General features: G+C 73.6%; 48 protein-coding genes, 1 tRNA gene, 1 pseudogene and 1 riboswitch (1 of these 51 running past the window's edge). Of the genes and pseudogenes, 25 read left to right on the plus strand and 25 right to left on the minus strand.

Going from position 1 to position 56,708, the window contains the following annotated elements; translation table 11 throughout:
* Positions 1–75 precede the first annotated feature (75 nt).
* Positions 76–597, plus strand: coding sequence for a type III secretion system chaperone family protein (locus DEF28_RS07075; RefSeq protein WP_114396945.1), 522 nt, complete (start codon positions 76–78; stop codon positions 595–597).
* Between the two features lie 91 nt (positions 598–688).
* The gene (locus DEF28_RS07080; RefSeq protein ID WP_114396906.1) at positions 689–1,435 is read left to right on the plus strand and encodes a phosphoglyceromutase; all 747 of its coding nucleotides are present in this window, start codon (positions 689–691) and stop codon (positions 1,433–1,435) included.
* A gap of 166 nt (positions 1,436–1,601) precedes the next feature.
* On the opposite strand, the gene DEF28_RS07085 is transcribed toward DEF28_RS07080, so the two are convergent.
* The 3 genes from DEF28_RS07085 to DEF28_RS07095 form a co-directional block, all read right to left on the minus strand.
* Positions 1,602–3,191, minus strand: a complete 1,590-nt coding sequence (locus tag DEF28_RS07085; RefSeq protein WP_114396907.1) for a glycosyltransferase family 4 protein — start codon at positions 3,189–3,191, stop codon at positions 1,602–1,604.
* Positions 3,192–3,197: 6 nt separating this feature from the next.
* A complete protein-coding gene (locus DEF28_RS07090) occupies positions 3,198–4,304 on the minus strand; it encodes a hypothetical protein (RefSeq protein ID WP_147280077.1) in 1,107 nt (368 codons plus the stop codon).
* A 439-nt stretch (positions 4,305–4,743) separates the two neighbouring features.
* The gene (locus DEF28_RS07095; protein WP_114396946.1) at positions 4,744–5,055 is read right to left on the minus strand and encodes a VOC family protein; all 312 of its coding nucleotides are present in this window, start codon (positions 5,053–5,055) and stop codon (positions 4,744–4,746) included.
* A 261-nt stretch (positions 5,056–5,316) separates the two neighbouring features.
* On the opposite strand from DEF28_RS07095, the gene DEF28_RS27470 reads away from it, so the two are divergent.
* The gene (locus DEF28_RS27470; RefSeq protein ID WP_158562772.1) at positions 5,317–5,496 is read left to right on the plus strand and encodes a hypothetical protein; all 180 of its coding nucleotides are present in this window, start codon (positions 5,317–5,319) and stop codon (positions 5,494–5,496) included.
* Here DEF28_RS27470 and DEF28_RS07105 read toward each other — a convergent pair.
* Both DEF28_RS07105 and DEF28_RS07110 read right to left on the minus strand, forming a co-directional pair.
* Complete coding sequence (locus DEF28_RS07105) at positions 5,490–6,278, minus strand: hypothetical protein (RefSeq protein ID WP_181874240.1); 789 nt, start codon at positions 6,276–6,278, stop codon at positions 5,490–5,492. The genes DEF28_RS27470 and DEF28_RS07105 overlap by 7 nt on opposite strands.
* A gap of 13 nt (positions 6,279–6,291) precedes the next feature.
* Positions 6,292–7,191 (minus strand): SCO6880 family protein, encoded by a 900-nt coding sequence (locus DEF28_RS07110; RefSeq protein ID WP_114396909.1) that lies wholly within the window; start codon positions 7,189–7,191, stop codon positions 6,292–6,294.
* Between the two features lie 45 nt (positions 7,192–7,236).
* On the opposite strand from DEF28_RS07110, the gene DEF28_RS07115 reads away from it, so the two are divergent.
* A complete protein-coding gene (locus DEF28_RS07115) occupies positions 7,237–7,452 on the plus strand; it encodes a hypothetical protein (protein WP_114396910.1) in 216 nt (71 codons plus the stop codon).
* Positions 7,453–7,587: 135 nt separating this feature from the next.
* Here the strand turns inward: DEF28_RS07115 and DEF28_RS07120 are convergent, their stop codons facing one another.
* Positions 7,588–8,277: a response regulator transcription factor gene (locus DEF28_RS07120; RefSeq protein WP_114396911.1), complete on the minus strand. Its 690-nt coding sequence runs from the start codon at positions 8,275–8,277 to the stop codon at positions 7,588–7,590.
* Entirely contained in the window at positions 8,274–9,452 is a 1,179-nt protein-coding gene (locus DEF28_RS07125; protein ID WP_114396912.1) for a sensor histidine kinase, read from the minus strand. Before DEF28_RS07125 ends, DEF28_RS07120 begins: the two co-directional genes overlap by 4 nt.
* 123 nt (positions 9,453–9,575) lie before the next feature.
* Here DEF28_RS07125 and phoU point away from each other — a divergent pair, with 123 nt between their 5' ends.
* From phoU to ispF, 3 genes are all read left to right on the plus strand, one after another.
* Positions 9,576–10,238, plus strand: coding sequence for a phosphate signaling complex protein PhoU (gene phoU / locus DEF28_RS07130; RefSeq protein WP_114396913.1), 663 nt, complete (start codon positions 9,576–9,578; stop codon positions 10,236–10,238).
* Positions 10,239–10,630: 392 nt separating this feature from the next.
* Positions 10,631–11,113, plus strand: coding sequence for a CarD family transcriptional regulator (locus tag DEF28_RS07135; RefSeq protein ID WP_114396914.1), 483 nt, complete (start codon positions 10,631–10,633; stop codon positions 11,111–11,113).
* 24 nt (positions 11,114–11,137) lie between these two features.
* A complete protein-coding gene (gene ispF, locus DEF28_RS07140) occupies positions 11,138–11,614 on the plus strand; it encodes a 2-C-methyl-D-erythritol 2,4-cyclodiphosphate synthase (RefSeq protein WP_181874243.1) in 477 nt (158 codons plus the stop codon).
* A gap of 73 nt (positions 11,615–11,687) precedes the next feature.
* On the opposite strand, the gene DEF28_RS07145 is transcribed toward ispF, so the two are convergent.
* Positions 11,688–12,857 carry a DUF2637 domain-containing protein gene (locus tag DEF28_RS07145; protein ID WP_158562773.1) on the minus strand — a complete coding sequence of 390 codons (1,170 nt, stop codon included), beginning with the start codon at positions 12,855–12,857 and terminating at the stop codon, positions 11,688–11,690.
* Between the two features lie 321 nt (positions 12,858–13,178).
* Between DEF28_RS07145 and cysS the strand changes: the two genes are divergently transcribed.
* The 3 genes from cysS to DEF28_RS07160 all read left to right on the plus strand — a co-directional run bounded on the left by cysS (position 13,179) and on the right by DEF28_RS07160 (position 15,789).
* Positions 13,179–14,585, plus strand: coding sequence for a cysteine--tRNA ligase (gene cysS / locus DEF28_RS07150; protein WP_114396917.1), 1,407 nt, complete (start codon positions 13,179–13,181; stop codon positions 14,583–14,585).
* Positions 14,586–14,708: 123 nt separating this feature from the next.
* Positions 14,709–15,680, plus strand: a complete 972-nt coding sequence (rlmB, locus tag DEF28_RS07155) for a 23S rRNA (guanosine(2251)-2'-O)-methyltransferase RlmB (protein ID WP_114396918.1) — start codon at positions 14,709–14,711, stop codon at positions 15,678–15,680.
* A gap of 33 nt (positions 15,681–15,713) precedes the next feature.
* Positions 15,714–15,789 (plus strand) — tRNA-Thr (locus DEF28_RS07160).
* 447 nt (positions 15,790–16,236) lie between these two features.
* Here the strand turns inward: DEF28_RS07160 and DEF28_RS07165 are convergent.
* Positions 16,237–16,854 (minus strand): annotated as a pseudogene (locus DEF28_RS07165) (LuxR C-terminal-related transcriptional regulator); the annotation flags it as partial.
* Between the two features lie 536 nt (positions 16,855–17,390).
* Between DEF28_RS07165 and DEF28_RS07170 the strand changes: the two are divergent.
* Complete coding sequence (locus tag DEF28_RS07170) at positions 17,391–18,413, plus strand: serine hydrolase domain-containing protein (protein ID WP_114396919.1); 1,023 nt, start codon at positions 17,391–17,393, stop codon at positions 18,411–18,413.
* A gap of 21 nt (positions 18,414–18,434) precedes the next feature.
* On the opposite strand, the gene DEF28_RS07175 is transcribed toward DEF28_RS07170, so the two are convergent.
* Positions 18,435–19,652 (minus strand): S8 family serine peptidase, encoded by a 1,218-nt coding sequence (locus DEF28_RS07175; protein WP_158562774.1) that lies wholly within the window; start codon positions 19,650–19,652, stop codon positions 18,435–18,437.
* Positions 19,653–20,011: 359 nt separating this feature from the next.
* Here DEF28_RS07175 and DEF28_RS07180 point away from each other — a divergent pair, with 359 nt between their 5' ends.
* Both DEF28_RS07180 and otsB read left to right on the plus strand, forming a co-directional pair.
* Positions 20,012–20,326 carry a DUF3263 domain-containing protein gene (locus DEF28_RS07180; protein ID WP_233515143.1) on the plus strand — a complete coding sequence of 105 codons (315 nt, stop codon included), beginning with the start codon at positions 20,012–20,014 and terminating at the stop codon, positions 20,324–20,326.
* An 85-nt stretch (positions 20,327–20,411) separates the two neighbouring features.
* The gene (otsB, locus tag DEF28_RS07185) at positions 20,412–21,236 is read left to right on the plus strand and encodes a trehalose-phosphatase (RefSeq protein WP_114396922.1); all 825 of its coding nucleotides are present in this window, start codon (positions 20,412–20,414) and stop codon (positions 21,234–21,236) included.
* Between the two features lie 59 nt (positions 21,237–21,295).
* Here the strand turns inward: otsB and DEF28_RS07190 are convergent, their stop codons facing one another.
* Entirely contained in the window at positions 21,296–22,735 is a 1,440-nt protein-coding gene (locus DEF28_RS07190; RefSeq protein WP_114396948.1) for an alpha,alpha-trehalose-phosphate synthase (UDP-forming), read from the minus strand.
* 391 nt (positions 22,736–23,126) lie between these two features.
* Positions 23,127–23,266, plus strand: a riboswitch (SAM riboswitch).
* A 12-nt stretch (positions 23,267–23,278) separates the two neighbouring features.
* On the opposite strand from DEF28_RS07190, the gene thrC reads away from it, so the two are divergent.
* The 3 genes from thrC to groL all read left to right on the plus strand — a co-directional run bounded on the left by thrC (position 23,279) and on the right by groL (position 26,805).
* On the plus strand, positions 23,279–24,544 hold the full coding sequence (gene thrC, locus DEF28_RS07195; RefSeq protein WP_114396923.1) for a threonine synthase: 1,266 nt from the start codon (positions 23,279–23,281) through the stop codon (positions 24,542–24,544).
* 54 nt (positions 24,545–24,598) lie between these two features.
* Complete coding sequence (locus tag DEF28_RS07200; RefSeq protein WP_114396924.1) at positions 24,599–24,877, plus strand: MoaD/ThiS family protein; 279 nt, start codon at positions 24,599–24,601, stop codon at positions 24,875–24,877.
* Positions 24,878–25,179: 302 nt separating this feature from the next.
* Positions 25,180–26,805: a chaperonin GroEL gene (gene groL, locus DEF28_RS07205; RefSeq protein WP_114396925.1), complete on the plus strand. Its 1,626-nt coding sequence runs from the start codon at positions 25,180–25,182 to the stop codon at positions 26,803–26,805.
* A gap of 109 nt (positions 26,806–26,914) precedes the next feature.
* Here groL and DEF28_RS07210 read toward each other — a convergent pair whose 3' ends face one another.
* Positions 26,915–27,361 carry an NUDIX hydrolase gene (locus DEF28_RS07210; protein WP_114396926.1) on the minus strand — a complete coding sequence of 149 codons (447 nt, stop codon included), beginning with the start codon at positions 27,359–27,361 and terminating at the stop codon, positions 26,915–26,917.
* A gap of 163 nt (positions 27,362–27,524) precedes the next feature.
* Entirely contained in the window at positions 27,525–28,523 is a 999-nt protein-coding gene (locus tag DEF28_RS07215; RefSeq protein WP_114396927.1) for a R2-like ligand-binding oxidase, read from the minus strand.
* A gap of 177 nt (positions 28,524–28,700) precedes the next feature.
* Here DEF28_RS07215 and DEF28_RS29115 point away from each other — a divergent pair, with 177 nt between their 5' ends.
* Positions 28,701–29,066, plus strand: coding sequence for a hypothetical protein (locus DEF28_RS29115; protein ID WP_374058080.1), 366 nt, complete (start codon positions 28,701–28,703; stop codon positions 29,064–29,066).
* 23 nt (positions 29,067–29,089) lie between these two features.
* Here the strand turns inward: DEF28_RS29115 and DEF28_RS07225 are convergent, their stop codons facing one another.
* From DEF28_RS07225 to DEF28_RS07250, 6 genes are all read right to left on the minus strand, one after another.
* Positions 29,090–30,736, minus strand: a complete 1,647-nt coding sequence (locus DEF28_RS07225; RefSeq protein ID WP_114396928.1) for a DNA repair helicase XPB — start codon at positions 30,734–30,736, stop codon at positions 29,090–29,092.
* A gap of 185 nt (positions 30,737–30,921) precedes the next feature.
* Positions 30,922–31,914, minus strand: a complete 993-nt coding sequence (locus DEF28_RS07230; RefSeq protein ID WP_147281054.1) for a hypothetical protein — start codon at positions 31,912–31,914, stop codon at positions 30,922–30,924.
* Between the two features lie 568 nt (positions 31,915–32,482).
* On the minus strand, positions 32,483–32,863 hold the full coding sequence (locus DEF28_RS28350) for a CD225/dispanin family protein (protein WP_114396930.1): 381 nt from the start codon (positions 32,861–32,863) through the stop codon (positions 32,483–32,485).
* Positions 32,864–32,995: 132 nt separating this feature from the next.
* A complete protein-coding gene (locus DEF28_RS07240) occupies positions 32,996–33,418 on the minus strand; it encodes a CD225/dispanin family protein (RefSeq protein WP_114396931.1) in 423 nt (140 codons plus the stop codon).
* Positions 33,419–34,111: 693 nt separating this feature from the next.
* Positions 34,112–36,607 carry a helicase-associated domain-containing protein gene (locus tag DEF28_RS07245; protein ID WP_114396932.1) on the minus strand — a complete coding sequence of 832 codons (2,496 nt, stop codon included), beginning with the start codon at positions 36,605–36,607 and terminating at the stop codon, positions 34,112–34,114.
* Between the two features lie 79 nt (positions 36,608–36,686).
* Positions 36,687–37,010, minus strand: a complete 324-nt coding sequence (locus tag DEF28_RS07250) for a hypothetical protein (protein ID WP_114396933.1) — start codon at positions 37,008–37,010, stop codon at positions 36,687–36,689.
* A gap of 849 nt (positions 37,011–37,859) precedes the next feature.
* Between DEF28_RS07250 and DEF28_RS07255 the strand changes: the two genes are divergently transcribed.
* Complete coding sequence (locus tag DEF28_RS07255; protein ID WP_114396934.1) at positions 37,860–38,243, plus strand: cold-shock protein; 384 nt, start codon at positions 37,860–37,862, stop codon at positions 38,241–38,243.
* A 206-nt stretch (positions 38,244–38,449) separates the two neighbouring features.
* Complete coding sequence (locus DEF28_RS07260) at positions 38,450–39,214, plus strand: DUF3027 domain-containing protein (RefSeq protein WP_114396935.1); 765 nt, start codon at positions 38,450–38,452, stop codon at positions 39,212–39,214.
* A 69-nt stretch (positions 39,215–39,283) separates the two neighbouring features.
* Here DEF28_RS07260 and DEF28_RS07265 read toward each other — a convergent pair whose 3' ends face one another.
* The 3 genes from DEF28_RS07265 to DEF28_RS07275 all read right to left on the minus strand — a co-directional run bounded on the left by DEF28_RS07265 (position 39,284) and on the right by DEF28_RS07275 (position 45,479).
* Complete coding sequence (locus DEF28_RS07265) at positions 39,284–42,391, minus strand: sacsin N-terminal ATP-binding-like domain-containing protein (RefSeq protein ID WP_114396936.1); 3,108 nt, start codon at positions 42,389–42,391, stop codon at positions 39,284–39,286.
* A gap of 1,273 nt (positions 42,392–43,664) precedes the next feature.
* A complete protein-coding gene (locus DEF28_RS07270; RefSeq protein ID WP_114396937.1) occupies positions 43,665–45,161 on the minus strand; it encodes a DUF7059 domain-containing protein in 1,497 nt (498 codons plus the stop codon).
* Between the two features lie 39 nt (positions 45,162–45,200).
* Entirely contained in the window at positions 45,201–45,479 is a 279-nt protein-coding gene (locus DEF28_RS07275) for a DUF2530 domain-containing protein (RefSeq protein WP_114396938.1), read from the minus strand.
* 156 nt (positions 45,480–45,635) lie between these two features.
* Between DEF28_RS07275 and DEF28_RS07280 the strand changes: the two genes are divergently transcribed.
* The 4 genes from DEF28_RS07280 to thpR all read left to right on the plus strand — a co-directional run bounded on the left by DEF28_RS07280 (position 45,636) and on the right by thpR (position 49,878).
* Positions 45,636–47,147, plus strand: a complete 1,512-nt coding sequence (locus DEF28_RS07280) for an NCS2 family permease (protein ID WP_114396939.1) — start codon at positions 45,636–45,638, stop codon at positions 47,145–47,147.
* Between the two features lie 209 nt (positions 47,148–47,356).
* Positions 47,357–47,812 (plus strand): MarR family winged helix-turn-helix transcriptional regulator, encoded by a 456-nt coding sequence (locus DEF28_RS07285; RefSeq protein WP_374058081.1) that lies wholly within the window; start codon positions 47,357–47,359, stop codon positions 47,810–47,812.
* A gap of 188 nt (positions 47,813–48,000) precedes the next feature.
* Positions 48,001–49,263: an MFS transporter gene (locus tag DEF28_RS07290; RefSeq protein ID WP_114396950.1), complete on the plus strand. Its 1,263-nt coding sequence runs from the start codon at positions 48,001–48,003 to the stop codon at positions 49,261–49,263.
* A 57-nt stretch (positions 49,264–49,320) separates the two neighbouring features.
* Positions 49,321–49,878, plus strand: coding sequence for an RNA 2',3'-cyclic phosphodiesterase (gene thpR / locus DEF28_RS07295; RefSeq protein ID WP_114396941.1), 558 nt, complete (start codon positions 49,321–49,323; stop codon positions 49,876–49,878).
* 178 nt (positions 49,879–50,056) lie between these two features.
* On the opposite strand, the gene DEF28_RS07300 is transcribed toward thpR, so the two are convergent.
* Positions 50,057–50,782, minus strand: a complete 726-nt coding sequence (locus tag DEF28_RS07300; protein ID WP_114396942.1) for a 3-keto-5-aminohexanoate cleavage protein — start codon at positions 50,780–50,782, stop codon at positions 50,057–50,059.
* A gap of 100 nt (positions 50,783–50,882) precedes the next feature.
* On the opposite strand from DEF28_RS07300, the gene DEF28_RS07305 reads away from it, so the two are divergent.
* Positions 50,883–51,947 carry a hypothetical protein gene (locus DEF28_RS07305; protein ID WP_181874242.1) on the plus strand — a complete coding sequence of 355 codons (1,065 nt, stop codon included), beginning with the start codon at positions 50,883–50,885 and terminating at the stop codon, positions 51,945–51,947.
* Between the two features lie 53 nt (positions 51,948–52,000).
* On the opposite strand, the gene DEF28_RS07310 is transcribed toward DEF28_RS07305, so the two are convergent.
* Together DEF28_RS07310 and serC are read right to left on the minus strand one after the other, a co-directional pair.
* Positions 52,001–52,993 carry a glycerophosphodiester phosphodiesterase family protein gene (locus DEF28_RS07310; protein WP_114396943.1) on the minus strand — a complete coding sequence of 331 codons (993 nt, stop codon included), beginning with the start codon at positions 52,991–52,993 and terminating at the stop codon, positions 52,001–52,003.
* Positions 52,994–53,122: 129 nt separating this feature from the next.
* Positions 53,123–54,244, minus strand: coding sequence for a phosphoserine transaminase (gene serC / locus DEF28_RS07315; protein ID WP_114396944.1), 1,122 nt, complete (start codon positions 54,242–54,244; stop codon positions 53,123–53,125).
* A gap of 491 nt (positions 54,245–54,735) precedes the next feature.
* Between serC and DEF28_RS07320 the strand changes: the two genes are divergently transcribed.
* A protein-coding gene (locus tag DEF28_RS07320; RefSeq protein WP_114400047.1) for a type 1 periplasmic-binding domain-containing protein crosses the window boundary here: on the plus strand, positions 54,736–56,708 show its 5' portion. 1,294 nt of this gene lie beyond the right edge of the window; only the first 1,973 of its 3,267 coding nucleotides appear in the window; it begins with the start codon at positions 54,736–54,738; its stop codon lies beyond the right edge, outside the window.

Raw genomic sequence — 56,708 nt, forward strand, 5'->3', positions numbered from 1 at the left:
CTGCTCCTCGGTGGAGGGCATCGTGGTGGTCTCCCAGGGTCGGCCCGGCCGGTCCGACCCTGGGAGACCACCACGATGCCCTCCACCGAGGAGCAGCGGGCGAGCGCGATCGCCGCGATCCGGACCGCCCTGCGCGAAGCCGACCTGGAGTACGAGCAGCCGCACCCCGAGGCGTTCGTCGTCACCCTTCCGGGCCGGCGCAAGCTCAGGACCCTGGTCCTGCTGAACGCCGGTCCGCACAGCCTCCTGGTGAAGACCTTCTTCTGCCGCCGGCCGGACGAGAACCACGGGGAGTTCTACCGCTGGCTGCTGCGCAAGAACACCGACATGTACGGCGTCGCCTTCGCCGCCGACGAGGTCGGCGACGTCTACCTGACCGGCCGTGTGGCGCTGGAGGGCGTCACCTCGGCGGAGGTCGACCGGCTGCTCGGGTGCGTCCTCAGCTACTCCGACGACAACTTCAACGGCGCCCTGGAGCTCGGCTTCGCCTCCGCCATCCGCCGCGAGTGGGAGTGGCGCACCGGACGCGGCGAGAGCGTCCGCAACCTGGAGGCGTTCCGCCACCTGATCGGCGGCCCGGTGGGCGGCGAGGGCTGAGCCTTGCCGCCGCTCGGCGGTCCCGATTGGCATAGACCACTCCCGGACTCCGCCGCCGGGTGCCGGCGCCCGAGTCGCTAGGCTGGGCCCCATGGGGACACTGGTTCTGCTGCGACACGGCGAAAGCGTCTGGAACGCCGAAGGACTGTTCACCGGCTGGGTGGACGTCGACCTCTCCGAGAAGGGCGAGCAGGAGGCGCGCCGCGGCGGCGAACTGCTGCTCGGCGCCGACTTGCGGCCCGACATCGTGCACACCTCGCTTCTGAAGCGCGCGATCCGGACCGCCAACATCGCGCTGGAGACCGCCGACCTGCACTGGCTGCCGGTCACGCGCTCCTGGCGCCTCAACGAGCGCCACTACGGCGCCCTCCAGGGCAAGGACAAGGCCCAGACCCGCGCCGAGTTCGGCGAGGAGCAGTTCATGGTCTGGCGCCGCTCCTACGACACCCCGCCGCCCCCGCTGCCCGACGACGACAAGTACTCCCAGGCCGGCGACCGCCGCTACGCCGACCTCCCCCCGGAGCTCCTCCCGCGCACTGAGTGCCTGGCCGACGTCGTCGACCGCCTGCTGCCCTACTGGTACGACTCCATCGTCCCCGACCTCGCCGCCGGCCGCACGGTCCTCGTCGCCGCCCACGGCAACTCCCTGCGCGCCCTGGTCAAGCACCTGGACGGCATCGACGACGAGACGATCGCGGGCCTCAACATCCCGACCGGCATCCCGCTGGTCTACGACCTCAACGACGACTTCACCCCGCGCAAGACCGGCGGCGAGTACCTCGACCCGGAGGCAGCGAAGGACGCCATCGAGGCCGTGAAGAACCAGGGGAAGAAGTAGCGTCCTGGCTGATCAGGACAAGGCCGCCGACGGGGACGGGGGCGGTTCTCCGCGGAGAACCGCCCCCGTCCGCCTGTTCCCACGCACGCGGCCGGGTAGCACCGGGTGGACCGGTACGGACCGGCACCGCGAATGCGGTCTGGCCCCACGGTGCTGGGCGCTACGGCTAGGTGTGGCTCCCCGACCCCGGGCGGTGGGTGTTGTCGGACTGCTGCCCGCGAAGATGGCGTTGTGTGTCCGTCCCCGTGTCCTCCTTCGGAGCCGGCACCGCCTTTTCGCCGGGTGACGTCGTGTTGCTGGCGGCGAGGAAGGCGGGAGGAGTCGCGGCAGGGGCGCTGTGCTGGGACTTCGATTCGCCCGTGGTGGACGTCTCGCGCTGTCCCAGGCTGGCTGCCCGGATGGCTGCGAGGTCGGAGGGCGCGGTGATGACCTGTTGCCGGGCGGAGTCGGACGTCGAGTCCGCCGTCGGCGGTGGGAGGGCCGCCATGACCTGACCGTTGGGTCCCTGGACGGTGTTGGCTGGAAGGTCGCCGGGGGACCGCCCGGCGGCGAGGGGGGTCTTCATGGCGACGTCGACGAGGGCTTCGGCGCCGTGTGCCCAGGAGTAGTTGGCGAGGTGTTGGTGGGCTTGGGAGGCGGTCCTTTGGTACGCGGAGAGGTCGTCGTGGAGTTCGGCGATGTGCCGGGACCAGAGTTCGACGCGCTCGTCTCGGGGCGCGCCGAGATCCGGGACGATGGCGTGCTCGCCGACCGCGGTGGGAACCCGTCGAGGATCGGAGAAGAACTCCGCCGCGCCGCTTTCCTGGTTCACCAGCACCGGCACTCCGTGGCCGAGGGCTTCGGTGGCGACCATGCCGAAACCCTCGTGCTTGGAGGGCATGATGACGGCGTCCGCGGCTCGGACGTCGTCGATGATCTCCTGCGGGTTCTTGGTGAAGGGAAGGACGTGGATGACGCCGCGTCCGGCGATCTCGTCGAACTTGGCCTGTTCCTGGGCAAGCTGGGCTTGGTCGGCGCCGCGGATCGTGAGGCGGACGTCGTAGCCGTCCTGCCGCAGCTGACGCATGGCCCACGCCGCGTCGTCAGCGCCTTTGATGGGATCGTTGGCCCGTCCAAGGAGCAGCAGGTTCAAGGGCTGGCCGTGAACCGCTGGGCGACGGGCGACGAGTGAATGGATGTCCGTTCCCGGCACGAATTCGTGGGACGCGGGCCGCTGTTGGCTGTTTCTCGCTAGCCGCCGCACTTCATTGGTGAGGAGCGGTCCCACCCCGACCGCGAGGTCGGCCTTCTCAAGGACCGCGAGCTCGATACCGGCGTGTTCGGGTCCCTTCAGGCTGCCCTTGACTTCAGCGAGTCGTTCCGGAGACGTGTGGAGGAAATGCACAACGCGCGCATTCGGGTACCACTTCTCGCGCAACATCACTGCGGCCGGTCCGGAGAACCGTGAATGCCCCAGGATGAGGTCGAATGAATTCCTCTTCGGATTGGGTAACCCCAAGGTGCGAGGATGCCCCCGTTCGATGGCTTCCAGAAGTGCTTTTCTCTCTCCGCCGTCTTCGCCTGCGTAGGGGTTCCGAAGACGGATGATGCGGGCGTCTCCGTGGCCTTCCTCTCTGGCTGTGACCGTCAAAAGTGTCACGTCGTGTTTCTGTGAGAGTGCTTCGGTGAGCCGCTGGTTGAAAACGGGAACGCCCCCCAGGCCAGGGCCACTGACATCGGATACGAGGAGGATCCGGTACCTGTCGTCCGTGCTCATCGGCGCTCAGAACCAGTACAGGCCGCGCAGCTCGTAACCGACCCCTGATTGCAGAGCGCGGGTGAGCCAGTATCCGTCGTAGTGGATCATCCCGGAAGATCGTCCGGGATAGAGACGTGCCGCCAGCTCGTCCAGCACCTCGGCATAGAGGAGGGAGCGTGTCTTCGACATCACCAGTAGTGGGTTTGCCCCGTCCCACTGCGGCTGAGGTTCAGGTGCGACCGGGGTACGAGGAAGGCCGTCGCTGCGGAGGTGTTCCCGCCACGTAGCGGCTTCGTCCTTCAATTCCGTGAGCTCGGGGGAGTCTCCCCAGACGAGATGGCGCCCGGGATCGGCACCTGGAGCCTTTTCCCAGGCGACTTCGCGGTTGTCATCGTCCGCCAGCCGTACAAGGGTCGCTGCGGTTGGAAGGATGTCCCTGGAGACGGAGAAGTCTCGTGCCGCCCTGAGCTCCGCGTGCGAGGGGATGAGCTCGGCAGCCCGCCGAGCTGCTCGCCGGAGGTGTTCGTAGTGCTCGGCGAGGTCGGGACGGTCACTCACCTTGACGGACTCCCGCGCGATCCAAGGGGCCGTCCCCGGATGCGGCGTCGGTTCTCCCCCTGTTTCCGGGGACCGAAGAGCGTCTGCCACCTCGTGCAGCACAAGGCTGAGATCTGCGGCGTCGTCCCCGATGACGCAGGCGGGACGGCCGGGAGCCACCCGCGCATCCAGTTCGTACTGGATCCAGCCCATGTCCTTGTAGAGCGATCCGGGGAGGATGACCGAGGCGAATGGCGCGAGGCGGGAGAAGCCGTCGACGTCGATGAACTCGGTCCCAGGGTCGGCCTTGAACCGGGCTTCCCAATCCGCCGCGGCCTCACTGAAAGTAAGCGGACGGTCTTCCGTCGGGTGCCTGCGAGATATGACGTGCCGGGCGGGATCCGAGAGCCCACCAGCCTGTGGCGGATATGTCGGATCGTCTGCCAGTACGGATTCCAGGTCCAACCAGGCCCGGCGTCGGTGATCAGGCCACTTTCCTTCCTTTCGCCAAGAGTCGCCTCGCTGTAGCCACATCATCCGACCTGCGGCTGAGTACAGCCGCTCGTACTTTGCTGCCAGCGTGGAATTGTTCACCTGGACTTCCATCCTGTCTGTCTGTGCGCTGAGGATCGGCTGTGCGGAAGTTGAGGGACGAACCGCGCCGCAGTAGTCCCCGTTGTGTCGTGGCCGCCTTTGCCCTCCACCAGATCGGTGCCATCGACGTTCGACCTGCGGTTCGGGGTGTGGTTGCCTTCCGCCGGACTACATCCCCACCTGTGCCTGCCGCGGACCAGGAGCACCCCCTCTTTCGAACCTCCGCCGCCGTGCCCATCCAGGCACATTTCCCACCGACCGGACATGGGACCGGACATCGGCGTTAGTGGCCTACAACTCCGAAGAACCGGGGAAAAGTAACAGGGGACGGAGTAACAGGGGACGGAATCGTCCCAGGGGTGGTGACGCCCGGCGGATCGCCCCGCGTCAGGAAAGAGCGCCAATCCGCCAATCCGCCGGCCGGCAGGTGCGCCTGTCGTCACGCCGCATAGACCTCGACCTTCCGCCCATCCGGATCAGTCAGCACATGCCGACCGGGCCCCAAGGGCGGTTGAACAGCCGGGCCGGCGACGGCGAACCCGAGCCGGAGCGTGCTGGTCGGCCGCCGCTCGCTGGCGGGATAGATCTCGAAGACAGTGCCGTCAGCGAGCACCGCGGCGTGGTGCAGCGGGCCGTGCCGGTGCTGTTCCACCGCGAACCCGAGACCGAGCGAGCGGTAGAACGTCACGCATTCCACCATCCGTTCGGTGTAGATGACCAGGAGCGCGACGCGGGCACTTGTGGCCGGCATGGTGGTCCTCCCTCCCCCGTACGAAAGAGGTTCCGCACCGGCGCATGACAGTGGACGCCCAGTGCGCCGTGGGGCCGCACCCGGGGAGCGGCGTGCGCGGAACAGCTCGATATTCGGCCTTCGGAGGCAGGATCGCCGACACCTTGGCCGGTACCGGACAGACCAGCCGCGGAGGGGCTGCGGCTCCGGCGGCGGGCAGGTGGTTCCGCGAGACCCGCTGAAGGGAGGACGGCAGCTTCCCTTGGAGAGGTACTGCTCGTCGTGCGGCGCGAGGACGTACTGCCCGTCGCCCAGGCGGTTCGTCATGTCGGTGCCGACGTTGAGGCCGAGCGCCGCGAGTGTCAGCTCGTGCGTCCCGGTCCGCATCCGGGCAGCGATCGCCTGGATGGCGATGGTCTTGCCCTGGCCGACGTTGGTGACACGGCCGTCGTCGGTCAGTAGTGCCTCACCGGTGCGCTGATGGTCGATCCGCTCCTGCGAGCCCGGGGGTGGGGGAAGGGGGGCCGTGTTCGGAAGGAAAGTCGGGGGACATGATGGATCACGTCGGGGATAACCGGGTCGTCGGCGATGGCCTGGGCGGCGACGCGGATCGCGGCGGACAGCGCGGTGGACTCGGCGGCGGTCGGGCGCTGTCCGAGCCCGTGCGCGGTCGCCAGCAGGGCGTGCAGGAACCCGCTTCGGCGGCCGTTGATCTCCGCGCGCAGCCGCTCCTGCTCGGCGGGCGGCAGCGTGGGCAGCCGTCGGCCGAGCGGCCCGGAGTCCAGGGGGTTGATCCGGTCCAGGCCGCGGCCGATCCGTACGACCTGCCCGCCCATTTTCGACACGAGAGACGAGTACTCGCCCTTCACGTCGCCCGGGCACAGCATCTGGTAGCCCAGTCCGATGTGCCAGATCGCGAGCCGCTTGGTGATCGCGGACTTGCCGACGCCGGGCTGCCCCTGGATCCAGATGCCCGGGTTGGAGGTGATCCGGCCGACCCATCCGGCCGGATCCACGCACTGCAACTCCCCGGTCAGCAGGTCGTGGCCGAGCGGCACCCCCTCGACCGGCAGCCCGCCGGGTTCGATCCACGGGTACAGGCCGGCGACCTGGTTGGTGGTGCCGATGTGCACGTGCCCGGTTTCCACGTGGCCGGTGCGTCCAGCCGCCGGCTGGGGCCAGCCGCGGCGCGGCGCGACCACCCGGGGGCTCAACCGCGGCCCGCTCTCGCTGTTGTTCGCCATGCTTCCTGTCGTCTCAGATGTCGGCGGGGTAGATGCCGGCGATCCCCAGGCCCGTTTGGAAAGCGGCGGCCTGTCCGCCGCGGCAGAGCCGCAGCTTGAGCCGGGACTGGGCGGCGGCCTGCTCGACCTCGCGGCGCGCTTCGGCGAGCTGGCCGACCTCGTCCACGGTCGCGGTCACGAAGAACGAGAACTCCACCAGTCCCGCCCCTTGGGCCTCTTCCGCGGCGGCGCGGTGGGCGCGATCGGCGTCTGCTCGGTCGCGCGCCGACGGGTCGCGGCCGGTGCGCGACCGGTACATCTCCCGTGCGGCAGCGGAGTTCGCCTCACGCTCCAGCAGCTTGCCTGCCTGGTCGCGGGACAGGGTCCGGTACAGGATCGTCACCCGGCGCCGGTAGCGGCCCGGCGAGCACAGCGCCAGCAGCACGTCATGGGAGACGTGCTGGCGGGGCGCCTCCACCAGGCACCAGGTCATCGAGTACATGTTCTCGTGCTGGTAGTAGTCCAGGTGCTCCTCGGCGGCCACCGGCCCGGCATCGGCCCAGGTCAATGCGTCCCATGTCTCGGGGGCATCACTCGCCGCCTCAAGGGTGTGCGGATCGTAGGCCGATCGCACGATGCGCACCAGGTCGGTGGCCGAGGCACGGCGCAGGACCTCGACCCCGGCCGCCGAGAGCGCGAGCCCGCCCAAGGTCCGCAGTGTCTCGGCCACGCCGTCGTCCAGCCGTCGGACCGTGGTCACTCCGCGCGCGGGGTCGACGGTGAGCGTGAGCCGGGCGGAGACGCGCGTGAAGGCGTTCGGCGCGGCCTCGATGACCTGGTCCATGATCTCGTTCACGAGGGCCGGGGCGTCGGGGTCGCGGCGCGTCGCGACTCCGCGTTCGCCGAGCGGATCTCCCGGCTCGTGGGTTCGCACTACGTGACCGAGGCGTCGGTCTCCGACGGTCGAGGGGGCCGGAGTGTGAGCCAGTCCCGGCGTCGTGAGCTGATACTGGACGTCTCCGACGTCCGTGAGATCAGGAAGGGGACCGCCCTGCTCTTCGCCACGTCGACGCGACCGGCGCTGCTCCGGCTGAAACCCTGGTACCGGACGCGGGACGCCGAGGCGATCGCCGCGGAGCAGCGTGCCGAGGAGGCGGGCATCGCCGAGCGCGCCGGCCGGAGGCTCGCGATGTGAGTCCGGCGGCGCGCCCGGCCGGGTGGCGCCGGGGGCATGGCCGCGGCGAGCCGCGCGGGCCTGCCGACGGCATCGCAGGCCCCCGACCCGTCGGCTTCGCCGGTCGGCTCGCCCGGGCGGCCTCCGGACGGCGGGCTACCCCGCCGTCGGCTCGAACTTGTAGCCCAGCCCGCGCACCGTGACGATGAAGCGCGGGCTGCCCGGGTCCTCCTCGATCTTGGCGCGCAGGCGCTTGACGTGGACGTCCAGGGTCTTGGTGTCGCCCACGTAGTCGGCGCCCCACACGCGGTCGATGAGCTGCATGCGGGTGAGGACCCGGCCGGCGTTGCGGAGGAGGACCTCGAGGAGCTCGAACTCCTTGAGGGGGAGCTGCACGTTGTCGCCGCGCACGGTGACGACATGGCGCTCGACGTCCATGCGGACCGGGCCGGCTTCCAGGGTGGTGGGGAGGAGGGCCTCGTCCTCGCCGCGGCGGCGGAGGACGGCGCGGATGCGGGCCACCAGCTCTCTGGAGGAGAAGGGCTTGGTGACGTAGTCGTCGGCGCCCAGCTCCAGGCCGACCACCTTGTCGATCTCGCTGTCCTTGGCGGTCAGCATGATGACCGGGACGTTGGACTTCTGCCGCAGGGTCCGGCAGACCTCCGTGCCGGACAGGCCGGGGAGCATGAGGTCCAGCAGGACCAGGTCGGCGCCGGTGCGGTCGAACGTCTCCAGGGCCACCGTCCCGGTGGGCGCGACCGCGACCTCGAAGCCTTCCTTGCGTAGCAGGTAGGACAGGGCGTCGCTGTAGGACTCCTCGTCCTCGACGACGAGTACACGCGTCACTGTGGGGCCTCCCGATGGGTGATGTCAGCGGAGCGCTTCCGCTCCGGCCGCTCCGGTCGGGGCAGACGCAGCGTGAACGTCGAGCCCGAACCTTCCTTGCTCCACACCGTCACTTCGCCACGGTGGTGGGTCATGATGTGCTTGACGATGGCCAGCCCGAGCCCGGTGCCGCCGGTCGCCCGGCTGCGCGCGCCGTCGACGCGGTAGAACCGTTCGAAGATGCGTTCCAGGTCCTGCTGGGGTATTCCGATACCCTGATCCGCCACACTGATGTCCACGGTCCGGTCCGTGGTCTCGATCGTGACCGAGACACGGGTGCGCTCCGGGCTGTAGGACACGGCGTTGGCCACCAGGTTGCGCATCGCCGTCACCAGCATGCCCTCGTCGCCCATGACGACCGTGTCGGGCGCACCGCCGGAGACGAGCTCGATCTCCTTGGAGTCGGCGGCCATGCGTACGGCGTCCAGCGCCTCGTCGACGACGCTGCCGAGGTCGACCTCGTCGGGTTCCGCCAGCGGTTCGGCGCCCTGGATGCGGGACAGCGTGATGAGGTCCTGGATGACGCTGGTCAGCCGGGCCGCCTCCTGCTGCATGCGGCCGGTGAAGCGGCGTACCGCCTCCGGGTCGTCGCTCGCGTCGGCCACCGTCTCGGCGAGCAGCGACAGCGCGCCCACCGGGGTCTTCAGCTCGTGGCTGATGTTGGCGACGAAGTCGCGCCGCACCGCCTCGACCCGGCGCCGCTCCGTCTGGTCCTCGGCCAGCACGAGGACGAGGCCGGTGCCGCCGAGCGGGGCGACCCGCACCGCGAAGGACGTGGAGTCGGGGCCGAACTTGCGGACGGCCACCTCGATCTCGGTCTCGCGGATGACGCCGTCGCGGCGCACCTGGCGGGCGAGGGCCAGCAGGTCGGGGATGACCAGCTCCTCGCCCCGGACGATCCCGAACGCGCGCGCGGCCGAGCTCGCCCGCAGCACGCGGTCGGCGGAGTCGAGCACCACGGCCGAGGACGGCAGCGCGGCCAGGACCTCGGCGATACCGGAGGGCAGCTCGGACTGCGGGGCGGGTGTGGGGGTACGGCCACGGCCCGCCTCGCTGATCCTGAACGCCAGACCGGCCGCGACACCCGTCACGAGTCCGACGAGCCCGGCGAGGGCGGCGAGCAACTCCCCTTGCACAGTCCGATCGTAAGCGGGCGGAGACGCCCGTTACCCGGTTGACCATGTGTTACAACCGGGGTTCGCGGAGAATTCACCATTGCGTACGAAATGCTTCAGTTACCACCTGGGACGATGACAACCATGCGCGACACCTACCACGAGGACCTGGACGCCCTGAGCGGACGCCTCATCGAGATGACGAGACTGGCCCGCCACGCGATCGCGCGCGCCACGACCGCGCTGCTGGATGCCGACCTGGGCGCCGCGCAGGAGGTGATCTCCGGTGACGAGGAGCTGAACCGCCTCGACGAGGAGATCGAGCAGAGCACCTTTGACCTGATGGCCCGGCAGCAGCCGGTCGCCAAGGACCTCCGGACCATCATCACCGCGCTGCACATGGCGGGCGACCTCGAACGAATGGGCGACCACGCGGTGCACATCGCGAAGATCGCCCGGCGGCGGCACCCCGACTCCGCGATCCCGGCCGAGCTGCGGTCCATCGTGCTGGAGATGGGCCACCAGGCCGAGCTCCTCGTCATCAAGGCCGGCGAGGTCGTCGCCCAGCGCGACGCCGAGACCGCGCTGGAGCTCGACCGCGACGACGACCGGATGGACCAGCTCCGCCGCAAGCTGCTCAGCCGCATCCTGGACCCGGGCTGGAAGCACGGGGTGGAGGCGACGATGGACGTCACCCTGGCCGGCCGGTTCTACGAGCGCTTCGGCGACCACGCGGTGCACGTGGCGGACCACCTGGTCTACATGGTCACCGGCAGCAAGCCGAAGGACTACGAGCCGGAGGTGTAACCGCCCGGGCGGCCGGATGCCGGACGCGTGGTCCCGCGGGCCGCGGCCACGTGGACACGCGTCCGATGATTGTGGCAAAGATCACGGTAAAGACTTTCGGTGGAGTCGGAGGGCGCGGGAAACCGCGGCGTGGCGGGGCTGAGACGCATGTCTCGGCCCCGTTCGCGTTCTCCTATGTGCCGTGTCGTCACTCTCTGTGGTGGCGGGCGAGTACAGTGGAGAAGGCCCCGAAACCGGCGACGGGAACGGTTTGCGCGAGGGGTGGCAAGCACCTCGACTGTGCTTTGTCAAGACCCGAAATGCGGTGTTGACCTGCGCGTTCGTAAACCAAATAGGTACGTTAAGTCACAGATTCGTGGTACCCTTGTGTTAGCGGAAGGGGTACTTGTCACATGACTTTCAAGGTCGGCGACACCGTTGTCTACCCCCATCATGGGGCTGCTCGTATTGAGGCTATCGAGACTCGCACCATTAAAGGTGTGGATAAGACCTACCTGGTTCTGAAGGTCGACAAGGGCGATCTCACGGTACGCGTGCCCGCGGACAACGCCCAGGACGTCGGCGTCCGCGACGTGGTCGGCCAGGAGGGTCTGGACCGGGTCTTCGAGGTGCTGCGCGCACCGCACACCGAAGAGCCCACGAACTGGTCGCGGCGCTACAAGGCGAACCTGGAGAAGCTCGCCTCCGGTGACGTCAACAAGGTGGCGGAGGTCGTGCGCGACCTCTGGCGGCGCGACAAGGAACGCGGACTTTCCGCCGGTGAAAAGCGAATGCTCGCGAAAGCCCGGCAGATTCTGGTGAGCGAACTCGCTCTCGCCGAAAAGACCAATGAGGACAAGGCCGAGGCACTTCTCGACGAAGTTCTCACCAACTGAGAACAAATTCATTCGATGCGTGATATGCCACGGGTGGGCGTCGGAACGGACGTCCACCCATTCGCTTCGGGGCGCCCCCTTTTCCTCGCCGGGCTCGAATGGCCGGGCGAGGACGGTGTGAGCGGCCACTCCGACGGTGACGTCGCGGCGCACGCCGCGTGCGACGCCCTGCTGTCGGCCTGCGGGCTGGGTGACCTGGGCGCCCAGTTCGGCACGTCGGACCCCGCCTGGCACGGAGCGTCCGGGCCGGCGCTGCTCACCGAGACCGCGGCCCGGGTGCGGGCGGCCGGCTTCGAGATCGGCAATGTCGCGGTGCAGATCATCAGCAACCGGCCGAAGTTCGCCCCCCGGCGTGCCGAGGCCGAGAAGGTGCTCTCCGAGGCCGTCGGGGCGCCGGTGACGGTGTCGGCCACCACCACTGACGGCCTGGGGCTCACGGGGCGGGGCGAGGGCATCGCGGCCGTCGCCACGGCGCTGTGCGTGCCGGTGGCCCCCGTCTAGGACCATCCCCGCGCAGGTACACCTCGACGACGATCGCCGCCGCCCGGACGGGCGGCGGCGATCGTCGTGCTGGTCAGTCCCGCGGCGGCAGCGGCTCGCTGCGGACCCGCCAGGACGGCGGCTCCGGCGGGACCGCGCCGGCCGTGCGGGTGTGCCGGGGCTTGCTCACCATGGGGCGCTTGCGGGGCAGCGCGAAGGAGCGCTGCGGCTCGGTGGGGACGTCCGCGGCGGACGGCGCGGCCGCCGGATCCGGTGACGGAGCGCTTCCGGGCGCCTCGGCGGCGGAGGTTTCCGGCTCGACCAGGGCCGCCCGCTTGATCGGGTTGTCCGGTCCGCTGGGAACCCGCCGCGGCAGGCCGCCGCCCTCCGCCGTGGCTCCGGCCTCCCCACCGGGATCGTCCGAGGGCGCGGCCGCCGGACCGGCTGCCGGCGACGACGGGGGTTCCGCGCTATCGGTCGCGGGACCGGCGGCCGGGGCCGGCCGGCCGGGTGCGGCAGCCGCCGGCCGGAACAGCGCGGGTTCCCCGCTCGCGCCGCTGTCCTCGGCCGCCGGTTCGGCTGCGGGCTCGAGTGCCGGCCGGACGGGGTCCGGAGAGAGCGGACGGGCGTCGCCGGGTGCCGGGGCTGGGTCTGGCTCGGGGGCGCGGGCGGCGTCCGGCCGGGTGGGCTCGGCGGCACCGGCCTCCTCCGCCCGCTCGGCGGGGCGGGGGTCCTCGCCGGGTCCGGACGGACCGGTCCGCCGGCTCCGGCCACGCGCGGCGGCGTGGGAGCGGCCGGAGCGTTCCCCGCGCAGGTGGACGATCACCCACAGCCAGATGCGGAACGCCACGAGCAGGGCCGCCCACGGGGCCACCGCCACCGCGACTACGGCCACCGCCTCGACGAGCCGGTACCCCAGAGCGTGCAGCGTGCTCGCCCCGGCCGAGAGCGCGATCAGGGCGACGATCAGCAGGTCCACCCAGATCCGCCGCCGCCGCGGCGCGTCGCGCAGCAGGTAGGTGGTCCAGAACGCCATGAGCAGCAGCAGCGTGAAGACGCCCGGGAACAGGTGGGCGGCGTTCTCGTCGACGTTGCCCTGCAGCGCGATCTGGTAGATGCCGTTGTAGGAGAGCAGGACCGCGCACGCCGCGATCACCAGGACACCGAGGCCGGTGAGCGAGATGGCGACGATCCGGGAGCCGGTCTCCGGCTTCCGGGGCGCGGGGCGCGGACCGGGACTCTTCGGGGAGGTGTGAGGGGCCATCGTGCGCAGCAGGGTAGCCCAGCGGACCATGCGAGCACGAGGACAGATCGGAAACCGGGGTATCCCGCCGCAACGCGGACGGGCGAACCGGCACATGACCGCGCAGGTCGGCCGCGGTCCCGGGTGGCCGGCCGAGACGCCGGACACCTTCCGGGAGCGCCGGGGCGCGGCCCCCGCGGAGGGCGGCCCGCCGGGGGCGGCCGGCGGCGCGGCGCTTCGCTCCGGGGGCCGCCGCAGGTCGCCCCGGCGGAGGGGGAGCGATGTTCCCCTGGTATCCGGCTTTCACTCCGTGGCGGGTGCCATAGCGGCTACCCTGGCACTGTGAGCCTGCGCTTCTACGACACCCGAGCCCGCACGGTCCGCGAATTCACGCCCCTGCACGAGGGTCGCGTCTCGCTGTACCTGTGTGGCGCCACGGTGCAGGCGCCGCCGCACATCGGCCACATCCGCTCCGGGGTGAACTTCGACATCCTGCGGCGCTGGCTCACCCACAAGGGGTACCGGGTCACCCTCTGCCGCAACGTCACGGACATCGACGACAAGATCATCAATGTCGCGCGGTCCGAGGGCGTCGCGTGGTGGGAGGTGAGCGAGCGCAACCAGCGGGCCTTCACCTGGGCCTACGACACACTCGGCTGCCTGCCGCCCACCGTCGAGCCGCGGGCGACCGGCCACGTGCCCGAGATGGTCGAGCTCATGGCCCGCCTGATCGACCGCGGCCACGCCTATGCCGCCGCGGACGGCTCCGGCGACGTCTACTTCGACGTCCGGTCCTTCCCCGACTACGGGGCGCTGTCCAACCAGCGCGTCGACCAGATGCGCGGCGCCGCCGACAGCGCGGACGAGCGCGCCAAGCGCGACCCGCGGGACTTCGCCCTGTGGAAGGGCGCCCGGCCCGGCGAGCCCAGCTGGCCCACGCCGTGGGGAGCGGGGCGCCCGGGGTGGCACCTGGAGTGCTCGGCGATGGCCACCAAGTACCTGGGCCCCGCGTTCGACATCCACGGCGGCGGCCTGGACCTGGTCTTCCCCCACCACGAGAACGAGGTCGCGCAGTCCAACGCGGCGGGCGACGGGTTCGCCCGCTACTGGCTGCACAACGGCCTGCTCACCATGGGTGGCGAGAAGATGAGTAAGTCGCTCGGCAACTCGCTGCTCATCCCCGAGATCGTGCGCAAGGTCAGGCCGGTCGAGCTGCGGTACTACCTCGGGCAGGCGCACTACCGCTCGGTCATCGACTACTCCGACGAGGCGCTGCTGGAGGCGGCGGCCGCCTACCAGCGCATCGAGGGCTTCCTGGTGCGCGCCGGCGAGGTGGTGGGCGAGGTGGCCCCGGCGGCCGAGGTGCCCGCGGAGTTCGCCGCCGCGCTCGACGACGACCTGGGCGTGTCCCCGGCGCTCGCCGTCGTGCACGGCCACGTCCGCGAGGGCAACTCCGCGTTGACCGAGGGGCGCAAGGAGCGGGTCGCCGACCTCGCCGGCCAGCTGCGGGCGATGCTCGGTGTCCTCGGCCTCGATCCGCTGTCCGGGCAGTGGGGCGGCACGGAGGACACCGCCGGCCTGCGCGACGTCGTCGACGCGCTGGTCTCGGTGGCGCTGGAGCAGCGGCAGGCCGCCCGGGCGCGCAAGGACTACGCCGCGGCCGACCTCATCCGCGACCGGCTCGGCGCGGCCGGGATCGTGGTCGAGGACACCCCGCACGGCCCGCGGTGGGAACTCCGGCGAGGCTAGGCGGCTGTCCGTCAGACACGCCCGGGCCGGCGACATCCATAGACTGGACATGTGGGCCGCGACCGTCACCGGTCGCGGCTCAGCGGCGTGCACGCGCGCGAAGAGACGGAAGGACGACGGCCGATGCCGGCGAACAAGAGCAAGAAGGGCCCGACCAAGGGCAGTGGCGGCAAGGGGCGCCGCGCGCTCGAGGGCAAGAAGGGAACCCTGCCCGCCGAGCAGCGGCACTGGTACGCCGACAAGCAGCGGGCTCGCGACGTCGAGCGGACGGAGCGTCGGGGTGCCGCACCATCCGGCGGCGCCGCTCGGGGCGGCGGCCGCCGCGACGGCGGCCAGGAGTTGCTGATCGGGCGCAACCCGGTGGTCGAGGCGCTGCGTGCGGGGGTGCCCGCGACCCGGCTGTTCCTGGTGAACAGCCTCGACAAGGACGACCGCATCACGGAGGCGGCGAAGCTCGCCGGCGCCGCGGGGATCGAGATCCACGAGGTGACCAGGCCGGAGCTGGACCGCCGGTGCGACAGCAACGGACAGCCCGACGCGGTCCACCAGGGGATCGCGCTGCAGGTGCCGCCGTACCGCTACCGGGACGCCGAGGACCTGCTCGACGCGGCCGCGGAGACCGGGCGGCCCGCGCTGATCGTGGCCCTCGACGGCGTGACCGACCCGCACAACCTGGGTGCGGTCGCCCGCTCCGCGGCGGCCTTCGGCGCGCACGGCCTGCTGATCCCCGAGCGGCGCTCCGCCGGCGTGACCATGTCGGCGTGGAAGACCTCGGCGGGGACGCTGGCCCGGCTGCCCGTGGCCCAGGCCACCAACCTGACCCGGACCCTCGAGGCCTACAAGAAGGCCGGCGTGTTCGTCGTCGGCCTGGACGCCGGTGGCGACACCCCGTTGGACGGGCTGCCGTTCGCGACCGACCCGCTGGTGATCGTGGTCGGCTCGGAGGGGCGGGGGCTGTCGCGGCTGGTGCGCGCCACCTGCGACGCGGTGGCGAGCATCCCGATCAGCGGCGCGGAGTCGCTGAACGCCTCCGTGGCCGCCGGGGTGGCCCTCTACGAGGTGGCCCGCCGCCGCTCGTCCGGTCAGGGACGGTGAACCGGTAGCATTCCCCTGGGTGTCTCGACACCGGCCGGCGTAGCTCAATTGGCAGAGCAGCCGCCTTGTAAGCGGCAGGTTAGGGGTTCAAGTCCCCTCGTCGGCTCCACCCCCGTTGAGGTGCGGGTCCAGGAGAGCGCCAGGAATCCCGTGCTGGCCGCACCGCTGCCACAGCAGCCGCTTGTCGCGCGCCGCCCACCCGGGCTGGCACCCCCGGGGCGTGCGGGCCGCGTCTGGTCCCGCACGTCGGTCCTTCACCAGCCACCTCCGGCCTGCCTGGCGCGCCGGCGGGACCGCCAGGAGGTACCGGGCGGCGGCACCGAGGTCCGGGCAGGAGCGGGGGCACCTCCGCACCGCCTTGACGCTGGCTGCGCGGCTGCGGCCCGCTGGTCATGCCTCCGGCGAGCGGGTGTGCACGGGATGCGTGACGGCGGGAGCGCCGCCGCGGTCGGGGCTGGTGGCCCGCGCCCGCCGCGGCAGATACCCCGCCGACCGTGCCCTGGGCCGGAGCGCCACCGTGACCGCGCGCCCGGGACCCGGAGCAGGGGCAGCCGCGTCACTCCATCTGGATGACGTTCTGGCGGATGGCGTAGATCGCCGCCTCCATCCGGGAATGGAGCTGGAGCTTCTCCAGGATGTTGCGGACGTGATTCTTCACGGTGTTGTCCGAGATCACCAGCTGCTTGGCGATCTCGCGGTTGCTCAGCCCGCGTGCCACCAGGCGGAGCACCTCCATCTCGCGGTCGGTGAGGCGGGGCGCCGCCGCCTGCTCCGCCCGGCCGCCGCCCTGCCGCGCGAGGGTGGTGAACTCCGTGATGAGCTTGGTGGCCATCGACGGATTGATGAAGGACTGGCCGCCGGAGACGGCGCGCACCGCGTCGGGCAGCTCGTCCACGCTGATGGTCTTCAGCAGGTATCCGGTGGCTCCGGCCTTGAGGGCGTCGAAGAGGTCGTCCTCCTCGTCGCTGATGGTGAGCATCACGATCTTGGCGCTGGGGACGGCGTTCTTGATGCCGGTGCAGGCGTCGATGCCGCTGGTGCGGGGCATGCGCACGTCCATGAGGACGACGTCGGGCAGCAGGTCGCCGGCCTGCCGGACGGCCTGCTCGCCGTCGCCGGCCTCGCCCACGACGTCGATGTCGGCCTCCTCCGCGAGGACGGAGACCGATGCCCGATTCTTTTTCCCGGTTGCGAAGAGCGTCCCCGGAGGACGGCTCCCTGGGGCGGTCCGAGGCTCACCCGCCGAGGGGGGGTCAGCGGCCGCGGTGGCGGCCGGTGGCGGCGTCGACGGGTCCGGTCCGGGAGCTCGGAGGTCAGCGTCCGCCCGGCGGACGGCCGAGGCCGGCCCGGCCCGCTCCGGGTGCGGCGGTCCGACCGTGCGCGCGCCGCTCCGGAGCAGCCGAAAATTCGCTGTCCCGAATACGCGGTGTGCACGGTGGTCGGGATTGCGGGCGATGCGTCGGAAATGTGTGTCCGGTGTCACAAGCCTGGTGGTTGTGGTGATTCCGCCGTGGGATTCCGCTCTCGGGGTATTAGGGACGGCACTGTCCGTTGCGGAATCGTTCTTCGGAGGTCCTGGCAAACCACAGGTTCGGTATTTCGGTCCCCGGTTTCGGTCCCGGAGGGTTTCCGCAGGCCCGGTCGCCGGGTGACGATTGTGCTTCGGACGGGTATCGGCCGAACGGGGGTAGCGGCAGCGAGGAGGGGCACATGCGGGACGGTGACTGGGTCGCGCAGACCGGAACGGAGATCCGCGGCGTCCTCAAGGTGATGGTGGACGCCGAGTGGCTGCCCGGCGGTGTGGCGGTCGTGGGCACCGGCAGCATGTGGGAGTTCGTCGCCGTCGGCCGGATCTCGGCCGAGTGCGGTGACGCCCCGGCGGCGCCGGACGTGCGCTACGACGCCGCGAGCCTGACCAAGGTGATGGCCACCTGGCCGCTGGTCGGCCGGGCGGTGGCCGAGGGGATCGTCGACCTCGACGAACCGGTGTCCCGGTACGTGCCGGGCGGCCCCTACGCCGGCGGGTCGGTGACCGTCCGCCAGATCCTCACCCACACCTCCCGGCTGAACCCGGTGACCTGGCTGGAACGCTACGTGGGCACGGAGCAGGACCTCGCCGAGGCGATCCTGTCCGAACCGCTCGACGAGGAGGGGTACCGCTACATCGACCGCGGCTTCATCCTCCTCGGGCTGCTGCTGGAGCGGCTGCTCGGCGACCCGCTGGACCGGCTCGCCACGGAGATGTGGCGCGGCACCGGAATGGCGGCCACCACCTACGGGCCGCTGCCCCGGGGCGCCGGCGTCGCGCCCACCGAGCGGCGCATCCCCGGCACGGGGCCGGTGTGGGGCGTGGTGCACGACGAGGCGGCTGCGCTCATGGGCGGGGTCGCGGGGCACGCGGGCGTGTTCACCACCGCCACCGACCTCGGGTGCTACGCGCGCGAACTGCTCCGGGTCTACTCCGGTGAGCAGGGGCCGAGCCTGTTCGCCCGGTTCGTCCGGCAGAGCTGGCAGCCCTACGTGGCGGTCGAGGAGGGGCTCTCGCGGGGGCTGGGCTGGCTCGTGAACGACGACGGCCTCGTGTACCACAACGGCTACACGGGCACCAGCCTGTTCCTGCACCCCGAGACCGGACGCTACGTCGGACTGCTCACCAACGCCGTCCACCACGGCCGCCGCCGCACCGGCCTGTTCGACCTGCGCGCCGCCGTGCGCGCCGCGTTCACCGACTGAGCCGCCGTCCCCGCGGGTGCCTCACTTACGGGAGCGCGCGGCGCGGTGCGCGCCGCGGCGGCTCGGCGCCTCGGGCTCCGGAGCCGGCGCCTCCTCGCGCGGCGGAAGGCCGTAGGGGTTGGCCATGCTGCGGCGCACCGCCAGCACGCCGGCGACCAGCAGGCCCAGCACCAGCACGCCGCCGCCCGCCCACAGCGTCCAGGCCGGCACCGGCAGACCGCCGTCGGCCTCCTCGGCGAGGGCGGGGTCGAACGGCGGCACGTCCTGGGCGGCGTCCTCGGCCGCGGCGAGGGCGCCGGGCACGTTCAGCAGGCCCGCGCCGTGGCCCGGCTGCCCCTGCGTGCCGGCGGCCGGCCGGGCCCCCGACACGATCGCCTCGGTCACCTGCTCCGGGCGGAGCTGCGGGAACTCGGCGCGGACCAGGGCGGCCGCGCCGGCGGCGAACGCGGCCGCCGCGGCGGTGCCGTCGGCCTCGGTGTAGCCGCCGCCGGCCGCGACGGTCGGGACCGCCGCACCGGGCGCGGTCAGGGCGATGCTCTCCTGGCGGCTGGAGGAGGCCGTGAGCTGGCCGCCCTCACTGACGGCGCCGACGGCCAGCACGCCGTCGTAGCCGCCCGGGTACTCCGGGCCGGGACCGCCGCCGTCGCCGCCCGGGGCCACGACGACCACTCCGTGCTCGACGGCGAAGGTGACGGCCTGCTGCTCGGCGTCGCTGGCACCGGCGCCCTCGCCGGCCGGCAGGGCGATGACCTGGGCGCCCTGGTTGACCGCGTAGCGGACCCCCTGGGCGAGCGCGTCGGCGCGGGCGGCCGGGTCGCCCGCCTGCGGATCGCCGGCCTCGGGGGCGACCCGGACCGACAGGATGTTCGCGGCGGGCGCGACCCCCATGACGCCGCCCGAGTGCTCGCGGCCGTGTCCGTTGGCGGCGATGATCCCGGCCAGCATGGTGCCGCGGTGGCCGTAGTGCTCGTCGCCCGGTGCGAGGTCCTGGCCGGTGTAGTCGGTGCCGACCGTCACCTTGTCGGCGAGGTCGGGGTGGGTGTCGTCGACACCGGTGTCCAGCACCGCCACGGTGACTCCGGCGCCCTCGGTGCGCTCCCACGCCTCGGCGGCGCCGACCGCGTCGAGGCTCCACTGGGCCACCCGCAGGTCCTGCTGGGCGGTGTCCGCCAGTGCGGGGGCCGGGGCGAGGAGGCCGAGCCCGACGACCGCCGCACAGCTTCCCAACGCGACGGACATGCCGGGCGTCCTCGTGTGCATGGCGATGCTTCCCTCCCGCGTTCCGCCGGCCGCCCGGCGCGGTGCCGCCGGGCCCATGGGCGGTCGTCATTCTGCCATGCGCGCGGGCCCGGCTCCCGGGGAAGCCGCCAGCACCGCCCGGCTGCGCGGACGGGGCTCCGGCCGTGGCAACGTGGAAGGCGCGCGGTGCCTTCGGCGCGCGCCGCTCCCTGGCCGGGCCCGACCGGGGGAGGGGCAGGCGTCGGTGACCGCGGTGGTCGATCACCCGAGCGCGCCTCCTCATGCGAGGTCGCGAGTCGCTACCATAAGTCGCGCCAATCCGGACGAGGAGGCGCCCAATGTCAGATGTCGGGCCATTCATGAGAGAACCGTCCGATTCCCCGGCGGACGGGACGTCCGCCGCCGAGACCGGGCGGTCCGCTCCCGAGCTCGCCGAACGCGAGCAGCGCATTCTCGCCTTCGAACGCCAGTGGTGGAAGCTCGAAGGCTCCAAGGAGCAGGCCATCCGCGCGGAGTTTGGCTTCTCCGCCACACGCTACTACCAGCTGCTCAACGGCCTCATTGAGAACCCCGCCGCGCTGGCGCACGACCCGATGACCGTCAAGCGGCTGCGCCGGCTGCGTGCCAACCGCCGCCGCCAGCGCACCGCCCGTATGCTGGGCATCCAGCTCTAGGGAGTCCGTCCCCGGCGGCCACCCGGCGCCGACCCCCAGCCGGCCGGATCCTCGGCGAGCGATCCGGCGACGAGAGGCAGGCCGTATGACTCTGCCGCGACCGCGCACTCCGGAGGGAGCGGCCGCCCTGGACCGGCTGCTCGCCGACCCCTCCGGTGCGGTGCTCGCGTTCGACTTCGACGGCACCCTGGCGCCCATCGTCCCCGATCCGCGGGACGCCCGGGCGTACCCCGGTGCAGCCGCTGTGCTGGCCCGCCTGTCGCCGCTGGTGGGCGGGATCGCCATCGTCACCGGCCGGCCGGCGGCGGTCGCGGTCGAGTACGGCGGGTTCGACGGGGGCGCGGTGCCCGGTCTCACGGTGCTCGGCCAGTACGGCAGGGAGCGCTGGGCCGACGGCCGGCTGACCGTCCCCGAACCGCCCCCCGGAGTCGCGGCGGCCCGGGCGGAGCTCCCGCGCCTGCTGGAGCGGCTGGCGGCCCCGCAGGGGACCTGGATCGAGGACAAGGAGCACGCGCTCGCCGTCCACACCCGCCGCACGGCCGACCCCGACGGGGCGCTCGACCTGCTGCGCGAACCGCTCGCCGGCCTCGCCGGCCGCGCGGGACTGGCCCTGGAGCCGGGCCGCATGGTCATCGAGCTGCGTCCGCCGGGCATGGACAAGGGCGTCGCGCTGACCGGCCTCGTGGCGGAACGCGGCGCGACCTCCCTGCTGTACGCGGGGGACGACCTCGGGGACCTCGCCGCGTTCGACGCGGTACGCGAGCTCCGGGACACCGGTGTGGCCGGGCTCACCGTGTGCAGCGGGTCCGACGAGGTCGCGGAGCTGGCCGACCGGGCGGACCTGGTCGTCGACGGCCCGGCGGGCGTGGTGGGCCTGCTCACCGAACTCGCCGCCGCGCTGGGCGGCTGATCCGGTCCGCGCGGGCCGGCGGCCGACCGCGGCCACCGCCCCGCGCGGACCGGCATCCGTCAGCCGAGCGCGCGGAGCTGTTCGGCGAACCACCGCTGCGGCGGCAGCGCGACGGCCCGCTCGGCCAGCCGCTCGCAGCGGGCGCGGCGCTCCTCGGCGGGCAGCAGGAGTGCCTCGTGCAGCGCCTCGGCGGTCTCGGTGACGTCGTAGGGGTTGACCATCAGCGCGTCGTCGCGCAGGTCGTCCGCGGCCCCGGCCTCGGTGGACAGCACGAGGGCGCATCCCTCCTGGGACAGCGTCGGCCCCTCCTTGGCCACCAGGTTCATGCCGTCGCGGATCGGGTTGACCAGCAGCACGTCGGCGAGCTGGTAGGAGGCCAGCGACCGCGGGTAGTCGTCATTGACCTCCAGGATCAGCGGGGTCCAGTCCGCCGTGCCGAACTCCTCGTTGATCTCCTTGGCGGTCCGCTGCACCGACTCGGTGTACTCGCGGTACTCCGGGACGTCGCCGCGGCTCGGGTAGGCGAAGGCCAGGTGGGTCACCCGGCCGCGCCACTCGGGGTGGCGCACCAGCAGCTCCCGGTAGGCCGCCAGCCCGCGCACGATGTTCTTGGAGAGTTCGGTGCGGTCGACGCGCAGGATCAGCTTCCGGTCGCCGACTAGTTCCCGCAGCGCCGCACGGCGCGCCGCGACGTCGTCCGCGGCGGCCCGGGCGCGCAGGCCCTCGCCGTCGGCACCGAGGGCGTGGACCCCGACGCGGACCAGCCGGCCGCCGAAGTCGACCGTGCGCGTCCCCCAGTTCACCTCGGCGCGCAGGAACGTCTCGCAGCAGCGCAGGAAGGCGTCGGCCCAGCGCTGGCTGAGGAACCCGACGTGGTCCGCGCCGAGCATGCCCTCCAGCAGTTCGCGCGCGATGCCGGCCGGCAGCATCCGGAAGTACTCCGGCGGCGCCCACGGCGTGTGGGAGAAGTGCGTGATGCGCAGGTCGGGACGCCGGCCGCGGATCATGCGGGGGAGGAGCGCGAGGTGGTAGTCCTGCACGGCGACCCGGGCGTTCTCGGCGGCCCCGGTGACCAGCGCCTCGGCGAACGCGGCGTTGTACTCGCGGTAGTCGTCCCACCGGCCGCGGAAGTCGGCGTCGAAGTGCGGCTTGTTCGGCGTGTCGTAGAGCATGTGGTGGACGAACCACAGCGTGGAGTTGGCCACCGACGTGTAGGCGTTGGCGAAGGTCCGGGGCGGGATGTCGAGCATGCGCACCAGCGCGCCGCCGAGGTCGAAGCCGGCCTTGTCGAGCCGGCCGCCGGGGGCGGAGGACGCCGCCTTGCGGTCGGCGTCGGACAGCGCCGCGCACACCCAGAGGGTGTCGGTCTCCGCGGCGACGGCGCTCAGGCCGGACACCAGCCCGCCGCCGCCGCGCCGGAAGCCGAGGGAGCCGTCGTCGTCGACGGAGAAGGACACCGGGCCCCTGTTGGAAGCGACGAGGATCTGAGCCTTGTCCACCTGATCGTCCACCTCTCCACCGGATAGCAGGAACCCCTACTTAACTACATGGCCCACCGGCCGATCACAGGCGGGTCACCGGGTGCGGACGCACTGTGTCACGCCGCCCGCATGCAGGGTTACTGACCTCCTGCGCGGCGCGCAAACTCCGGCAGCCGCCGGGCGGAGTTGCCGGGCGCAACCGCCCGGGCGCCCGGGCGCGGGGCGGGAGCGCGGGGGAGCGAGGACGGGCGCGCCGGCCGGCTCCGCCCCCGGCCGGCGCGGCCGTGCCCGGCGGGGGAAGGACAGCACGTCGGCGGGGCGCGATATCGCTCACCCCGGATGGCCGACCGGACACCGCGTCGGTTACAGTGGCGCACGGATCCTCCGGGATCCGCCCACAACTTCATATTGCTCATCCAGAGGGGTGGAGGGACCGGCCCGGCGAAGCCCCGGCAACCATCCCGGTGAACGTTTCGCGTCTGGTGCGAGGCGGCCGGGACAGGTGCCAACTCCGGCCTGGGGTCAGATCGGCTCCAGGAAAGATGAGGGGAGACGCCCCGCATGGCGGTAACCGCCACGGAAACCAGCACGCCCACGTCCCGCTCCTTCGGCCCCGCCGTCGCGCTCTCCTGTCGCGAGTGCGGTGAGCGCTACGAACTGGGCCCGCGCTTCGCCTGCGAGTTCTGCTTCGGCCCCCTTGAGGTCGCCTACGAGTTCGGCGCCGTCGACCGCGCAGCCATCGAGAGCGGCCCCAAGAACATCTGGCGCTACGCCGCCCTCCTGCCGGTCCCGGAGAACGTCAGCGACCTGCCGAACATGAACCCCGGCCTGACCCCCCTGGTCCGTGCCGACCGGCTGGCCGCCGAGCTGGGGATGCGGTCGCTGCACGTCAAGGACGACTCCGGCAACCCCACCCACTCCTTCAAGGACCGGGTGGTCGCCATGGCCGTCGAGGCGGCCCGCGTCTTCGGGTTCCGCACGCTCTCCTGCTCCTCCACCGGCAACCTGGCCGGCGCGGTCGGCGCGGCCGCCGCGCGCGCCGGGTTCGAGTCGTGCGTGTTCATCCCCGCCGGCCTGGAGGAGGCCAAGGTCCGCATGGCCGCCGTCTACGGCGGCAAGGTGGTGGCGATCGACGGCAACTACGACGACGTCAACCGGTTCTGCTCGGAGCTCATCGGCGACCCCGCCGGCGAGGGCTGGGGCTTCGTCAACGTCAACCTGCGCCCCTACTACGGCGAGGGCTCCAAGACCCTCGCCTTCGAGATCGCCGAGCAGCTCGGCTGGCGGCTGCCCGAGCAGATCGTCATCCCGATCGCGTCGGGTTCGCAGCTGACCAAGATCGACAAGGGCTTCCGGGAGCTGGTGCAGCTCGGGCTGGTCGAGGACCGCCCGTACCGGATCTTCGGCGCGCAGGCCACCGGCTGCTCGCCGGTCGCCCGCGCCTGGGAGCAGGGGCACGACGTCATCCAGCCGGTCAAGCCCGACACCATCGTCAAGTCGCTGGCGATCGGCAACCCGGCGGACGGCCCCTACGTCCTGGACATCTGCCGGCGGACCGGCGGCGCCGTGGCGCACGTCGACGACGCCGAGGTGGTCGAGGCCGTGGCGCTGCTGGCGCGCACGGAGGGCGTCTTCGCCGAGACGGCCGGCGGGGTCACCACCGGGGTGCTGCGCAAACTGCTCGCCGACGGCGTGCTCGACCCCGCGGCCGAGACCGTGGTGCTCAACACCGGCGACGGCCTCAAGACCCTCAACGTCGCGAGCGCCGGGGTCACCGCCACGATCCGCCCGTCGCTGGCCGCGTTCCACGACGCCGGGCTCGCCTGAGCCGCCGTCCTCCCACGCCCCGTTCCTCCCACCACCGCAAGGAGTTCCACAGCCATGAGCGTCAGCGTGCGCGTCCCGACCATCCTGCGCGGCTACACCTCGGACGCGGCGGAGGTCTCCGCCGAGGGCGGCACCCTGAGCGAGGTGCTCGCCGACCTCGAGGCCAACCACCCCGGCATCCGGGCCCGGATCCTCGACGACAGCGGCCGGATCCGCCGCTTCGTCAACGTCTACGTCGGCGACGAGGACGTCCGGTTCGCGCAGGGCCTGGAGACCGCCACCCCCAGCGGCAGCCAGGTCTCGATCATTCCGGCGGTGGCCGGCGGCTGCTGACCGCCGCGCCACCGCAGCGCCTCGGCCCGCGCCCGTCACCGGACGGACGCGGGCCGATGGTTTTCCCGTGGCTGACCTGCGGGTAACCCAGTGGCGAAATCCGGCCATGGCGTTTGCACTCGCCTGTGGAGAGTGCTAAAAAAGGGACCGTTAGCACTCCTCGATGGTGAGTGCTAATCAGGTTCGAGGCGATGAGGCCACGGCCTTCCGGCAGACGGGTTGCGCGGAGAGCCATGGTCGTCCGTCGCGGGCGTCGGCTCGTACCTTCGCGTATCAGCCCGGTCTCGGGAGGACAGAAGTCTATGGCAGCCAAACTGATCGCGTTCGACGAGGAAGCCCGGCGCGGCCTCGAACGCGGCATGAACCAGCTCGCGGACGCTGTCAAGGTGACGCTCGGCCCGAAGGGCCGCAACGTCGTCCTTGAGAAGAAGTGGGGCGCGCCCACCATCACCAACGACGGTGTCTCGATCGCCAAGGAGATCGAGCTCGAGGACCCGTGGGAGAAGATCGGGGCCGAGCTCGTCAAGGAGGTCGCGAAGAAGACCGACGACGTCGCGGGTGACGGCACGACGACCGCCACCGTCCTGGCCCAGGCGCTGGTGCGCGAGGGGCTGCGCAACGTCGCCGCCGGCGCCAACCCGGTCGGGCTGAAGAAGGGCATCGAGGCCGCGGTCGCCCGCATCAGCGAGGAGCTCGCGAACCTCTCCAAGGACATCGAGACCAAGGAGCAGATCGCCTCCACGGCGTCCATCTCCGCCGGCGACACCCAGATCGGCGAGATCATCGCCGAGGCCATGGACAAGGTCGGCAAGGAAGGCGTCATCACCGTCGAGGAGGGGCAGACCTTCGGGCTCGAGCTGGAGCTCGCCGAGGGTATGCGCTTCGACAAGGGCTACATCTCGCCCTACTTCGCCACCGACCTGGAGCGCATGGAGACGGTCCTCGAGGACCCCTACATCCTGATCGCCAACCAGAAGATCTCCAACAACAACGAGTTCCTGCCCGTTGTCGAGAAGGTCCTGCAGGCCGGCCGTCCGCTCGTCGTGATCGCCGAGGACGTCGAGGGCGGCGCCCTGCAGACCCTCGTGGTCAACAAGATCCGCGGCACCTTCAAGTCCGTCGCCGTCAAGGCCCCGGGCTTCGGCGACCGCCGCAAGGCCCAGCTCGGCGACATCGCCGTGCTGACCGGCGGCCAGGTCATCACCGAGGAGGTCGGCCTCAAGCTGGAGAGCACCGAGCTGGACCTGCTCGGCCGCGCCCGCAAGGTGGTCGTCACCAAGGACGAGACCACCATCGTGGACGGCGCCGGTGACGCCACCGCGATCGCCGGCCGGGTCAACGAGATCCGTGCCGAGATCGAGCGCACCGACTCCGACTACGACCGCGAGAAGCTGCAGGAGCGCCTGGCCCGCCTGGCCGGCGGTGTGGCGGTCATCAAGGCCGGCGCCGCGACCGAGGTCGAGCTCAAGGAGCGCAAGCACCGCATCGAGGACGCGGTCCGCAACGCCAAGGCCGCCGTCGAGGAGGGCATCCTGCCCGGTGGTGGTGTGGCGCTGCTCCAGGCCAGCGTTCCGGCCTTCGAGAAGCTGGAGCTGGAGGGCGACGAGGCCATCGGTGCCGACATCGTCCGCCGCGCCGTCGAGGAGCCGCTGAAGCAGATCGCGATCAACGCCGGCCTCGAGGGCGGCGTCGTCGCGGAGAAGGTGAAGAACCTGGAGGCGGGCGTCGGCCTGAACGCCGCCACGGGCGAGTACACCGACCTGTTCAAGGACGGCGTCATCGACCCGACCAAGGTCACCCGCTCCGCGCTGCAGAACGCGGCCTCCATCGCCGGCCTCTTCCTGACGACCGAGGCCGTCATCGCCGAGAAGCCGGAGAAGGCCGCGCCGGCCGCTCCGGGTGGCGACATGGGCGGCATGGACTTCTAACCGGTCCGTCGCGGTACACCGCTCTGAGGGCGGCCCCTGCGGGGGCCGCCCTTTCCGCTTCCGGGCGCCCGGCCGGCCCGCGCCGGAGCGCCCCGGCCCGCCGCCGGGGTCAGCCGAGCAGGCCGCGCTCGCGCAGCGCCTCCAGGACCCGGCGGCCGGCGGGGGCGCACCGCGCGGCGTCGCGCTCGTCCACCCAGGCCAGCTCCCGGATCTCCCGGCTCGGCACCGGCTCGCCCTCATGCTCGGCGGTGTAGCAGAGCAGGCGGACGCGGGTGCCCGCGGGGTAGCCGTGCGCGTCCTCGTCGACCACCGCGAACGGCCGGGCCGTCTCCGCGCGCAGCCGGACCGACAGCTCCTCCCGCACCTCGCGGACCAGCGCCTCGACGTCGCTCTCGCCCGGCTCCCGCTTGCCGCCGGGCAGGTAGAGCGCGTCCTTGCCCGCCGAGCGCACATTGAGGAGCCGCCCGTCGCGGACGTGCACCCAGGCGACGGCGTCGATGACCCCCGGTGCCGCCGGGGGAGGGGCGGAGGGCTCGGGGGAGCGGTGTGCCGGCATGCGTCCACTGTAGGCCGCGCGCGGCCCGCTTCCGCGCCCGACCGGCGCCGCGGGCCGGTGCACCGCGCCGACGCGCGGACGGGCGGGAACCGCGGTCGGCGTGGCGGCCGCCGCGCCTCGCCCTGGACGCCGTCCCGCGCGCGGCGCGGGTGCCGCCGGCCGGCTACCCGTGCCCGTTGTGGGCGTCCGGGGCCGCGGCGCCGAGCGATGCCGCGTCCTCCGCCCCGAACCGCTCCTCCAGCAGCTCGGGGGCGGCGTCCACGTCGATCCGCTCCAGCGGGACCCCGCGCGCCGTCTCGATCGCGCCCAGCCGCCGCAGGGCCCGGTCGCTCGCGTAGCGCGGCAGCGCGCCGTGCGGCAGCTGGTAGCCGCCGTCCCCGGGTCCGTCCTCGGTGCGCTCCACGGTGGCGAGGACGTGCGGCAGCAGCTCGTGCAGCCGCTCCTCGACCACCGCCCAGTTGCCGTCGTCGGCGGCCACGTGCCGGCGGCAGGTGAACGTCCCCCACGCCATGTGCCGCCGCTCGTCGTCGCCGATACGCCGGATGATCTCCCGCATGCCCGGGAAGACGCCGCGTACCGTGCACAGGTGGTTCCACGCGTAGTACCCGGTGAGGGCCAGGGAGCCCTCGATCACATGGTGGTAGGTCACCGAGGCGCGCACCTGGTTGCGGAGGCTCGGGTCGTCGTCGAGCGCCCGCAACGCGGCGGGCAGCTCCTCGTAGAACAGCACGCGGTAACCCGGGTTGGACCGCACGTGCTCGTGCAGGTCGGTGGTGACACCGACGGCGTCCAGCCACATCCGGAACGCCTGGACGTGCCTGGCCTCCTCGAACGCGAACTGGGTGAGGTACATCTCGTCGCCGATGCGCCCCTCGGCGCCCATGGCGCGCAGGAACGGCTGGATGTCCTGGGTGACGGCCTCCTCCCCGGCCGCGAACTGGGCGCACAGCCGCGCCACCTGGTCCCGCGCCGCCTCCGGCAGGGCCCGCCAGTCCTCGGCGTCGCGGCTCATGTCGATGTCGGCGGGGTTCCAGAAGCGGGCGTTGCCCTTCGCGAACAGCCGGAGCGGAAGCGACTCCCAGTCGAGTCCGCCGGCCCGCAGCGAGTGGAAGCTCGCGCGTGCCGCGGCGGTCTCGGAACCGGACGGGGACGGAACAGCCATGGGGCGCACCTTCCGTGTGGTCTCGCCCCCATGATTGACGGGAAAGCCCCCCGCGTAAACGGCGCGGGGCCCGCCGAACCGCGCGGCGGCGTGCCGCCGCGGGCCGATCGGCGCGGGTCGCGCCCGGCCCGGCGCGCGTTATGCGCGCGGCGGCGCCGGAACCGGTACCGTCGTGAGGTGTCATCCACGCGAGGCAGGCCGGGGCGCCGGCGACCTCCGTCCGCGGTCCCCGCCGTGCCGCTGGCGCTCGGTGCGGTGTCGGCGGTCTCGTACTCGTGGTTCGTGTTCGGAGATTCGGGAGACAACGTGTTCTGTGGCGACCAGCTCGCCTCGGGCTACCCGGCGTGCGTCGACCAGATGGCGCTGTTCGCCATCGCGTCGCTGATCCCCGCCATGCTCGCGTTCATCCTCATGGTGGCCGCGTTCGTCACGCCCGGTCTGCGGGAGCGCCCGACACTGCGGGCGCAGACGCTCGGCTACTCGCTGGCGGCGTGGGCGATCGCCGGATTCACCTTCGTCCTCGGCGGACTGCCCTCGGTCTGAGGCGCCGCCCGGCGTCGGCGACCCTACAGCTCGTCACCGGCCAGGACGTCGCCGGCGTCGACGATCCGGTACCCGTACCCCTGCTCGGCGAGGAAGCGCTGCCGGTGTGCCGCGTACTCCTGGTCCAGCGTGTCGCGGGCCACGACGGCGTAGAACCGGGCCGAGCGGCCGTCGGACTTAGGGCGCAGCACCCGGCCTAGCCGCTGCGCCTCCTCCTGGCGGGAGCCGAACGAGCCCGAGACCTGCACCGCGACACCCGCCTCGGGCAGGTCGATCGAGAAGTTCGCGACCTTCGAGACCACCAGGGTGCGCAGCTCCCCGGAGCGGAACGCGTCGAACAGCCGCTCCCGCTCCTTCACGCGGGTCTCGCCCTTGAGTACCGGCGCGTCCAACGCGGCGCCGAGCTCGTCCAACTGGTCGATGTAGGAGCCGATCACCAGGATCTGCTCGCCGTCGTGCCGCCGGACCAGTTCGCGCACCACGGCCGTCTTGGCGGGGGTCGAGGAGCAGAAGCGGTACCGGTCCTCCGGCTCGGCGGTGGCGTAGGCCAGGCGCTCGGCGTCGGTGAGGGTCACCCGGACCTCCACGCAGTCGGCCGGCGCGATCCAGCCCTGGTTCTCCATCTCCTTCCAGGGCGCGTCGTAGCGCTTCGGGCCGATGAGCGAGAACACGTCGCCCTCGCGGCCGTCCTCACGCACCAGGGTCGCGGTGAGCCCGAGGCGCCGCCGGGCCTGGAGATCGGCCGTCATGCGGAAGATCGGCGCCGGCAGCAGGTGCACCTCGTCGTAGATGATGAGGCCCCAGTCGCGGGCGTCGAACAGCTCCAGGTGCGCGTAGGCGCCCTTCCGGCGGGCGGCCATGACCTGGTAGGTGGCGATGGTCACCGGCCGGATCTCCTTGCGCGTGCCGGAGTACTCGCCGATCTCGTCCTCGGTGAGCGAGGTGCGGCGCAGCAGCTCCGACCGCCACTGGTGGACGGAGACGGTGTTGGTGACCAGGATCAGCGTGGTCGCCCGGGTCCGCGCCATGGCCGCCGCGCCGACGATCGTCTTGCCCGCGCCGCAGGGGAGCACCACCACACCCGAGCCGCCGGCGTGGAAGCCGTCCGCGGCCTCCCGCTGGTAGTCGCGCAGCTTCCAGTCGGACTCGACGAGGTCGATCGGATGCGCCTCGCCGTCCACGTACCCGGCCAGGTCCTCGGCCGGCCAGCCCAGCTTCAGCAGGGCCTGCTTGAGGTTCCCGCGTTCGCTCGGGTGCACCGCCACGGTGTCGGGCTCGACCCGCTCGCCGAGCATCGGCCGGACCTTCCGCGAGCGGACCACCTCCTCCAGGACCGCCTGGTCGAGCGCCTGGAGCACCAGCCCGTGCGCGGGGTGCGAGAGCAGCCGCAGCCGGCCGAACCGGCCCATGGTCTCGGCGACGTCCACCAGCAGCGCGTGCGGGACGGGGTAGCGCGAGTAGGCCAGCAGCGCGTCCACGACCTGCTCGGCGTCGTGCCCGGCGGCCCGGGCGTTCCAGAGCGCCAGCGGGGTGACCCGGTAGGTGTGCACGTGCTCCGGCGCGCGCTCCAGCTCGGCGAACGGCGCGATGGCGCGCCGGCAGTCGTCGGCCAGCTCGTGGTCGACCTCCAGCAGCAGCGTCTTGTCGGACTGCACGATCAGGCAGGACATCCGGGCCTCCTCCGAGTTTCCCGCGCGCCTGCGGTGGACGGCGGCCCGCGCGCGGGGCCGACCGCGGCGCGCACGCCCGGAGGAGCTGCTCCGGGACCACCGGGAACGGGTCACAGGCGCGCCGGGCCCGGTATCTAGAACTACCCCAGCGGGACGCGGGAGGCCAATTCGCGGCCGTGCCGTCCTCAGCTCGCCGCGCCGCGCCGCTCCCGGAGACGGCCTGCCCACAGCACACCGGCGCCGGCCAGCAGGGTCGCGAGGCCCAGCCCCGCCGCGGCCAGCAGCGTCGCCGCGTCCGGCTGGAGGAGCGCCTGGCCGCGCAGCGCCTGCCAGGTGACGAGCCCGACCAGACCCAGGTGGGCCAGCGCCGCCACCACGACCAGGCCGGTGCGGGTGCCCTCGGCGCGCAGCGGGCGCCACCGCGGCGCGAGCGCGGCCAGTGCCACGGCCACGAGGGGCAGCGACTGCATCGCGTGCAGCCCGGCGAAGTGCCCGATCCGCAGGTCGCCGCCGGAGGCGTTCCAGCCGGTCAGCGGCATGTGGTCGCCAGTCGGCCCCACGTCGTGCGAGCCGACCAGCGCCGGCTCGGCGCCGCGCTCCATGGCCGCGAGCTGGTCCGGGGTGGGATCGGTCATCAGGGCGGTGACGGCCATGCCGACGACCGCCAGCGCGATGCCGCAGCGCAGCGCCCACGCCATGGGCCGGTCCACCAGCCGCTGGAGGAGCAGGAACACGCCGACGAGCAGCGTGAGCAGCACCAGCGCGATGGCGGCGCCGGCCATGAAGTCCAGCACGCGGGCGTCCAGGGGCGTGCCGACGTTGAAGTGGCTGGCCCGGCCGCGTGCCGCCTGGAACACGATCGCGACCGTCTCCACGACGAGGGCGGCGGTCAGCCCGGTGCCGAGCCACCACACCGTGCGCCGCCATCTGGGCAGCATGCGGTACATCCAGGCCAGCGTCAGCGCGTACACGCCGAACGACAGGGTGAACTTCAGCGGCTTCAGCCAGGTGGGCTCGCCCAGCACCGTGCGGTCGTCGAGCAGCAGCCCCGCGCAGCACACCAGCGCCAGCACGCCGGCGAGGGCGGCGTAGGCCAGCAGGGGCAGGTGCCGGCCGCGCGGCGCGGCGGGACGGCTCTCGACGCGCGGGTCGCGCGACCGGGACAGCAGGGAAGTCACGGGCATCTCTCCGTTCACGGGGGGCACGGAGAGTCTTGCGGGGGTAGGGCCGCAGGTCAGGGGCGCCAAGGAGCGGACCCGCGCACGGGTGCCGCCCCGTCGCGTGCTGGTGCGTGCACCACCTCCGGTGCGAGCGGACCCGGCCGCGATGCCGCGGGCCACCCGCCCGCGGCCCGGACGGAGCGGTGCCGCGTCCGGAAGGCGGAGGCGGCACAGCGGACACGGGCGCGCCGCGCTGGTGCGGAGCTTGCCGGCGTCCCCGGCGCCGGAGGGCACCGAACGCGGATGCGCTGGTCAACGGTCCACGGGGGCGGCGTCCGCACGAACCTGCTCCCGGGCCGCCCGCCGTTCCCGAATGAGTGATCCGCCGTCCGCGGAAGTGCGCTCAACGGCCGCGGGCGGCCGGGCGGCACGGACGAGCCGCTCGCGGCCGCCCGAGGCCGGACCACCCACGTGCGGGGACGCCGCGGCGCCCGGTCAGCAGGCGGAACGCGTCCGCGGCGCCGCGCAGCCGGAGCGGCGCGGACCGGGCCCCGTCAGCGCGCGGCGGAGCGCGGAGCGGGGGCGGTCACGAGTCCGTGGTGATGCCCCACACGATGAACCCGCCGATCGCCAGCACGAGCAGCCCGATGTGGATGATGTTGGAGATCCACGCCCAGCGGGCCAGCTGCTCGGTGCGCTCCGGCTCGCGGTCGCCCATCGCCATCGCGGCGAAGACGATGCCCAGGATGTTCGTGGTGCAGCAGGCGATCGTCGTCAGGATCGCCACGATCAGGGCCGCGACGGCGCTGCCCCGGGCCGGCGGCGGCCCGTACTGGGGCGGGCCGGGCGGCGGCCCGTAGGCGGGCGGGCCGGGCTGCTGCCACTCGTAGCCGTAGCCAGGGTGGCCGCCCGGCTGCCCGGATCGGGAATCCCAGTAGTCGGGCGGGCCGGGCCAGTGGTTGCTCATGGGTCTCCTGTCCGGGGCGGTCGCCGCCTCCGGAGGGCACGCGCGGGTGCGGGAGGCGGGTCTGTCCACGTGGTGGGGGATGCCGGATGGCGGTGCGGTGTCGGGGTGCGCGTCGCGGAGCGGGCCGCGGGGTCAGTAGTTCGTCACGGGGGCGATGGAGTCGACCCACGAACCGGCCTGCGTGAGCAGCACGCCGAACAGGATCGCCATGACGGCGAACATCACCCCCGCGGCGCCCAGGCAGTACCAGGAGTAGCGGGTGAAGGTCTCCGCCTGCTCGTAGTCGCCGCGGTCGCGCCGGTGCGCGGCGCGGACCGCGAACGAGATCCCGATGACGCCGAAGAGCCAGTTCGCGCAGCACAGGAAGGTAAGGGCGTGCAGGATGAGGGCCATCGTGGAGCTGCTGGCGCCCCCGGACCCGCGCGCCGGGCCGGCGTCCCGCCCGCGCTCCGGGTCCTCTCCGCGGCCGGGCGCGGACGAACGGCGTCCCCGCCCCCGGCCGGGCTGGTCATCCCGGGGGGCGGACGCTCCAGGCGGTAGCGACGGGTTGCTCATGGGCGTTCGCTGCCCCTCTCCGCGAGATCCGTTGACCGACTGGAACCATCTCACCAGATGCGCGGAACTGCCTAGGCGTTCCGGCCCGGGAGGCCGGTGCCGCGGTGCGGCCGGTGTCCGGCCGCCGGTCAGGTGCGGGCTGGTGGGGCTGCGCCCGTCCGACCAGCGGGGAAGCGCCGCCTGGCGCCGCGGTCGTGGGGTACGGGCGGATGGCGGGCTGGCACCCGCAGCGGGGTGCGGTGCCGGGCCGTGCTGGTGCGGGCGTGCGTTGCCGGTGCGGCTCCCCGCCGCCGGTCGCGTCGCGCCGTGCCGGGCGGACCAGGCGGGTGCTCGCCACGGGAGGCCGCCAGAAGGGCGGGCGGTTTCGCCCCGCGGGTTCTCGGTGCCGACCGGGTGCGCATGACCGTCCGGTGCGGTGTGCGGGCGGGGAGGCGGAGGACGGGGCCCTCCATCGGCCACGACCCGTCCCAACCGGGCGGGCGCGGCTCGGGACAGCCGAGCCGGGTGCCAGGCGCGGCCACCGGCGTTCGCGATCGCGTCCCGGACATGCCCGCGCCGCGGCCACGCGGACCTCGCCGGCCGGACATGCGTCGCGTTCCGGGAGCGCGGCAAGGGCGGGCGGTCCCCGGCGTGCCGGGGCGGCGCCCGCCTCGGCCGTGCCGGGCCGGCGCGCGGAACGGTTCCGCGCGGATGTCAGGAGGCCGGCTCCGCGGTGCCGATCTCGGCCACGCCCGTGATGCGGTGGACGGCGAACCGCCGCACCGCCGCCTGGGTGGCGTCGTAGGCGGTCAGGTAGCCGCCGTCCACCCGGGCCGGCTCCACGATGCGGCTGCTCGCGCGGCCCTCGGCGTCGAGGTAGCCGATCCACACCCGTCGGCCCTCCGACACGGCCGCGCCGAGCGCCGCCAGGGTCGCCGCCGTGGGGGAGCGCGGCGGGTCCGCGCTCGGAGCGGTGACCGGGCGGCGGGCCGACGTGGCCGCCTCGTCGCCGGCGCGGACCGCTCGGACCGCCGCCGCGCGCAGTTCGGGGCCCGGCGCCGCGGGCTCGGCGAGTTCGCCGCCCACCGGTTGCCGTGCGGAGCGGCGGGACTCCGGCCGGTTCAGCTGGAGGGAGCCGTCGACCGCCTCGGCGACCGGGTGGTAGCCGAGGTCGGTCAGCCGCTCCAGCAGGACCGGCCGGGTGGCGCGGCTGGCCACCACGGTGGGGGCGAGCCGCACCAGCATGAGGTCGGCGGCCCGCCGGTCGTTGACCAGTTCGTCGAGCACGGCGGGTTCGTCGCAGCGCAGGTAGCTGGAGGCGGTGCCGACCCGCAGCCGTCCGTGCCGGCGCGCGACGTCGGCGACGAGGTAGCGCAGCGGCTGCGGGAGCGGCGTGCTGGAGCACCGGTCCAGCAGGTCGAGGAGTTCGGCGCCGCCGCGGCCGGCGTCGAGCGCCCGGCGGATGGAGGAATCGGTGAACCGGTACACGGTGGCGCCGCCGGTGGACTCGACGTCGGCGGCCAGCGCCAGCTCCCGCGCCAGCTCCGGAACGAGGGGCCCGGGCGCCACCGCGGTGAGGTCGCCCTGGATCAGCACGCGGTCCACGGGCTGGGGCAGCTCCGGGGCGAGGGCCGCGACGGCCGCCGAGCCGGACGGCTCCGCCGCGTGGCCGGCCGGCCCGCCGTTCCCGGACGGGCCGCGGGTGCGCCCGTCGACCTCCGCGACCAGCGCGCGGGCGTGCGGGGCGAGCGCGCCGAGACCGGTCAGCCCGAGGAGCGCGGCCTCCGCCAGCGCCGCCTGGACGAGGTCGGTGAAGGCCGGGCCCTGCCGGCGGGGCCGGGCCCAGGCGAGCCGCTCGGCGACGGATTCGGTGGTCGGTGCCGTTCCCTCGGGCGCGGCGGCGAGCGTACGCAGGACGTCCAGCCGCACCTCGGGGGCGGAGCGCCGGTCCAGGCCCTCGCCCAGGACGTTGCGCGGCCGTCCCCGCGCGTCCTTGGTCCCGCCGAGCCGGGCCACCCGGGTGGAGGCCAGCCATGCCTCGGCGAGCCGGAGCCAGCGCCACGCCGGCTCCGCGGCGAGCCACAGGTCGAACGCCGGCGTGGGCAGCCACTCCCCGTCGACCTCGGCGCTCGCGGCGATCAGCCCGGCGGCGTGCGCGGCCTCCACGAGGACGGCGGTGCCCGCCTCGTCGCCGTCCAGGACCCGCGCCGAGCGCCGCAGGTCGCGGACGCCCAGACCGCCGTTGCGCAGCACGCCCGGCGGGTCGTCGGCCCACAGCTCCAGCAGTTCGGCGACCGCCCGGATCACCGTGAACGCCTGCCCGGCCGCGGCCTGGGTCACCCGCTCGGGCGGGTGCCGCGGCCCGGTCGGCGAGGGCGGCTTCGCGTCGATCCGCCGGAACAGCCGCCCGCCGCGCAGGTGCAGGCCGACCTCGCGGGGCAGCGTCACCGTGTGGTCGTCGGTGGCGACCAGCAGCCCGCGGGCGAGCAGCCGGTCGATCGGGGACGCCGCCGAGGCGGCGTCCACGTCGCGGCCCGCCTGGGAGACGGTGCCGCGGGGCGGCCCCCACACCAGCCGGTCGAGCACCTGGCGGGCGTCATCGCCGGCCTCCGCGAGCAGGCGGCCGAGGCGGTCCGGACGGGAGAGCTCCGCCGCGACGCGGTCCGCCGGGGCACCGCCGTCGTAACCGGTGGGCAGGCCGAGGCCGGCGGCCAGCCGGTTCAGCCACTCGGCCGGCCGACCCGCGACCAGCGCGCGCAGCGGCGGACCGAGGCCGGCCGGCTGGGGGAGGATGTCGCGCAGCACGGCCACCGGGCGCAGCCGCTCGCCGTCCTCCCACACCACCCCGAGGACGCGCAGCCGGTGCAGCGCGGCGTCGAGCAGGGGGGCGGGGGCGGGCAGCGCCGCCGCGAGCCGGGCCCGACCGACGCCGGGCACCCCGGAGCCGAGGCGGTCGTCGCCGAGGGCGAGCAGGCCCTCCAGCACTTGGAGGGCGAAGCGGTCGAGCTGGTCGAGCACGCGCAGCACCGCCGGGCGCGACGTCGCCCGGGCGGCGAGCGCCGCGATGTCCGCCGGGACCGGGGTCATCAGGTCCGGGCGCGCGGCGAACAGTGCCGCCAGGTCGTCGTCGGAGCGGCCGCGCAGCCATGAGGTGTAGGTGGGAGGACGCCCTGCGGCGTGGACGGCCGCCGGCTCCGCGTCGTCGATCATCGCTCCTCACGCTATGCCATCGCGGCGCGGCGGAGGAGGCCCGGCCCGCAAGTCGCGCGGCCGTGCGCGGGGCGGCGGCTCAGTCCTCGAACCGGAGGTCGACCGAGCGGGCGCGCAGCAGCGGCGGGATCCACTGCGTGGCGTCCCGCCCGGCGCCGAGGACCATCCCGGTGCAGTCGCGGCCGGTGTAGAAGCGGTAGGTCGCGACGGGGGTGGAGTCGGCGTAGGACACCGCCCGCTCCGAGAAGTTGTGGCAGCCGCCGCCCTCGATGACGTGGTAGTTCAGGCCGGGGGCGGAGTACATCTCCAGCCGCCCGGTGGCGGCGCCCGCCGGCGGGGCGGTGGACAGCAGGACCGCCAGGGCGGCGGCGCAGGCGAGGGGTGCGGCGGTACGTGCGCGCATGGATGCTCCGGAGTTCGACTCGTGCTGACGGACGTCCCGCGGCGGCCGGCGAAGGCGCGGGACGCGCCGTGCGCCGCCGGGTACGGGACCATCCTTTCACTGCGATGAGTGTGCGTGTGACTACACCACGTAATGGAGCGGGGGTGGTGGTGCGGCGGTCACGCGGGCCGGGAGCGGGCGGTGGCCGACGCGGTCCGCCCGCCGCGGGTCATCAACCGGCAAACCCTCAGAAATATCGTGCTTGACCTGCGGTTTCGCGGGAGTGTCGCCTCCTTCCCATGGGTAATGATGTGCATGCGTTCCGTTCCGCTCTTAACTCACATATGGAACGCGATGGCCGCTGGGTACGGCGCATCCCGCGCTCGGCGCCCGCCGGACCGGCGACGGTCCGGGGCCATCGAAGAAGGACGGCATCCCCAGACCGCCGGGTCCCGTCCCACAACTCCGCAACCAGCGGTGATGGGGGTGCCGCCGAGAGAGGCCCGGAGATCCGCGTCCGGGCCTCTCGCCTGGGCGGGGCCGGCGATCGCGCGGGCCGGGCTGCCGCCGCCTCCCCGAGCCGTCCGCGTGACCGGATATGGCCGCCCCTCCCGCACCGTTCCGGCGATCGCGCCGCACGATCCATCGCTTCCCGCGGCCGCCGCGCACTAGCCTGAAATCACCCTTCTGAGAAGATGGGGCAGGGAGTGTCCCACTGACGCTTCCGGTGCACCGGGCCGCCTGGCGGACGCGGGCCCGGGGCCGTCCGGACGACACGACCCGGGGGCGCCCCGGCGGACGGAGAGTGCTGCGAGCCGTGCCGGCGGGCCCGCACACCACTGTCCGACAGCGAGAGCGATGAGGTCACACGTGCCCACCGGCAAGGTCAAGTGGTACGACAGCGACAAGGGCTTCGGTTTTCTCACCCGCGACGACGGCGGCGAGATCTTCGTGCACTCCTCCGCGCTACCCGCGGGGACGCCCGGCCTGCGCCCGGGGCAGCGCGTCGAGTTCGGCGTGGCCGAGGGCCGCAAGGGTGCGCAGGCGCTGCAGGTCAGGCTCCTGGAGGCGCCGCGGTCCGTGGCGAAGGCGCTGCGCAAGAAGCCCGAGGAGATGGTGATCATCGTCGAGGACCTCATCAAGCTGCTCGACGGCATCTCGACCACATATCGTAGGAACAAGCATCCCGATCGGCGGGAGGCGGCCAAGATCGCGCAGGTTCTGCGCGCCGTCGCCGACGATCTCGAAGCCTAGGGGGATTTCGGTCGGTCGGCGCGTGCCGAGGGCGGGGGACGCACCACGTGGCGCGCGGCCGGCCGGGCCGCCGCGGGTCGGGCTGCTCCGCGGGACCACGTAACGGTCGGCTATCGATCGCCGTCATGGTCAAGTCAGTGCCCGTTATCAGCGAAAATGGAAACGTGAGCCGTACCCGTCGTTCTCCCACACCAGACAAGGCATGTATGGAGGCGGTCGACCTGGCCCGTGCCTCGGCCGCCGAAATCGGGCGTCCGGAGTGGGTAGGCGAACACCTCTCCGCGCAGGTCGAGGGTGACCGCCTCGTCACGCACCTGTTCGCGTGCCTCGATCCCGCCTACCCGGGCTGGCAGTACGCCGTCACCGTGGTGCGCGCCTCGCGCGCCAAGTACGTCACGGTGAACGAGGCCGTCATGCTGCCCGGGCCCGACGCGCTGCTCGCCCCGGAGTGGCTGCCCTGGAAGGAGCGGCTGCGCCCCGGCGACCTCGGCGTGGGCGACATCCTGCCCAGCGCCGAGGACGACGAGCGGCTGATGCCCGGCTACGCGCAGGTCGCGGACGGCGAGGTCGCCGACGAGGGGACCGACCGGCAGATGGTCTGGGAGCTCGGCCTCGGCCGGGCCCGGGTCCTGTCCGAGGTCGGCCGCGAGGCCGCCGCCGAGCGCTGGTACCACGGCCCGGCCGGCCCCGCCAGTCCCATCGCCGCCGCCGCGCCGGCGAAGTGCGCCACCTGCGGCTTCATGACGCCCCTGGCGGGTGAGTTCCGCCAGCTCTTCGGGGTGTGCGCCAACGAGTACGCGCCGGACGACGGCAAGGTGGTCTCGATGGACCACGGCTGCGGCGCGCACTCGGAGGTGGCGCCTCCCGCGCCGCACTCCGAGCCGCTCACCCCGGTCGTCGACGAGATGGGCTACGACCACATCGTCTTCGACGACACCACCGAACTGGAGCTCGTCACCTCCGACACCTAGCCCGCCCGGGCGGGCCGGCACCGGTGGGGCCGGACGGTCCGCCCGTCCGGCCCGCCGGCCGCCCAGGTATCAGCGCGGGCCGAGCTCCGGGGCCTGCCCCGACGCGGACTCCAGATCGGTCTCCGCGAGCAGCTCGGCCACCGCGCGCGGGTCCCGCAGCACCGCCGCGACCACGTGGCGGCGCGACCACCGGTCGGCCGACCACGCCAGCGCGCGGGCCAGGCCGTCGGTGGTACCGGCGTGCACGGCGGTGCCGTTGCACCACCACTCCACCTCCGTGCCGTCCACGGTCAGCGGATCGTGGTGCACGTACGTCAGCGCCGCGGTGTCGAGGAAGACCCGCACCTCGTCCGGCACAGGGCGCACCTCGCCCGCCGACGTCACCCGGCCGGGCAGCACCTCGCTGGCGAGCGCGATGTCGAGGACGTCCGCCAGCGCCGCCGCGCGCTCCGCCGGCACCAGCAGGACCGGGCGGTCGGCGAGCAGCGGCAGCAGCGCCGGGGAGTCGACCACCACGGTGTCCTCGGCGTCGGCCACGACGATCGCGCCGCCGTGCACCGCGCGCACGGTCTCGGGCGGGGCGACGCGCTCGGCGTCCACCTCGGCCACCGCGCTCCAGATCCGCCGCAGCGCCTCCCGCGACACGTGCCGCTCCGGCTCGCCGAGGCGCTCCAGCAGCTCGTCGGGGCCGTCCGGCTCGGCCAGCAGGTCGGTGAGCGAGGCCCGGACGCCGAGCGCGCGCGCCAGGACGGGGTCCAGGTCCGCCGGTGCCTCGTCGTAGAGCCCGGCGAGGGCCTCCTCGGCGTCGGCGGCCCGCAGCTCCACCGGCGGACGCCCGTCCAGGAGCGCACCCGTCCGCAGCCACCACGCCGTGTAGGACGGGACGTCGACCGACCGGCCGTACGGTCCGAGGACGCGTACCGGGTCGACGACCGCGGCGCGGATCCGGGGAGCGGCCAGCAGCGCGAGCGCCTCGCGCCACCGGTCCGCACGCACGAACTCCAGGTCCCGGACCCCCACCAGCTCCGGCACCACCGGGGGCAGGTCGGGGTCGCCGAGACGCTCGGCGACCTCGGCGGCCCACTCGTCGATGCCGTCCGGCTCCAGCTCGTCCAGGCTCTCGGTGAGCGCGTCGCCCAGGGTGACATCCCGGAGGGTGAACAGGCTGAACGACCGCTGCACGCCCACGGCCTCCAGCGTCTCGGCGCCGTAGCGCCCCACCAGGTCCTCGGCCACCACCCCGAACGGGGCGTCCTCGGCGAAGATCCCCCGCAGCGGGCTGTCCGGGAGCAGCAGTTCGCCCGAGAGCGAGTAGCCGCCCTCGTCGTCCCGGAGGGCGAGCTCGGCCAGCCAGGGCGCGTCGTCCACGGTGGTGCCGGACGCCGACACCAGCTCCAGGACCGCGGCCGCGATGTGGTCGGGGTCGTCGGCCTCCAGGGAGTTCTCCACGGCGGCGCGGGTCATCGGATCGGTGAGGACGGCGCGTTCGTCGGCCTCGACCGCGCCCAGGCGCAGCAGCAGTGGATCGACCGCCTCGGGATGCGCGATCCGCAGGCCGAGCGGCGCCAGCGCGTGCGGGTCCAGGGTCTCGGGCCGGAAGCCCTCGCCGGCGGGCACCAGCAGGCCGCGCGGGCCGCGCACCAGCCGGCCGTCGGCGAGCGGGACCGGGAGGGCGCCGAGCTCGCCGAGGTCGGCGCCGCGCTGCCCGGCCGCGCGCAGCGCGGCGTACAGGCGGGCCCACCACGCGGGCTCCCGATCCAGGTCGGCGAGCAGGTCGGCCAGTTCGGCGAGCGTGAGCCGGCGCAGCCGCAGGTGGGCCAGGCCGCTGTGCCGGAAGTTCCAGTCGCCGGGCAGCAGGTTGGGGATCACGTCGGCCAGGGCCTCGACCGTCTCCGGGCCGGCGTCGAGCACCACGGCGTCGCGCGGGCGCACCGGCTCGCCGTGCGCGGTCACCAGGAAGGGCGTCTCGTGCAGGGCGTCGGTCGCGAGCGCGCGGAACCGCGCGTCGAACTCGCCGGCCGCGCCCAGCAGGGGGACCGGAAGCAGGTCCCAGGTGGTCCGCGGCGGCAGGCCGCGGAGCAGGTCGGCGTAGGCGGCCGCCGCGGCCCCGATGACGACGTCGGCCGCCGGGCCGAACGCGACGTGCCGACGGTCCGGCGTCAGCGGCAGGGTGGCGACGAGCAGCGCGGGCAGCCGGAGCTCGGCGTCGGAGGGGGTGGGCGCGTGCAGGACGCGCGGCACGTCGGCCGGCAGGCCGGCGACGTTGCCGGTGTCGTCGACCGCGACGGCCCAGGTGACCGACCAGTCCGGTCGGCCGCGCTCCTCGGTCGGGCGGTCGGCGAGCTCGGCGGCGGTGAAGCGGCCGGTCCGCGTGACGGTCCGCCAGTGGGTGGCCCGCTCGCCCGACTCGTCGCACACCCAAGTCACCAGGCCGCCGCCGGGGAGGCGGTCGGAGCGCAGCACCCGCACGGCGCCGTCGACGTCGATCTCCACCTCGGCGAGGTCGGGCAGCGCCAGCAGCAGCGCCTGGCCGGTCTCCCGCAGCAGGCCGGCCAGACGCAGGCGGGAGTCCTCGTCGCGCAGCACCAGGACGACCGCGGTGTCGTACCCCTCCGGGGTGCGGGCGCTCGACTCGAACGGCAGCCGCAGCAGCGGGACGTGACCCGCGCGCCGCTCCAGTTCGGAGGCGAACTCCGGGCGCGCGCGGCCGGTCTCCAGCAGTTCCTCGCGCAGGACCTCACCGGCGCGTTCGCGGCTCCACCGCACCGCGCCGTCCCGCGAGGCGACCGTCACGTCGTCGCTGACGGCGACCACCGCGGAGAAGCCGACACCGAAGCGGCCGGTGGCGCCCTCGTCGGCCGGTCCGCGCTTCGCGGAGGCCCGCAGGGCGGCGAGCGACTCCACGCCCTCGCGGGTGAGCGGGGCGCCCGTGTTGGCGGCGGTGAAGCGGTCGCCCGCCAGCGCCAGCCGCAGCCGGCCGCGGCCGCCCGCCCGGCGGGCCGCGTCGGCGGCGTTCTGCGCGAGCTCGACGACCACCCGGTCGCGGTAGCCGCCGAGCGCGTAGTCCTCCTCGGTGTTGGCATCCTCCCTGAAGCGGACGGGGGCGTCGGCCCACGCGTCCAGCACTCGTCGTCGCAGCTCGGCCGTGCCGAACGGGTCGACCATCGCCTGGACCATACGGACTCCTCCCGAGGTGGTGCGGCACTACGGTACGCGACGGGGCCGCGGTTCTCGGCCCGGTTTTCCAGACCGGCCACGGCGGGGCCCCGGCGGACGGGGAGCGTCGGCCGCTCCCGTCCCCGGTGGGCGCGGCCCCGCGGCGTATCCGCAGGCGCCGCCCGGGGCGGCCCGGTGACGCGCGGCCGCGGTCATGGGACCGACGGCTGGCCGCCGCGCCGACGCGGTCCGCATCAGGCGGCAGATCCTCCTCCCGGTCCTGGCGCAGCAGGCGGCCGGCCCGGTCCCGTCGCCGGAGCGATCGCGCGGCGGGGCGCGGGGACGGCGTCGGAGTGTGCGCGGCCAAGGCGCGCGCCCTGGTCCAGCTGCCGAAGTACCGGGTAGTCGGCGTTCCGCTCCGGCGCCTCGGCGCGTGCCGCGCCGGCGGCCGCCTTCGTCGCGTCGCAGGGGAAGCCGACGGGGGCCGAGGCGATGGGGGCTGCTGGACCGGCGACGGGCATGCCGGAGGGCGCCCACGGTCGGTGTGCGACGACGGACCTGGACGCGCCCTTCTCACCGCACGCTAGGTCCGACTGGACGACCACGTCCGCGCGTCGGCCCAGCGGCGCCGGAAACCCCGGCCCCGCCCGGCTGCGCCCCGACGCCGGGCTGGCGCGTCGCGACCGCCCGGGTCCTGCCGACATGCGATTCCCAGGGCCGGCGGCCGCGCCCGGCCCCGCGCAGGATCGGGCACCTCTTCCCGTTCCCGCGCCTGCCCGGCCAGCCCGCGTACGACCGGCACCCGCGCGCCGCGGCACCCGTCCCACACGCGGCCGCGATGCGGCTGGCCGGGGCCGTCGCGACGTGGCACGGGACGCTGCGGCGGACGGACGCCGCCTCTCTGCGCCGCGCGGCCTTCCGCGTGACGGTGAACCGCTCGGATCAGACGGGACCGCCGGGTACGGCGTGGCCATGTCCCGCCATGCCTTCTTCTGGGGCGCCGAGCTCTCACCGCCGAGGGCGCCGTAACGGCGTTCTCCCCGGCTCGCCCCGGGAACTGGGCGGACGCGAGCAGGCCCCGCACCTGCTCCGGGTGCGGCGACGCGCGCCGGGGCCGTTACCGATCGGTGCGGCAGGGTGTGGGCCGAGCCCGGGGCGGAGAAGGCCGCGGACGACCTCGGGGGTGTGCTCGTCCGCCCGGCCCGCCGCGACGAGGACGACACCGCGGCCTTCCCGGGCTGGTCGCGCCGGCGGATCGAGGCGGCCAGCTGGACGCTGAAGAACCAGCTGGGATTCAGCGGGCCACGCGGAAGAAGCCTTCGGCGATCAGCCCGCGCAGCACGTTCGGGGTGCGTCCGCGCAGGTCGGCCGGGTCCTGGCCGGTGAGCTCGGCGATGGCGTCCAGCAGCGGGCCGACCGGCATGGTGCCGTCGCAGACGCCGGCCAGGGCCGCCTCCACGGTGCCGACCTGCGCGGCCCGGCGCAGGCCGTCGCGCTGGCGGAGCAGGATGCGCTCCGGGTCCGGCGCTCCGGGCGGGCCGATGCGCTCCTCGACGACGCCCGGGGCCAGGGCCACGTGCGCGGACAGCAGGGCGGCGTCGGTCAGCCGGTGCGCCGTCATGGCGCCGTCCACGACGTCGGGCAGGTAGCGGCCCACCGGCTGCTCGATCTCGTGGCGAAGCTCCTCCACCCGCACCGCGGCGTCCTGCGCGGCGTCGTTGCGCAGGCAGATCCACCCGAACCCGATACCCCGGATCCCCTCGCGCTCGAAGTAGTCCAGCCAGGCGTCGTAGCGGCGGGTGTACTCCGGGGTGCCCTGCTCGCAGGAGTCGCGCAGCCACAGCTCGACGTACTCGGCCGGGTCCTGGACGTCGCGCTGCACCACCCAGCCCGAGCAGCCGGTGCCGGTCACCCAGGAGCCGACCCGGTCGCGCCAGTCCTCGCCGCCCACGTGCAGCCAGTTGGCGAGCAGCTGGCACCAGCCGCCGTCGGTGAGGTGGGCCGGGGCCTGCCGGACGATCTCCGCGCAGACCGAGTCGCCGGCCAGGCCGGACTCGCGGTAGGTGTAGCGCGCGGCCTCCGGCGTGATGACGAAGGGCGGATTGGACACGACGAGGTCGAAGCGCTGCCCGGCGACGGGCTCGTACAGCGACCCCTCGCGGGTGTGCACGTTGTCCAGTCCGGACAGTGCGAAACTCAGCTCGGCGAGGCGCAGCGCGCGCGGGTTGAGGTCGGTGGCGCAGACCTCGCCGGCCCGTTCCGCCAGGTGCAGGGCCTGGACCCCGCTTCCGGTGCCCAGGTCCAGGGCGCGTTCCACCGGGCCGTCCACGATCAGCCGCGACAGGGTCCCGGAGGCGCCGCCGGCGCCCACGACGTGGTCGGGTCGGGGACTGCCGTGCCCGGGCCGGACGGTGGGATCGGAGACGACGTATCCGGGGCGGCCGCCGGACAGCTCCCAGGGCCCGATGTGGACGAGCGCGCGCACCGTGTCGCCGTCGACGGCCAGCAGCCCCGCTGCCGCGAGGTCGGCCACCGGCAGGATGGCGCGGGTGGCGGCCAGCGCGACCGGCTCCTGCAGCCACCACAGCCGCAGCAGCAGCCCCAGCCGCTCCTCGCCGCCGGTGGCGCGCAGCGCCGGCACCAGCTGCTCGCGGGCCAGCGCGCGGGCGGCGGTGTCGCCGAGCCGGTCCCGCACACCGGAGACGGTGTAGTCCGCCTCGATCAGGATCTGGCGCAGCCGCTCGCCGAGACGGCGCGGAAGGGGGCGAAACGAATCAGGCACGGGCCCCATTATCACGTCGCCGGCGCCGGGCCACGCCCGCCGACGGCGTCACTCCTCACCGTCGCCGTCAGCGGCGCGGCGCGCGGCGTGGCGGGCCTCGGCCTCCGCGCGCTTGCGCAGCAGGCGGGGGATGTAGAAGTAGGCGAAGACTCCGAGGGTGATGCCCGTGACGCACACCCACATCCACCACCGGTCGGCGGCCGGGAGCCGCTCACCCATGGCGAGGAGCACCACCAGCGCGACGGCCCACGCCACGGACCCGGCGGCGGTGGGGACGCGGTAGTCGCTCTCCATGACCTCTGGAGCGGGGCGGCGGGGTTTACGCACACCTTCAGGCTACGGGATGCGCCGCGGCGGAACCGGTAAGGCGGGACCCGGTCCGGCCGATTTCCGGGAACCGCGCAGGTCGGGGCGTACGTGCTTGTCCAGAGATGCAACTAACCTGACCTAGTACCGTAACTCGGACATGTCAGGCTCAAACGAGTGAAAGAAACGCCCAACACCCCGCCAAACGCGGCAGCCCCCGCCAGCTCCGGCCTCAAGGCGAGACTCGATCGCTACTTCCAGATCTCGGCGCGGCGGTCGAACTTCGCGCGCGAGGTCCGCGGCGGCCTGGCCATGTTCTTCGCCATGGCCTACATCGTCGTCCTCAACCCCCTCATCATCGGCACCGCCGCGGACATGGACGGCCGGCTCCCCGGCGGCGGCACCGACCCCGCCGCGGCCATCCCCATGGTCGCGGCCGCGACCGCGTTGGTCGCCGGCGTCATGACCATCCTCATGGGGGTCGTCGGGCGCTACCCGTTCGGCCTCGCCGCCGGCATGGGCCTGAACGCCGTCGTGGCGGTCACGCTGGCCCCGCGGATGACGTGGGCCGACGCGATGGGCCTGGTGGTGCTGGAGGGCATCATCCTGCTGCTCCTGGTGCTCACCGGCTTCCGCACCGCCGTGTTCCGCGCCATCCCCTCCGGGCTCAAGACCGCGATCGCCGTCGGCCTGGGGCTGTTCCTCACCCTCGTGGGCTTCGTCAACGCCGGGTTCGTCCGCCGGGTGCCCGACGCCGCGGGCAGCACCGTGCCGGTCCAGCTGGGCGACGGCCACCTGGGCGGTTGGCCGATCCTCGTCTTCGTCGTCGGGCTGGCGCTCACGATCGTGCTCATGGTGCGCGGGGTCCGCGGTGCGCTGCTGATCGGGATCATCGGCACGACCGCGCTCGCCATCGCGGTGGAGGCGGCCGCCGGGGTCGGCCCGATGGTCGACGACGCCGGCAACGTCAACCCGCAGGGCTGGTCGCTGACGGTGCCCGCGCTCTCCGGGTCCGTCGTCGGCGTTCCGGACTTCGGACTGATCGGCCAGTTCAACCTGTTCGGCAGCCTGGAGCACGTCGGGATCATCGCGCTCGTCCTCTTCGTCTTCACGCTGATCCTCGCCGACTTCTTCGACACGATGGGGACCATGGTCGGCGTCGCCGGGCAGGCCGACCTCCTGGACGAGAAGGGCGACCTTCCGGGCGCGCGCAACGTGCTCGTCGTGGACTCGCTGGCCGCCGTCGCGGGCGGCGCGGCCTCGTCCTCCTCGGCCACCGTCTACGCCGAGTCGGCCGCGGCCACCGGCGAAGGGGCGCGCACCGGGCTCGCGTCGGTCGTCGCCGGCCTGATGTTCCTCGTGGTCACGCTGTTCGCCCCGCTGGTCACCCTGGTGCCCTTCGAGGCGGCCACCCCGGTGCTCATCGTGGTGGGCTTCCTGATGATGACCCAGGTGACGCGGATCGACTTCACCGACTACGGGATCGGCATCCCGGCGTTCCTCACCATCGTGATCATGCCCTTCTCGTACTCGATCGCCGACGGGATCGGCGCCGGGTTCATCAGCTACACGCTGATCCGCGCCGCCCAGGGCAGGTTCCGCGACATCCACCCGCTGATGTGGATCATCGCGGCGGTGTTCGTCGTCTACTTCGCCCTCGGCCCGATCCAGGCGGCGCTGGGCGTCTAGCGCCCGTGACCCGGTCCCGCCGGCGCCCGCCGCTCCCGCGGGCCGCCGGCCCGGGTAGCCTCAGCGCACCGCGTGGTGCCCCGTTCCGCGGAACGGGGCACTTCGTGTATGGCCGCACGGTAAAAGGGCTGTGACCGAATCCACGATTCGGCTTGACGTGGCAGGGGAAATGCGATGATCCGCGATATTGTTAGCAAGAGTAATGAGTCATGCTAATGAAGCATCCCAACGTATCCCAGCAGACCAGGACCGACGCCGGGCTGGCCGCGGTGCTGCGCGTGGCCGTGGGACGGCTGGCGCGCCGGCTGCGCGCTCAGCGGCCGGACGCGTCGCTCTCCCTGGGACAGGGGGCGGTGCTGTTCGCGCTCGCGCGGCACGGCCAGCTGACCCCGGGGGCGCTCGCCGACCACGAGAAGGTGCAGCCGCCCTCGATGACGAGGATCATCGCCGCTCTCGAGGAGCGCGGCCTGGTGCGCCGGATGAAGCATCCGGACGACCGGCGCCAGCAGCTGGTCGAGCTCACCGAGGAGGGCGTGCAGCTGGTCCGCGCCGACCAGCGGCGCCGCGAGGCGTGGCTGACGCAGCGGCTGCGGGAGCTGACGCCCGAGGAGAAGGCGACCCTGCGCAAGGCCGCGGAGATCCTGGAGCGCCTCAGCCAGTCCTAGCCGCGGGGACACGTGGGATGCCGCCGACCGAGGAGGCGACCACGGCCACCGCCACACCACCCCAGCAGACCGCGCCCGCGCGCCCCGGCACCGGGCGGGCCCCCGGGCCGGCCGGCCCCGGCGCCGTGCCCGACGCCGACGGGCACGGCGAGCCGGCCCCGCCCGCACGCCGCCGCCGCGCTCCCGCGATGTTCCGGTCGCTGTCCGTCCGCAACTACCGCCTCTTCGCCATGGGGCAGGTGGTCTCCAACACCGGCACCTGGATGCAGCGCATCGCCCAGGACTGGCTGGTCCTCCAGCTCAGCGGCGGCAGCGGCATGGCGCTCGGCGTCACCACCGCGCTGCAGTTCCTGCCCATGCTGCTGTTCGGCCTGCTCGGCGGCACCCTGGTGGACCGGATGAACAAGCGCCGGCTGCTCGTCGCCACCCAGGCCGCCATGGGGCTGCTCGCGCTGGCGCTCGGCGTCCTGGCCACGGCCGGCCTCGCCCAGGTCTGGCACGTCTACCTGTTCGCGTTCGGCCTCGGCCTGGTCACCGTCCTGGACAACCCGGCCCGGCAGACGTTCGTCGTCGAGATGGTCGGCCAGCGCGACCTGCCCAACGCCATCGCGCTGAACAGCGCCAGCTTCCAGCTGGGACGGGTCACCGGACCGGCCGTGGCCGGCCTGCTCATCGCCGCCTTCGGCAGCGGCCCGGTGTTCCTGGTCAACGCGCTCTCCTTCGTCGCCGTGCTGACCGGACTGTGGCTGATGCGCCCCGCCGAACTGCACGTCACCGAACCCGCCCCGCGGGCCAAGGGCCAGACGATGGAGGGCCTGCGCTACATCCTCGGCCGGCGCGACCTCGTGCTGCTGCTGGTCATGACCGCCTTCCTCCAGCTGTTCGGCGCCAACGTGCAGAACCAGATCGCGCTGATGACCAACAACGTGTTCCGCGCCGGCGCGGACGCGTTCGGGGTCGCCGCTGCGGCCATCGCCGTGGGCGCCCTCGCCGGGGCCCTGCTCGCCGCGCGCCGGGACCGGCCGCGGCTGGGCGTCCTGCTGGCCGGCGCCCTCGCCTTCGGCGTGCTGGAGATCGCCGCGGCCCTGACCACCGGATACCTGGCGTTCCTGCTGGTCCTGGTCCCGATGGGCATGGCCTTCCTCAGCTTCAACACGACCATGAACGCGGTCTTCCAGACCAGCGTCGACCCGCAGATGCGCGGCCGGGTCATGAGCATGTTCATGCTGTTCTTCCTCGGCCCGGCGCCGATCGGGGCGCCTCTCGTCGGATTCCTCGCCGACAGGTTCGGTCCGCAGGTCAGCCTGGCCACCGGTGGTGTCGTCACCGTGCTGGTGACGGTCCTGGTGAGTGTGCTCCTGGCCCGCCGGCGCGGGGTCGGGGTGCGCGTCACGCCGACCCGCCGCCCCTTCCTGGCGCTCACCCGCCGGCCGCTCGCCGAGACCGGATGACCGCTCCGGGCGCGGCCGGCCGGGCATACTGGGGGTCGCACCAGAGGAGGGACCCCCATGCGGCTGTTCGTCGCGCTGACCCCGCCGGCGACCGCGCTGGACGAACTGCACCGCGCGGTCGCCGCGGCCCGCGGCCACCGTGCGGCACCCCGCGGCGTCCGCTGGACGCCGCGCGAGGAGTGGCACCTCACCCTGCTCTTCCTCGGAGAGGTCCCCGACCCCGAGGTACCCGCGCTGCGCGCCCGGCTGGCCCGGGAGGCCGCCGCCCACCCGGCCATGGAACTGGCCCTGCGCGGGGCCGGCACCTTCCCGGCCGACTCCGAGCGGGCGCGGGTGCTGTGGGCCGGCGTCGAGGGGGACACCGAGGCGCTGACACACCTCGCCGGCGCGCTGCACTCCGCCGCCGCGGCGCACGGCGTGCCGGTCGAGCCGCGGCCCTACGTGCCGCACGTCACGCTGGCCCGCACCCGCGGCCCCCACGACCTGAGCGGACCGCGGGACGTCCTGGCCGACCTGGCCGGATCCCCGTGGCGGGCGGGTGAGGCGGAACTGGTCCGCAGCCGCGCCGACGGCCGTCCCCGCTACCTGACCGTCGCCAGGTGGCCGTTAACCTGAAGGGGACCGGGTCCGGACCGCACCGGACGACCGAGAGGACGAGGCGCCGCGATGAGCATGCTCACCAACAACCGCAAGCAGCGCTGGCTGCTGCCCACGGTGCTCGGCGCGATCATGCTCATCGTCGTCATCGGCGCCCTCGCCGGCTGAGCGGCCGGGCGGGCCGGAGCCGCCCCGCTCAGGCGTGCGCGGCGATCCGGGCCAGTGCCTGGGAGACCAGTCCCGCGTTGTCCTCCGCCTCCTGCCCGTCCGGGGCGAGCAGGGTGTCCTCCAGCCCGATGCGGATGTCCCGGTCGGCCGCGATCGCGGTGTCCAGGAGCGGCCACGCCGTCTGCTCCCTCCCGTGCAGCAGGCGCGGCAGCGCCACACCGGCGCGGTCCAGCACCGCTTCCACGGCCGTGACCGTCTCCAGCGCCTGGGCCACCGTGGGCTCCGCCGGCCCGATCAGCACGTAGGCGAACGCGTCGGCCAGGCCGCTCGCGGTGAGGATCCGCGCCGCCTGCACCGTCCCCAGCCGGGCCTCCAGGGCGACCTGCCGATCGGCCAGCAGCCGCGCCACCTCCACCGCCCCCGGCTCGGCCAGATCCACCGTGGCCGCGTCGGGCAGCGCGCCCCAGCGCTGCACGAGGTCGTAGCGCCGCCAGGGGTCGGGCTCGGCCGACAGTCCCGTGGTGACGCTGATCGGCACGCCCGGGACCGCCGCGCGCAGCTTCGCCAGCAGCGGTGTCACGACCTGCGGCTCCAGGGCCTGCCCGCCGCGGCTGTCGCGCGGGTGGACGTGCAGCCAGGTGGCGCCCGCCGCCACCACCGCCCGCGCGTCCGCGGCCAATTGGTCCGCGGAGACCGGCAGCGCCGGATGCGCGCCCGGGCGCCGGTCACCGTTGAGACAGGCGACTATCCTCATGGCCATCCTCTCGCCTCGGGGCGTTCGCTTGTGCGGAACATGCCCACCCGGCGCGGGGCACAAGCTCCGCCGCGGCACACCGGATGGGACGATGGCGCGCATGACGAGCGGAAGGGCGGGCCGGGCGGCCCTGCTGGCGGTGGTGCTCACGGCGCTGCCGGTCACCCTGGGCGCGACCGCCGAACCGGAGGACTCCGCCACGGCGGGCGCGCCGGAGGGGTCGGAGACCGCGTTCCGGCTCACCGATCCGCGCATCGCGGAGTCCAGCGGACTGGCGGCGTCGCGGCTGTACGAGGGCGTGTACTGGACGCACAACGACAGCGGCGACCAGTACGGGCCCGACGTCTACGCGGTCGACGAGACCGGGCGGACGGTCGCCACCGTGCGGCTGTCCGGCGACGGTGTCCAGGCGCGCGACTGGGAGGCGGTCGCCATGGGCACCGACGACTCCGGGGCGCCCGCCGTCTTCGTCGGGGACATCGGCGACAACTTCGACGGCGGCTGGCCGGACGTCCGGGTCTACCGGTTCCCTGAGCCGGCGGTGCTCGGCGACCAGACCGTCGCGGCCACCACGTTCACGTTCCGCTACGCCGACGGCGCCCGCAACGCCGAGGGCATGATGATCGACCCCCGCGACAACCGGCTCTACGTGATCAGCAAGGAGGTCGGCGGCGGCGTCTACGCGGCCCCCGAGCGGCCGACGGCCGACGGCGTCAACGAACTGGTCCGCATCGCCTCGGCCCCGCTCTACGCCACCGACGCCGCGTTCGCCGCCGACGGCAGCCGCTACGCGGTCCGCACCTACTGGAGCGCCAACGTCTACGACGCGAGCGACGGCGTGCCCGGCCGCATCGTCGAGCGCGTGACGCTGCCCCGCACCGAGCAGGGCGAGTCCCTGGCCTTCACCCCGGACGGCACCGCCCTGATGGCCGGCACCGAGGGCCTGGACAGCCCGGTGTGGCGAGTTCCGCTCACCGCCGCGCCCGAGCCGGCGGAGCCCGACCCCGGGACCGCGCGGCCCGAGGAGGAGCCGGCCGACCCGCCCGCGCCGGACCGTCCGGCCGCGGACCCCGACGGCGAAGGCGCCCTGCCGCTCATCCTGGCGGGCGGGCTCGGCGCGGCGGTCGTCATCGCCGCGATCGTGTGGCTGGCGCGCCGGGGATGACCGCCCGCGGGCCGGGACGGGCCCGCGAGGCGACCGCCCGGCGCTCCCGAGGGCTACTCGCCGAAGAAGATCTCCCGTGCCAGGAACGCGTGCCGGGAGTGGTCGGTGAAGACGCCGTCCACGCCCAGCTCGAAGAACGCCTCGTACTCGGCCGCGAAGTCGCCGTTGGCGGTGGGGTCGTCGCCCGATCGCAGCGACGCCGGCAGGTGGGCATTCTCGCTGCGGAACGTGTAGGGATGCACGAGCAGGCCCGCCGCGTGGGCGTCGGCCACCAGGGAGGTGGGCTCGACGAGGTCGTTCTCCTTGTCCCTGGGGATGATCCGCGCCTTGTCCGGACCGATCGCCTGCGCGTACCCGGCGACCTCGGCCAGGCCCTCGGGGGTGGCCACCGGGTCGAAGGCGGCTCCGCCGTGCATGAGCTGGACCAGCGGCAGCTCCAGTTCGGCGAGGCCGCGCAGGCTGTCGGCCTCGAACGACTGGAGGAACACCGGGACCTCCGGCTCGGGGCCGGCCAGCCCGGTCTCGCGCAGCAGCGCGATGAGCGGCGGTTCCAGGGCCAGGCCGGCCGCGGCGTGGTAGGCAGGGTGCTTCGTCTCCGGGTAGACCCCGACCGGCCGGCGCAGCTCCGCGGTGAGCCGCTTGGCGAGCTCGATGATCTCGGCCATGGTGGGGATCTCGTAGCGGCCGTCGTGCGCGGCGTTGTCCGGACGGAGGTCCGGCACCCGCTCGACCGCGCGCAGCGTCTTGATCTCGGCGAGGGTGAAGTCCTCCGCGAACCAGCCGGTGACCTCGCGGCCGTCGACCGTGCGCGTGGTGCGGCGGTCGGCGAACTCCGGACGGCCGGCGACGTCGGTGGTGTGCCCGATCTCGTTCTCGTGCCGCGCGATCAGGTGCCCGTCGCTGGTCGACACCAGGTCGATCTCGATGAAGTCACCGCCGTGCCGCGCCCCCAGCTCGTACGAGGCGAGCGTGTGCTCCGGCCGGTGCCCCGAGGCGCCGCGGTGCGAGATGATGGTGACCGGGTGTTTCCGCTGGTTCCTGCGCACTGAAGGGGTCCGTCCGTCCGACCGGGTGGGTGTCTGGTACGGGGCGGGCCGGTCCGGGGAGCCCGGACCGGCCGTGGGCCGCTCTCCGCCCGGCGGTGCCCCGCGTCCGGGCGGTCGGTCGGCGGCGGCTCAGGCCAGCCGCGCGACCACGTGGTCGACGCACTCGGTGAGCGCCTGCACGTCGGCCGGCTCGATCGCGGGGAACATGCCGATGCGCAGCTGGTTGCGGCCCAGCTTGCGGTACGGCTCGGTGTCGACCACGCCGTTGGCGCGCAGCACCTTGGCCACCGCCGCGGCGTCGACGCCCTCGGCGAAGTCGATGGTGCCCACCACCTGCGAGCGCTGGGCCGGGTCGGCCACGAACGGGGTGGTGAACGGCGACTTCTCGGCCCAGGTGTAGAGGATCTGGGCGGACTCGGCGGTGCGGCGCACGGCCCAGTCGAGGCCGCCCTGGGAGTTCAGCCACTCGATCTGCTCGGCGAGCAGCAGCAGCGTCGCGACCGCGGGCGTGTTGTACGTCTGGTCCTTGCGGGAGTTGTCGATCGCGGTGGGCAGCGAGAAGAACTCCGGAACGTAGCGGCCGCCCGCGGCGATCTCGGCCACCCGCTCCAGGGCCCGGGGCGACATCACGGCGATCCACAGGCCGCCGTCGGCGGCGAAGCTCTTCTGCGGCGCGAAGTAGTAGACGTCGGTCTGGGCGATGTCCACGGGCAGGCCGCCGGCGCCGCTGGTGGCGTCGACCAGGACGAGCGCGCCCTCGTCGGCCCCCTCGACCCGGCGGATGGGGGCGGCGACACCGGTGGAGGTCTCGTTGTGGGTGAGCGCGTAGGCGTCCACCCCCGCCTCGGCGCGCGGTGTGCCGTGCGTGCCCGGCTCGGAGGCGATGACGCTCGGCTCGGCCAGCCACGGCGCGCCCCCGGTGACCTTCGCGAACTTCGAGGAGAACTCGCCGAACGCCAGGTGCTGCGACTTCTCCCGGACCAGCCCGTGTGCGGCGATGTCCCAGAACGCGGTGGTACCACCGTTGCCGAGGACGACCTCGTAGCCGTCCGGCAGCGCGAACAGCTGGGACAGTCCGGAACGCACGCGCCCGACCAGCGACCTGACCGGCTGCTGGCGGTGCGAGGTGCCCAGGTAGCCGGTGCCGGAGGAGGCGAGGGCGCTCAACTGCTCGGGACGGACCTTGGACGGTCCGCAGCCGAAGCGGCCGTCGGAGGGCAGCAGGTTCGCGGGAATCTGGATGTCGGTCACCCGGCCAAGCGTACTCAAGTCGGGGGCACGTGCGCTGGTGAGGGGGAGTCCACAAGCGCGTGCCGCCGAGCGTCCGGAGCCGTCGGTGCCGACTGCCGGAGGCCGAGTCGCGTCGGCGGCGGAGGCGAGCGGGGTGGTGGGCGTGGCCGGGGCGCTGAGCGCGTGCCGCCGAGCGTCCGGAGCCGTCGGTGCCGACTGCCGGAGGCCGAGTCGCGTCGGCGGCGGAGGGGAGCGAGGTGGTGAGCGCGACCAAGGACACGGAGGCGGGTGGGCCCGGTACGGCTGGGGGCGCGGGGGCGCGAGGGACGCGTTTCGGTGGTTAGCCGAATCTTGCCGGTTCGTCATAGTTGGTGGCCACTTCGGGTCTTCGTGCGGTTGACGTAGCCAGATATCGGGCGGAAATGGCAATTTGGCGCGCAAGGGTGGCCCTGAGCCACGAGTGACGGTCCCCCGGTTCCCCTGACCGGCCCGACTCCGACAGCGGAGGACCCATGAGCAGCCAGCGCACCGGCGCGCCGGGCGAGGCGTTCCCGGAGGCGCTCCTGGAGGTGTTCGCGCGGTTGCGCCAACGTCCCAGCGCCCACCGGATCCGGGAGCAGCGCCGATTCGCGCGTCGTGCCGCCCATCGCCGGTCGTACCGGTTCGATGACGGCGGCGCACCGGAGGACCTGGCCGCTCCGCCGCCGGTGCTGAACGTCCGGGTCACCGATCAGCGCGAGGCGGAGGAACTGACGGAACTGCTCCGCAGGAGATCGTGGCCGCACCCCTTCGCGGTCCTGCACGACTGCGAGGAGAGGGCGGCGGAGCGGCGGACCGGGTCCGCCGCGGACGCGGGCACAGGAGCGCGGGCGAACGCCTCCGGCAGGGGCGGGGCAGCCGAACGGCAGGCGGGCGACGAGGCCACCACCGCCGAGGTCTACCGCCTGGTGGGCGAACTCGCCGCCACCATCCAGCGGGATCGCGGCACGGAGGGCGGTCCGGCCCGGGCCGCCGACGGGGCAGCCGTCCCGGAGCCGGGGAAGGACGGACCGCGCCGATGGGCCGCCGGTGTGCGCGCGTGGGCGTCCGGGCGCCGGCCGCCGCACCCGCCGCGCCTCCCGAGGTGGGACTCGCTGGAGGCGCTGGCGGAGATCGACGTCCAGGACGTGCTCCAGAGGCTCAACCCCGAGCACGCCAGGAAGCACGGCGGCGAGCGCGGGGAGCTCGCCCCCGAACCGCGCACCCACCTGTACGTGACCGAGAAGCTGCGCGAGCACCGCGCCCGACGGCGGCGGAGCGGCCGCAGGAGCGGCGCCGACCGGCCGCCGCCCGCCTTCCTGCGCAAGGCCAAGGACGAGGCCTACAGGTTCATCGCCTTCTGCTCGCGCAAGCTCAACTTCAGCTGGCTGGACCACAGGATCCTCACCCCGGTCGGATTCCTGCTCTCGACCGTGCCGCTGCTCGGATTCCCGCTGCTCGCGATCTTCGCGGGGTGGCTGGACAACGCGCTCACGTTGGCCATCCTCGGGCTGCTGGCCGCCGCCTACGGGCTGGGCGCCCTCTTCTACCTGCCGTGGCGGCGCTACCTGTGGCTGCTCCGCCAGCCCTACCAGCCGGCGCCGGACACCCCGTCGTCCAGCATGCCGCGGCGGGTGCGTGACATCGGCATCGCGACGATCAACGCGGTCTCGGACGCCCGGTCACGGACGGAACCGCTGTCGCGGGAGCAGCCGCCGATCGTGCACCTGCTGGCGGTGAACGCGCTGCTCGACGACCTCAACGCGAGCTACGGGACGAGTCTGGTGCGGCACCGGCTGCGGTACGCCTGGCTGCCCCAGCGCGGACGGACCCGGCTGCCGGTCCTGGTGGTGGACGAGGGGCGGGTCGGCCGGGTGGCCCGGCACGTGGTGGCGCTCATCGAGGACATCCGCCGGGAGCACCGGTTCCCCGACCCCCTGCTGGTCGTGCGGATCGGTCCGCGCTCGGCCGCCCGTGAGCCGCAGGCGGAACCGCCGCCGGAGCACACGCTGGAGGACTGGCTGCACACCCGCTTCGAGGTCGGCCGGCTGGGACCGAGCCGCGAGGTGCGGTTCGAGGCGCCGGCACCCCGGAAGTGGGACGCGAACGGGCGGGGGGAGCTGGAGCTCGCCGAGGCGGACACCGTCCTCACCACCCGGGCGCTCGCGGTCCGCTGGCTGGCGGGGATGGCCGCTGCGGCGGCGCTGCTGCTGACGGCGGCCTCCGGCGTGGTGGCGCTCGCGCATGCGGTGGACCCCTGTGTGCAGGGCGCGGCGGTGCTCCCGCCGCAGGGCATCGTCACCGAGGACGGGCAGTGCGTCGGCTACACGGACGGCTCATTCGTCTTCGACGAGCGGCTGAGGTCGGTGCAGCGGCGCATCGCCGAGCAGAACGCCGACGCCGAGGACGCTGGTGGCCCGGTCGTCACCGTGGTGTACTTCGGCGCGCTCTCGGTGCCCCCCGGGTC

The organism is Marinitenerispora sediminis (genome assembly GCF_003336425.1).
GTDB lineage: Bacteria > Actinomycetota > Actinomycetes > Streptosporangiales > Streptosporangiaceae > Marinitenerispora > Marinitenerispora sediminis.

Bases quoted from the DNA above. Each gene is read 5' to 3' on its own strand.
- DEF28_RS07095 (WP_114396946.1), bottom strand. From the start codon at position 5,055: ATGCCGGCCACAAGTGCCCGCGTCGCGCTCCTGGTCATCTACACCGAA.
- otsB (WP_114396922.1), top strand. From the start codon at position 20,412: ATGACTCTGCCGCGACCGCGCACTCCGGAGGGAGCGGCCGCCCTGGAC.
- DEF28_RS07305 (WP_181874242.1), top strand. From the start codon at position 50,883: ATGACGAGCGGAAGGGCGGGCCGGGCGGCCCTGCTGGCGGTGGTGCTC.
- DEF28_RS28350 (WP_114396930.1), bottom strand. From the start codon at position 32,863: ATGAGCAACCACTGGCCCGGCCCGCCCGACTACTGGGATTCCCGATCC.
- DEF28_RS07270 (WP_114396937.1), bottom strand. From the start codon at position 45,161: ATGGGGCCCGTGCCTGATTCGTTTCGCCCCCTTCCGCGCCGTCTCGGC.
- DEF28_RS07260 (WP_114396935.1), top strand. From the start codon at position 38,450: ATGGAGGCGGTCGACCTGGCCCGTGCCTCGGCCGCCGAAATCGGGCGT.
- thpR (WP_114396941.1), top strand. From the start codon at position 49,321: ATGCGGCTGTTCGTCGCGCTGACCCCGCCGGCGACCGCGCTGGACGAA.
- DEF28_RS07265 (WP_114396936.1), bottom strand. From the start codon at position 42,391: ATGGTCCAGGCGATGGTCGACCCGTTCGGCACGGCCGAGCTGCGACGA.
- groL (WP_114396925.1), top strand. From the start codon at position 25,180: ATGGCAGCCAAACTGATCGCGTTCGACGAGGAAGCCCGGCGCGGCCTC.
- DEF28_RS07135 (WP_114396914.1), top strand. From the start codon at position 10,631: ATGACTTTCAAGGTCGGCGACACCGTTGTCTACCCCCATCATGGGGCT.
- DEF28_RS07175 (WP_158562774.1), bottom strand. From the start codon at position 19,652: ATGTCCGTCGCGTTGGGAAGCTGTGCGGCGGTCGTCGGGCTCGGCCTC.
- DEF28_RS07105 (WP_181874240.1), bottom strand. From the start codon at position 6,278: ATGGCGAACAACAGCGAGAGCGGGCCGCGGTTGAGCCCCCGGGTGGTC.
- DEF28_RS07215 (WP_114396927.1), bottom strand. From the start codon at position 28,523: ATGGCTGTTCCGTCCCCGTCCGGTTCCGAGACCGCCGCGGCACGCGCG.
- DEF28_RS07290 (WP_114396950.1), top strand. From the start codon at position 48,001: ATGTTCCGGTCGCTGTCCGTCCGCAACTACCGCCTCTTCGCCATGGGG.
- phoU (WP_114396913.1), top strand. From the start codon at position 9,576: ATGCGCGACACCTACCACGAGGACCTGGACGCCCTGAGCGGACGCCTC.
- DEF28_RS07300 (WP_114396942.1), bottom strand. From the start codon at position 50,782: ATGAGGATAGTCGCCTGTCTCAACGGTGACCGGCGCCCGGGCGCGCAT.
- DEF28_RS07225 (WP_114396928.1), bottom strand. From the start codon at position 30,736: ATGTCCTGCCTGATCGTGCAGTCCGACAAGACGCTGCTGCTGGAGGTC.
- DEF28_RS07170 (WP_114396919.1), top strand. From the start codon at position 17,391: ATGCGGGACGGTGACTGGGTCGCGCAGACCGGAACGGAGATCCGCGGC.
- DEF28_RS07210 (WP_114396926.1), bottom strand. From the start codon at position 27,361: ATGCCGGCACACCGCTCCCCCGAGCCCTCCGCCCCTCCCCCGGCGGCA.
- DEF28_RS07080 (WP_114396906.1), top strand. From the start codon at position 689: ATGGGGACACTGGTTCTGCTGCGACACGGCGAAAGCGTCTGGAACGCC.
- rlmB (WP_114396918.1), top strand. From the start codon at position 14,709: ATGCCGGCGAACAAGAGCAAGAAGGGCCCGACCAAGGGCAGTGGCGGC.
- DEF28_RS07250 (WP_114396933.1), bottom strand. From the start codon at position 37,010: ATGCGCGCACGTACCGCCGCACCCCTCGCCTGCGCCGCCGCCCTGGCG.
- DEF28_RS07245 (WP_114396932.1), bottom strand. From the start codon at position 36,607: ATGATCGACGACGCGGAGCCGGCGGCCGTCCACGCCGCAGGGCGTCCT.
- DEF28_RS07200 (WP_114396924.1), top strand. From the start codon at position 24,599: ATGAGCGTCAGCGTGCGCGTCCCGACCATCCTGCGCGGCTACACCTCG.
- DEF28_RS07240 (WP_114396931.1), bottom strand. From the start codon at position 33,418: ATGAGCAACCCGTCGCTACCGCCTGGAGCGTCCGCCCCCCGGGATGAC.
- DEF28_RS07085 (WP_114396907.1), bottom strand. From the start codon at position 3,191: ATGAGCACGGACGACAGGTACCGGATCCTCCTCGTATCCGATGTCAGT.
- DEF28_RS07180 (WP_233515143.1), top strand. From the start codon at position 20,012: ATGAGAGAACCGTCCGATTCCCCGGCGGACGGGACGTCCGCCGCCGAG.
- DEF28_RS07285 (WP_374058081.1), top strand. From the start codon at position 47,357: ATGCTAATGAAGCATCCCAACGTATCCCAGCAGACCAGGACCGACGCC.
- DEF28_RS07075 (WP_114396945.1), top strand. From the start codon at position 76: ATGCCCTCCACCGAGGAGCAGCGGGCGAGCGCGATCGCCGCGATCCGG.
- ispF (WP_181874243.1), top strand. From the start codon at position 11,138: ATGCCACGGGTGGGCGTCGGAACGGACGTCCACCCATTCGCTTCGGGG.
- thrC (WP_114396923.1), top strand. From the start codon at position 23,279: ATGGCGGTAACCGCCACGGAAACCAGCACGCCCACGTCCCGCTCCTTC.
- DEF28_RS07145 (WP_158562773.1), bottom strand. From the start codon at position 12,857: ATGGCCCCTCACACCTCCCCGAAGAGTCCCGGTCCGCGCCCCGCGCCC.